This is a genomic window from Candidatus Allofournierella merdipullorum, from assembly GCF_048426865.1.
In the GTDB taxonomy this organism is placed as follows: Bacteria; Bacillota; Clostridia; order Oscillospirales; family Ruminococcaceae; genus Allofournierella_A; species Allofournierella_A merdipullorum.
On sequence record NZ_DBFNWJ010000008.1, the window covers coordinates 1 to 56,188 of the forward strand.

The 56,188-nt window shown below is 65.3% G+C and carries 51 protein-coding genes, 1 tRNA gene and 1 pseudogene (1 of these 53 cut by a window edge); 20 read left to right on the plus strand and 33 right to left on the minus strand.

The genetic code is table 11. The features are described from left to right. Positions 1-114 precede the first annotated feature (114 nt). From ACMNAY_RS01570 to ACMNAY_RS01610, 9 genes are all read left to right on the plus strand, one after another. Complete coding sequence (locus ACMNAY_RS01570; RefSeq protein ID WP_394968011.1) at positions 115-1,680, plus strand: hypothetical protein; 1,566 nt, start codon at positions 115-117, stop codon at positions 1,678-1,680. 43 nt (positions 1,681-1,723) lie between these two features. Beyond that, positions 1,724-2,557, plus strand: a complete 834-nt coding sequence (locus ACMNAY_RS01575; protein ID WP_394968013.1) for a hypothetical protein — start codon at positions 1,724-1,726, stop codon at positions 2,555-2,557. An 88-nt stretch (positions 2,558-2,645) separates the two neighbouring features. Continuing rightward, the gene (locus ACMNAY_RS01580) at positions 2,646-3,368 is read left to right on the plus strand and encodes a GntR family transcriptional regulator (RefSeq protein WP_418718132.1); all 723 of its coding nucleotides are present in this window, start codon (positions 2,646-2,648) and stop codon (positions 3,366-3,368) included. Positions 3,369-3,479: 111 nt separating this feature from the next. Beyond that, on the plus strand, positions 3,480-4,004 hold the full coding sequence (locus ACMNAY_RS01585; RefSeq protein WP_418718133.1) for an RNA polymerase sigma factor: 525 nt from the start codon (positions 3,480-3,482) through the stop codon (positions 4,002-4,004). Continuing rightward, a complete protein-coding gene (locus ACMNAY_RS01590; protein ID WP_418718134.1) occupies positions 4,001-4,576 on the plus strand; it encodes a hypothetical protein in 576 nt (191 codons plus the stop codon). The genes ACMNAY_RS01585 and ACMNAY_RS01590 overlap by 4 nt, the downstream gene beginning before the upstream one ends. Positions 4,577-4,579: 3 nt before the next feature. Further along, positions 4,580-5,140, plus strand: coding sequence for a hypothetical protein (locus ACMNAY_RS01595; RefSeq protein WP_418718135.1), 561 nt, complete (start codon positions 4,580-4,582; stop codon positions 5,138-5,140). Positions 5,141-5,143: 3 nt separating this feature from the next. Then, positions 5,144-6,115 carry a hypothetical protein gene (locus ACMNAY_RS01600; RefSeq protein ID WP_418718136.1) on the plus strand — a complete coding sequence of 324 codons (972 nt, stop codon included), beginning with the start codon at positions 5,144-5,146 and terminating at the stop codon, positions 6,113-6,115. Positions 6,116-6,227: 112 nt separating this feature from the next. Beyond that, on the plus strand, positions 6,228-7,589 hold the full coding sequence (locus tag ACMNAY_RS01605) for an MFS transporter (protein ID WP_418718137.1): 1,362 nt from the start codon (positions 6,228-6,230) through the stop codon (positions 7,587-7,589). A 110-nt stretch (positions 7,590-7,699) separates the two neighbouring features. Then, on the plus strand, positions 7,700-8,626 hold the full coding sequence (locus tag ACMNAY_RS01610) for a zinc dependent phospholipase C family protein (RefSeq protein WP_418718138.1): 927 nt from the start codon (positions 7,700-7,702) through the stop codon (positions 8,624-8,626). Between the two features lie 42 nt (positions 8,627-8,668). Here ACMNAY_RS01610 and ACMNAY_RS01615 read toward each other — a convergent pair whose 3' ends face one another. After that, positions 8,669-9,505, minus strand: coding sequence for an NYN domain-containing protein (locus tag ACMNAY_RS01615; RefSeq protein ID WP_418718139.1), 837 nt, complete (start codon positions 9,503-9,505; stop codon positions 8,669-8,671). A gap of 228 nt (positions 9,506-9,733) precedes the next feature. Between ACMNAY_RS01615 and ACMNAY_RS01620 the strand changes: the two genes are divergently transcribed. Continuing rightward, a complete protein-coding gene (locus tag ACMNAY_RS01620) occupies positions 9,734-10,462 on the plus strand; it encodes an ABC transporter ATP-binding protein (RefSeq protein WP_418718140.1) in 729 nt (242 codons plus the stop codon). Continuing rightward, on the plus strand, positions 10,459-11,379 hold the full coding sequence (locus ACMNAY_RS01625) for a SufB/SufD family protein (RefSeq protein WP_394977890.1): 921 nt from the start codon (positions 10,459-10,461) through the stop codon (positions 11,377-11,379). The genes ACMNAY_RS01620 and ACMNAY_RS01625 overlap by 4 nt, the downstream gene beginning before the upstream one ends. Positions 11,380-11,422: 43 nt before the next feature. Here the strand turns inward: ACMNAY_RS01625 and ACMNAY_RS01630 are convergent, their stop codons facing one another. The 4 genes from ACMNAY_RS01630 to ACMNAY_RS01645 form a co-directional block, all read right to left on the minus strand. Further along, complete coding sequence (locus ACMNAY_RS01630; protein WP_418718141.1) at positions 11,423-13,192, minus strand: Na/Pi cotransporter family protein; 1,770 nt, start codon at positions 13,190-13,192, stop codon at positions 11,423-11,425. A gap of 236 nt (positions 13,193-13,428) precedes the next feature. Further along, positions 13,429-15,207 (minus strand): Na/Pi cotransporter family protein, encoded by a 1,779-nt coding sequence (locus tag ACMNAY_RS01635; protein ID WP_418718142.1) that lies wholly within the window; start codon positions 15,205-15,207, stop codon positions 13,429-13,431. Between the two features lie 339 nt (positions 15,208-15,546). After that, positions 15,547-16,470, minus strand: coding sequence for a polysaccharide deacetylase family protein (locus tag ACMNAY_RS01640; RefSeq protein ID WP_418718143.1), 924 nt, complete (start codon positions 16,468-16,470; stop codon positions 15,547-15,549). 22 nt (positions 16,471-16,492) lie between these two features. Beyond that, complete coding sequence (locus ACMNAY_RS01645; RefSeq protein WP_418718144.1) at positions 16,493-16,846, minus strand: NusG domain II-containing protein; 354 nt, start codon at positions 16,844-16,846, stop codon at positions 16,493-16,495. A 130-nt stretch (positions 16,847-16,976) separates the two neighbouring features. Between ACMNAY_RS01645 and ACMNAY_RS01650 the strand changes: the two genes are divergently transcribed. Continuing rightward, positions 16,977-18,365: a Sapep family Mn(2+)-dependent dipeptidase gene (locus tag ACMNAY_RS01650; RefSeq protein WP_418718145.1), complete on the plus strand. Its 1,389-nt coding sequence runs from the start codon at positions 16,977-16,979 to the stop codon at positions 18,363-18,365. Positions 18,366-18,414: 49 nt separating this feature from the next. On the opposite strand, the gene ACMNAY_RS01655 is transcribed toward ACMNAY_RS01650, so the two are convergent. Beyond that, positions 18,415-19,896, minus strand: a complete 1,482-nt coding sequence (locus ACMNAY_RS01655; RefSeq protein WP_394977903.1) for a DUF1846 domain-containing protein — start codon at positions 19,894-19,896, stop codon at positions 18,415-18,417. Positions 19,897-20,057: 161 nt separating this feature from the next. On the opposite strand from ACMNAY_RS01655, the gene ACMNAY_RS01660 reads away from it, so the two are divergent. Then, positions 20,058-20,134, plus strand: a tRNA-Val gene (locus ACMNAY_RS01660). A 93-nt stretch (positions 20,135-20,227) separates the two neighbouring features. After that, the gene (locus ACMNAY_RS01665; protein WP_394977905.1) at positions 20,228-20,845 is read left to right on the plus strand and encodes an Ig-like domain-containing protein; all 618 of its coding nucleotides are present in this window, start codon (positions 20,228-20,230) and stop codon (positions 20,843-20,845) included. A gap of 276 nt (positions 20,846-21,121) precedes the next feature. Here ACMNAY_RS01665 and ACMNAY_RS01670 read toward each other — a convergent pair. The 4 genes and pseudogenes from ACMNAY_RS01670 to ACMNAY_RS01685 form a co-directional block, all read right to left on the minus strand. Beyond that, a pseudogene (locus tag ACMNAY_RS01670) lies at positions 21,122-21,577 on the minus strand (ABC transporter ATP-binding protein); the annotation flags it as partial. After that, on the minus strand, positions 21,570-22,064 hold the full coding sequence (locus tag ACMNAY_RS01675) for a hypothetical protein (RefSeq protein ID WP_418718146.1): 495 nt from the start codon (positions 22,062-22,064) through the stop codon (positions 21,570-21,572). The pseudogene ACMNAY_RS01670 and the gene ACMNAY_RS01675, both read right to left, overlap by 8 nt. Positions 22,065-22,083: 19 nt before the next feature. Beyond that, entirely contained in the window at positions 22,084-23,286 is a 1,203-nt protein-coding gene (locus ACMNAY_RS01680) for an ABC transporter permease (RefSeq protein ID WP_418718147.1), read from the minus strand. After that, positions 23,273-24,625 carry an efflux RND transporter periplasmic adaptor subunit gene (locus tag ACMNAY_RS01685; RefSeq protein ID WP_418718148.1) on the minus strand — a complete coding sequence of 451 codons (1,353 nt, stop codon included), beginning with the start codon at positions 24,623-24,625 and terminating at the stop codon, positions 23,273-23,275. Before ACMNAY_RS01685 ends, ACMNAY_RS01680 begins: the two co-directional genes overlap by 14 nt. A 152-nt stretch (positions 24,626-24,777) precedes the next feature. Here ACMNAY_RS01685 and ACMNAY_RS01690 point away from each other — a divergent pair, with 152 nt between their 5' ends. Beyond that, on the plus strand, positions 24,778-25,452 hold the full coding sequence (locus ACMNAY_RS01690; protein ID WP_418718149.1) for a response regulator transcription factor: 675 nt from the start codon (positions 24,778-24,780) through the stop codon (positions 25,450-25,452). Beyond that, positions 25,449-26,558 (plus strand): sensor histidine kinase, encoded by a 1,110-nt coding sequence (locus ACMNAY_RS01695; protein WP_418718150.1) that lies wholly within the window; start codon positions 25,449-25,451, stop codon positions 26,556-26,558. Before ACMNAY_RS01690 ends, ACMNAY_RS01695 begins: the two co-directional genes overlap by 4 nt. Positions 26,559-26,634: 76 nt before the next feature. On the opposite strand, the gene ACMNAY_RS01700 is transcribed toward ACMNAY_RS01695, so the two are convergent. Continuing rightward, the gene (locus tag ACMNAY_RS01700) at positions 26,635-30,027 is read right to left on the minus strand and encodes an FtsX-like permease family protein (RefSeq protein WP_418718151.1); all 3,393 of its coding nucleotides are present in this window, start codon (positions 30,025-30,027) and stop codon (positions 26,635-26,637) included. A 7-nt stretch (positions 30,028-30,034) separates the two neighbouring features. After that, on the minus strand, positions 30,035-30,748 hold the full coding sequence (locus ACMNAY_RS01705; RefSeq protein ID WP_394977918.1) for an ABC transporter ATP-binding protein: 714 nt from the start codon (positions 30,746-30,748) through the stop codon (positions 30,035-30,037). A gap of 241 nt (positions 30,749-30,989) precedes the next feature. Here ACMNAY_RS01705 and ACMNAY_RS01710 point away from each other — a divergent pair, with 241 nt between their 5' ends. The 4 genes from ACMNAY_RS01710 to ACMNAY_RS01725 all read left to right on the plus strand — a co-directional run bounded on the left by ACMNAY_RS01710 (position 30,990) and on the right by ACMNAY_RS01725 (position 36,719). Then, positions 30,990-32,375, plus strand: a complete 1,386-nt coding sequence (locus tag ACMNAY_RS01710) for a radical SAM protein (RefSeq protein WP_418718152.1) — start codon at positions 30,990-30,992, stop codon at positions 32,373-32,375. Further along, entirely contained in the window at positions 32,372-33,469 is a 1,098-nt protein-coding gene (locus ACMNAY_RS01715; protein WP_418718153.1) for a hypothetical protein, read from the plus strand. The genes ACMNAY_RS01710 and ACMNAY_RS01715 overlap by 4 nt, the downstream gene beginning before the upstream one ends. Positions 33,470-33,472: 3 nt before the next feature. After that, positions 33,473-35,533: an AAA family ATPase gene (locus tag ACMNAY_RS01720; protein ID WP_418718154.1), complete on the plus strand. Its 2,061-nt coding sequence runs from the start codon at positions 33,473-33,475 to the stop codon at positions 35,531-35,533. A 67-nt stretch (positions 35,534-35,600) separates the two neighbouring features. After that, positions 35,601-36,719: an SLC13 family permease gene (locus ACMNAY_RS01725; protein WP_418718155.1), complete on the plus strand. Its 1,119-nt coding sequence runs from the start codon at positions 35,601-35,603 to the stop codon at positions 36,717-36,719. A gap of 67 nt (positions 36,720-36,786) precedes the next feature. Here ACMNAY_RS01725 and ACMNAY_RS01730 read toward each other — a convergent pair whose 3' ends face one another. From ACMNAY_RS01730 to ACMNAY_RS01830, 21 genes are all read right to left on the minus strand, one after another. Further along, positions 36,787-38,082: a M23 family metallopeptidase gene (locus ACMNAY_RS01730; RefSeq protein WP_418718156.1), complete on the minus strand. Its 1,296-nt coding sequence runs from the start codon at positions 38,080-38,082 to the stop codon at positions 36,787-36,789. Positions 38,083-38,156: 74 nt separating this feature from the next. After that, positions 38,157-39,434, minus strand: coding sequence for a peptidoglycan DD-metalloendopeptidase family protein (locus tag ACMNAY_RS01735; RefSeq protein WP_418718157.1), 1,278 nt, complete (start codon positions 39,432-39,434; stop codon positions 38,157-38,159). 127 nt (positions 39,435-39,561) lie between these two features. Further along, complete coding sequence (locus ACMNAY_RS01740) at positions 39,562-39,759, minus strand: phosphatase (RefSeq protein ID WP_394977932.1); 198 nt, start codon at positions 39,757-39,759, stop codon at positions 39,562-39,564. 106 nt (positions 39,760-39,865) lie between these two features. After that, positions 39,866-40,921: an A/G-specific adenine glycosylase gene (locus tag ACMNAY_RS01745; RefSeq protein WP_418718158.1), complete on the minus strand. Its 1,056-nt coding sequence runs from the start codon at positions 40,919-40,921 to the stop codon at positions 39,866-39,868. After that, the gene (locus tag ACMNAY_RS01750) at positions 40,918-41,910 is read right to left on the minus strand and encodes a helix-turn-helix transcriptional regulator (RefSeq protein WP_418718159.1); all 993 of its coding nucleotides are present in this window, start codon (positions 41,908-41,910) and stop codon (positions 40,918-40,920) included. Before ACMNAY_RS01750 ends, ACMNAY_RS01745 begins: the two co-directional genes overlap by 4 nt. A gap of 3 nt (positions 41,911-41,913) precedes the next feature. Next, the gene (locus ACMNAY_RS01755; protein WP_418718160.1) at positions 41,914-42,780 is read right to left on the minus strand and encodes a prephenate dehydrogenase; all 867 of its coding nucleotides are present in this window, start codon (positions 42,778-42,780) and stop codon (positions 41,914-41,916) included. Next, on the minus strand, positions 42,777-44,048 hold the full coding sequence (gene aroA, locus ACMNAY_RS01760) for a 3-phosphoshikimate 1-carboxyvinyltransferase (RefSeq protein WP_418718161.1): 1,272 nt from the start codon (positions 44,046-44,048) through the stop codon (positions 42,777-42,779). Before aroA ends, ACMNAY_RS01755 begins: the two co-directional genes overlap by 4 nt. A gap of 24 nt (positions 44,049-44,072) precedes the next feature. Further along, entirely contained in the window at positions 44,073-45,179 is a 1,107-nt protein-coding gene (locus ACMNAY_RS01765; RefSeq protein WP_418718162.1) for a glycosyltransferase family 2 protein, read from the minus strand. Positions 45,180-45,192: 13 nt separating this feature from the next. Then, a complete protein-coding gene (locus ACMNAY_RS01770) occupies positions 45,193-46,314 on the minus strand; it encodes a glycosyltransferase family 2 protein (RefSeq protein ID WP_418718163.1) in 1,122 nt (373 codons plus the stop codon). A 5-nt stretch (positions 46,315-46,319) separates the two neighbouring features. Then, a complete protein-coding gene (locus ACMNAY_RS01775) occupies positions 46,320-47,420 on the minus strand; it encodes a glycosyltransferase family 2 protein (RefSeq protein WP_418718164.1) in 1,101 nt (366 codons plus the stop codon). A 23-nt stretch (positions 47,421-47,443) separates the two neighbouring features. Continuing rightward, entirely contained in the window at positions 47,444-48,460 is a 1,017-nt protein-coding gene (gene aroF, locus ACMNAY_RS01780) for a 3-deoxy-7-phosphoheptulonate synthase (RefSeq protein ID WP_418718165.1), read from the minus strand. 33 nt (positions 48,461-48,493) lie between these two features. Next, a complete protein-coding gene (locus ACMNAY_RS01785; RefSeq protein WP_418718166.1) occupies positions 48,494-48,928 on the minus strand; it encodes a type II 3-dehydroquinate dehydratase in 435 nt (144 codons plus the stop codon). After that, the gene (locus ACMNAY_RS01790; RefSeq protein WP_418718167.1) at positions 48,909-50,159 is read right to left on the minus strand and encodes a shikimate kinase; all 1,251 of its coding nucleotides are present in this window, start codon (positions 50,157-50,159) and stop codon (positions 48,909-48,911) included. Before ACMNAY_RS01790 ends, ACMNAY_RS01785 begins: the two co-directional genes overlap by 20 nt. Before the next feature lie 14 nt (positions 50,160-50,173). Beyond that, positions 50,174-51,286 (minus strand): chorismate synthase, encoded by a 1,113-nt coding sequence (aroC, locus tag ACMNAY_RS01795; protein ID WP_418718168.1) that lies wholly within the window; start codon positions 51,284-51,286, stop codon positions 50,174-50,176. Positions 51,287-51,290: 4 nt separating this feature from the next. Continuing rightward, positions 51,291-52,313 (minus strand): 3-dehydroquinate synthase, encoded by a 1,023-nt coding sequence (gene aroB, locus ACMNAY_RS01800; protein WP_418718169.1) that lies wholly within the window; start codon positions 52,311-52,313, stop codon positions 51,291-51,293. 4 nt (positions 52,314-52,317) lie between these two features. Then, complete coding sequence (locus ACMNAY_RS01805) at positions 52,318-53,409, minus strand: bifunctional chorismate mutase/prephenate dehydratase (RefSeq protein ID WP_418718170.1); 1,092 nt, start codon at positions 53,407-53,409, stop codon at positions 52,318-52,320. A gap of 114 nt (positions 53,410-53,523) precedes the next feature. Then, complete coding sequence (locus ACMNAY_RS01810) at positions 53,524-53,682, minus strand: hypothetical protein (RefSeq protein ID WP_418718171.1); 159 nt, start codon at positions 53,680-53,682, stop codon at positions 53,524-53,526. After that, the gene (locus ACMNAY_RS01815; RefSeq protein ID WP_418718172.1) at positions 53,679-54,476 is read right to left on the minus strand and encodes a hypothetical protein; all 798 of its coding nucleotides are present in this window, start codon (positions 54,474-54,476) and stop codon (positions 53,679-53,681) included. The genes ACMNAY_RS01810 and ACMNAY_RS01815 overlap by 4 nt, the downstream gene beginning before the upstream one ends. Positions 54,477-54,530: 54 nt before the next feature. Beyond that, positions 54,531-55,253: a hypothetical protein gene (locus ACMNAY_RS01820; RefSeq protein ID WP_418718173.1), complete on the minus strand. Its 723-nt coding sequence runs from the start codon at positions 55,251-55,253 to the stop codon at positions 54,531-54,533. A 14-nt stretch (positions 55,254-55,267) separates the two neighbouring features. Then, entirely contained in the window at positions 55,268-56,005 is a 738-nt protein-coding gene (locus tag ACMNAY_RS01825; RefSeq protein ID WP_418718174.1) for a lysophospholipid acyltransferase family protein, read from the minus strand. A gap of 135 nt (positions 56,006-56,140) precedes the next feature. Beyond that, positions 56,141-56,188: part of a 4-alpha-glucanotransferase coding region (locus ACMNAY_RS01830; RefSeq protein ID WP_418718175.1), annotated on the minus strand (this coding region is incomplete at its 5' end). Its footprint extends 747 nt past the window's final position; the window shows 48 of its 795 annotated nt.

Below are 56,188 nucleotides of genomic sequence, written 5' to 3' on the forward strand. Positions count from 1 at the left end.
TATACAAAAACATTGGCACTTTTACATCTTGTAATCCCACCCGTGTTGCCTATAATGGTTCTTGTCCGGATATTTCCTCGAGGAAATCCCAGAGGAGAAGAAAGGAGAGAATCCATGTCGAAACACATTGCAGTGATCGGAAGCAGCGGCGGCAACCTGTACAACCAGGGTGGCAGCGATCCGAAGGCCATGATGAAAGAGATCTTCACCCAGGCAGACTCTGCCGGGATCGAGGTAACATTTATCCAGTTCATCGGCGCCCAGGCGACGATGGACAACATCTCGATGGACACCCAGGCCCGGCTCTTCACGCTGGAAGGCGGGCAGGTGGTGGCGGGTGAGGCCGCCGCTCTGAAAGAGATCAACCAGCAGGCGGCGGTGCTGGACGAACAGCTGGCCAAGCTGATCGACGACGGCGCCATCGATGGCCTCGTGCTGATGAGCAGCGACCCCAAGGGGGTCAACAGCAAAGCGGTGGCGGCAGCCGCCCGCAAAAAGATCCCCGCCGTGGGCACCGGCGGCACCTCCATCGCCAACACCCAGGCGGCGGGCGTGCGGGTGATTTCCGCCTCCGGCACCACCGGCACCACCAACCGCACCCGCGCGGTGGCCTTCGTCTCGGCGCTGGCCAAGGAGTGGGGCCTGAAGTACATGCCGGTGATCGGTTCCTCCGCCGCCGGCAGCGCCCAGGCCCAGGGCTCGGTGCTCAAGCGCATCAACTTCCGCGGCATCATGATGGCCTCCATGCCCGGCTTCATCGCCATGGCCCTGTGCCTGGCGCTGAGCAAGATCCCCGGCCTGGGCGGCCTTGAGGACGTGTTCAACACCCTCATCGGCGTTCTGCCGGTGATTTTGGCGGCCATCGCCGCCAAGCAGGTCTCCGGCCTGGACGAAGTGGGCATCGTGGCCGGCGTCATCGCGGGCGTCATGTCCACCGACGGCGGCATCATCGGCGGCCTTATCTCGGGCATTCTGGCCGGTGTTCTGGCCTACTACATCATCACCTTCTGCTTCAAGCACAAGGTGCCCGGCACCACCGCCAACATCGCGGCGGGCGGCCTTGCCGGCCTGATCGCGGGCTTTGCCGGAATGTACGCCATCGCGCCGGTGGCGCTGTGGTTCGGCAACATGGTCAAGACCATCATCGAAGCCTGCCTGACCTTCAGCCCGCTGCTGGCGGGCGCGGTGGCCGGCCTGCTCATCTGGCCCGCCATCATCGGCGGCGTGTACCACGCGGCCATCCTGCCCATCGTGCTGCTGGAGATGGAGAGCACCGGCTTCTCCTTCCTGGGCGCCATCGACATGACCGGCCTGGTCATGGTCTCCGCCGGCATCACCCTGGCCAACGTGCTGTTCCCCCGTCAGAAGAGCGACGCCGCGGTGGCTCTGCCCGGCTTCCTCATCAACCTGGGCTTCGGCACCTTCGTGGAAGCGTCCTATCCCTTCATGTTCTCCAACAAGCTGGTGTTCGGCGGCGCCATTCTGGCCTCCACCGTGTCCGGCGCGCTGGTGGGCCTGCTGGGCGTCCGCGGCACCGCCTATGTCCCCTCGGTCATGGCTCCCTTCCTTGCCAACGAGGGCCACGCCGTTCAGTTCGCGGTGTGCATGCTGGCGGCCATGGCGGTGGCCTTCGTCGTCACCGTGGTGGCGAACCGCGTGCCCCTGAAAACGAAAGAATAAACCGCTGCCCCGCAGCAATCATCAAGAAAAGAGGTCTTTCAGAATGTTCTCCAACGATATGGCCAAACGTATGAGCATCGGCATGGCAAAGGTCAAAAAGGCCCTGGAAGAGGGCGGCGGCCACACCATCCTCAGCACCGGCATCACCGGCGACGACGCCCGCATGGCCCGTGCCGTGGTGCAGGCCGGCGTGAAGATGCTGGAGCCCAACCACCCTGCCGTGGCTCTGGCCCGCGGCCACAAGGGCGTGACCGTGATGCATGACGCCGAGGCCATCCGCCACGAGATCACCGTGGATCAGATGGCGGAAGTCACCCGCGGCGTGCGCAGCGTGGTGCCCTCGGACGTGTACATCACCGTGGGCATCCCCGGCGGCTTCACCGAGGTGGTGCCTCACCCCCTCACCGAGCAGGACTTCATGAAGATGGCGCTGGCGGGCGCCGACGGCCTGCACACCCACAAGTCCTCCCTGAAGGACCTGGAGGAGCTGGTCACCATGGCCCACCGCTACGGCCTGCTGGTGGACGCCTACATCGGCCGTCCCACCGACCTGCACACCTTCGGCCTGCCCGCCGAGACCCCCGAAGAGGTCTACAAGGTGGCCAAGCAGATGGAGGAGATCGGCACCGACATGATCGGCATGATGACCGGCATGAGCTACGAGGGCGTGGCCGCCGGCGAGATCCCCTCGCTGATGCGCGAGCGGGTGATCGCCATGGTGGAGGCCGTCAAGGTGCCCACTCTGGCCGAGGGCGGCATCAACACCGTGAACTTCAAGGCCTTCAAGGACACCAAGGTGAACATCCTCGTGGTGGGCACCGCCATCGACAATATGGTGGAGGAAGCGGCGCAGAAAGCCGTGCGTCAGTTCCTGTAAACCGGTTTTTCGCAGAGGGTCTGCCCGCCGCGCTGTGCGCGGCGGGCTTTCCCCGTATTCAAAGCAGAGGAAAGGGAAGGGCAGCGTCATGGAAAAGGGCAGAGACTTTTTGTATATGAAAATGTACAACGAGTTCAAGGAGAAGATCGACTCCGGGGTCCTTCGCCCGGGCGAAAGGCTCCCGCCGGAGTGCGATCTGGTGAAGCAGTACGGCGTGAGCCGTGACACCGTGCGCCGCGCCTTTTCCCGGCTGGAGGAAGAGGGCTACATCAAGCGCAAGGTGGCGGCGGGCACCTTCGTGCGCATTGAAAAGGCGGACTACGGCCTTTCCCGCATGGAGAGCTTTTCCGAGCAGATGCGCCGCCGTGGGCTGGAACCCTCTTCGGAGCTGTTGTCCATCCAGCTCACGTCGGAGCTGCCCGCGCTGGTGCGCCGGGAGTTGGGCTTTTCCCGGGGCGAGCGGGCCTACGTCATCACCCGGCTGCGCAAGGCGGACGGCCGCCCCATGGCCTACGAGGTGGCCTATGTCTCGGGGGAGGTCTGCCCCGGCATGCACACCCATCTGGCCGAGAGCTCGTCGCTCTACCATATTTATGAGGACGTGTACCATCTGCAGCTGGGCAACGCCCGCATCACGCTGGAGGCGGAGACTCCCGGCCCCCAGCTGCAAAAGATGCTGGAGCTGCACCCCGGCGTGCCGGTGCTGACCATGCGCTGCACCATGCACCTGAAGGACGGCCGCCCGCTGTATTATGTCACCTGCGATTACAGCGGCGAAAAATATGTGTTCAGCGTGAACCTTACCCGCTGAGGCGGGGCCCGGACCTGCGCGTCCGGGATTTTTTTTGCCCGCGGTGAAGAAAGCGGCGGGCGCGAATCGTTACATAGACACAGTGAGGGGAAAGGGCGGTGAGACACCGGCGTGACAAATGCACAGTTTGCGGGGCTGGTAGAGCAATACCAGCGGCTGGTGTACACCGTGTGCTACCAGCTTGTGCAGGACCACCAGCTGGCCGAGGACCTGACCCAGGACACCTTCGTGTCCGCCTTCACTCATATGGATTCCTGCCCGCCCGAACACTATAAGCCATGGCTGGCCCGCATCGCCGCCAACAAGGCCCGGGACCATCTGAAAAGCGCCTGGGCAAGGCGGGTGCGCGCCCCCGGCGACGATGGCATGCCCCAGGCGCCGCCCCCCGGCGCGGCGGCCCCGCCCGGCCCGGAGGACCTCACCGTCACCGAGGATGAGGCGGCGGCCATCCGGCAGATGGTGCGTTCGCTGAAGGAACCCTACTTACAGGTGTCGGTGATGTACTTTTTGGAGGAGCGCAGCGTGGAGGAAATTTCCCGGTCGCTGCGCCGGCCGCCCAAAACGGTGCACACACAGCTGTTCCGGGCAAAAAAGATGCTGCGGGAACAAATCAGGGAAAGGAGCGAGAGGCAATGACCGAACTGTTCAGGCCGGACGGCCACCTCACCGATGAGGGACTCGAGGCGCTCATCGGCGGCGAACTGGACGAACTGGGCCGGCTGGAAGCCGCCGAACATCTGAGTTTCTGCGACGCCTGCCTCGTGCGCTACACCGCCCTGCTGGAAGGGGACGTGCTCCAGGAGCCGCCCACCGACCAGACCCTGCCGGTGATGCGCCGGCTGCGCCGGCGCGCGGCCCAGGCGCTGATGAGCCGCTACACGGCCGCGGCCGCCGCGGTGCTCATCACCGGCACGCTGTGGTACAGCGGCATCTTCGCCGACATTGCCGGCGTGTTCACGGTGCAGGGGCAGGAAATGACCCCCCAGCCCCCCGCGGCCTCACAGCCGGCCCGGGAGGAAGAACCGGGCAGCGCCATCCTGCGGGCGGTGAGCGACTGGTCGGAAAAGGTGCAGAGCGCTCTGCGCCCCGCCTACCAGGCCCCCCAGCCCAAAGCAAAGACCGACCGGAGCGACAACGCCGACGCCCCGGCTGCCGACCAGGCGGACGCCGCCGACCCGGCCTCAACTCAAACCAAAGGAGTGGACTGACACATGAATAAAAACGGATTTCTGACCCTCTGCTTCTCCTTCATCCCCGGCGCAGGCCAGATGTATCAGGGCTATATGAAGCGGGGCCTGACCGAGGTGCTTCTGTTCGTGATCCCGCTGATGATCGGCGGCGTATTCCTGCCGGTGCTGATGGTGCTCAGCGCGGTGGTGTATATGTACAGCTTTTTCGACAGCCTGAATCTCCACGCCCAGCTGCGGCAGGGCGTCGTGCCGGAGGATACCTTCCTCTTCAGCTGGGACGGCGGCGAGGACCTGGCCCGCCTTGTGGACCGCCGCCATCACCTCATCGGCTGGTGCCTGGTGGCGCTGGGCGTGGCCGGGCTCTACCAGAGCTTCATGCGCCCCTGGCTGGACCGGCTGGTGGACCTCATCGGCTGGGATACCGCCTTGGGCCAGCTGGTGAACAGCATCGTCCGGGGCATCCCCGGCCTGGCGGTGGGCTTTGTGTTCATCGGCCTGGGCATCTGGCTCATCAAGGGCGGCAAGAAAAAGCAGCCCGCCGAGCCGGACTACACCGAGTTCAAAGGCGAAGGGGAGGTGTGAGCCATGACCGAACAGGAACGCATGGACCTTCCCCTTCCCGCAAACGAGCAGCCGACCCCCGTTTCTGAGCCGGCGCCCGCGGCCGAACAGGCCGCCCCCGCCCCGGTGCCCGCGCCGCCTGCTCCGCCCCGCCGCCCGCCGGTGCGCCGGGTGGGCACCGTCACCCTGGGCCTTTCCCTCATCGTCACCGGCCTTGCCATCACCGCCTACTTCTTTGTGCCCGGCTTTGACATCATCTTCATCGCCAAGCTGGCCCCGCTGGTGCTGGTGTTCCTGGGTGCGGAAGTGCTGTGGGCCTGTGCCCGCCGCAAGGGCGAGGAGCGGCTGCGGCTGGACTTTTTGGCCGCCTTTGTGAGCTTCGTGCTCATCTGCGCCAGCCTCTGCGCCGCCACCCTGCCCGCGGTGTGGCGCTGGTACGGGCCGGACCGCTCCTCCACCGAGGAGCGCCTTTCCGACGAGCTGGAAGAGCAGCTGCACACCGCCTTCCAGGGCCAGGACGTGCTGGACTGCACCGGCTGGGTGAACCTGGGCGGCTATGAGTTCGACCGGGAAATGACCCTGGCCGACCTGCGCGCCGAGGACCATGCCGGGGCGAACATCACCCTGGGCGGCACGGTGGAAAACGGCGACGAGTTTGCCGCCCGGGTGGCGGCGCTGCTGCCCGCTCTGCGGGACGCGGGCGTGGACCGTGCCTACTTCTACTGGAGCGACGACGATGAATCCTGGAATCTGGACCTGGACGGCGTGTTCGACATGAACGCCGACGCCACCCGCCTGTCCCAGAGGGGCCGCCATCAGGTGCAGATCGTGGACGAATTCGGCGACACCATGTGGATGGAAGCGGGCGAGGCCGAGGAATACCTGGCCCGCCAGGCCGCGGACGCTTCTTCCGCCCCCGAGGGCGACAGCGAACCCGCCCCGTCTTCCGTCCCCCAGGACTTTGACGGGCCTGTGGTGGGCGAGGAGACTGCCTGACCTCCCTGTTAAATCTCTGCAAAAAGCCCCCGTAATTTTTTACGGGGGCTTTTATTGTGTTTTACCGCCCCAGGTGTTACACTGAAAAGTAAGAATACTGTGAGGTGAGACCATGAAATTTTTGCGGGGATTCACGAAAAAAGAGGTCAGCTGGATGATGTACGACTGGGCCAACAGCGCCCATTCGGTGGTCGTGGTCACCATTCTGCCCATCTTCTTCAACACGGTGGCCAGCTATATGCAGGACGCCGCCTCCGGCATGACCGTCTGGGGCTACGCCACCAGCGCCGCCATGGCCATCGTGGCGCTGGCCGCGCCGGTGCTGGGCGTGTTCGGCGACTTTGAGGGCTTCCGCAAAAAGCTGTTCACCGTCTTTATGCTGGTGGGCGTGCTCAGCTGCGCGGGGCTGGCCATCACTCCCCAGCTGGACTTCGTCACCCCCGGCACGGCGGAGAAGGTGGGCCTGGGCATTCTGGTGCTGTACATCCTGTCCACCATCGGCTTTGCCGGCGCGAACCTCTACTACGACAGCTTCTTGAACGACGTCACCACCGAGGAGCGGATGGACAAGGTCTCCACCATGGGCTACGGCCTCGGGTACATCGGCGGCTCCACCATCCCGCTGCTCATCTTCCTTCTGATGAACCTCATCCTGGGCAGCGACGCCATGCTGTTCTGTTTGTCCTTCGCCTTCGGCCTCACCGCCGTGTGGTGGTTCGTGTTCAGCTTCCCGCTGCTGAAAAACGTGGAGCAGGTGAGCTTTGTGCCCCGCAAAAAGGGCGCGGTGAAGGAGGCCCTGAAGGGCATCGGCGGCACGGTGAAGGAAATTTTCCGCTACAAGCAGATGTTCGTCTTCCTCATCGCCTACTTCTTCTACATCGACGGTGTGAACACCATCATCCATATGTCCACCAGCTACGGCGACACCCTGGGCCTTGACTCCACCAGCATGCTGCTGGCGCTGCTGCTGGTGCAGGTGCTGGGCCTGCCCTTCGCTTTGCTCTACATCAAGGCCAGCGAGAAGTTCGGCGCCCGGTTCATGGTGGGCGTGGGCATCTGCATTTACATGTGCGTCACCGTGTTCGGCTTCTTTTTGCGGGAGGTCTGGCAGTTCTGGGTCATGGCCATCATGGTGGCCACCAGCCAGGGCGGCATCCAGGCGCTGAGCCGCAGCATGTTCGGCAAGCTCATCCCGGATAAGAACCGCTCCGGCGAGTTCTTCGGCTTCTACGACATCTTCGGCAAATTCTCCGCCATCATGGGCCCGGCGCTGGTGGGCCTTTCCAGCGCGCTGGCCGCCGACGTGATGCTGGCCGAGCAGGGCCTCGACCGGGTCACCGCCACCGCCGAGCAGCTGGCCGCGGTGGACACCGCCGCCGCTCCCTGGGGCATCCTGAGCGTGCTGCTCATCTTCTTCGTGGGCGGCGGGCTGTACTTCTTCGTGCTGCCCAAGTATCTGAAGAAAAACAAGTGAGCGTTGTAACTTTTCCTCATTCGTTGTAGAATAAAGGGGCGGCCCCCCGGCGCGCTTGCCGGGCGGCGGCCCCTTTTTTATTGAGACTGACCGCAAGGGAGGGACCCTTTATGCCGGAAGGCTATACCCACGTCCGCACCGCCCGCCGCGCCGCCGCGCTGGCGCAACTGGAGATCGAGCACCCCGCCGCCTATGACTGCGGAGCCAACGGGCCGGACATCTTTTTCTGCTACCGCGCCTGGAAAAGCGGCGAAAACCGGGGCGAGAACCTGCCCGAACTGGGCTCGCGCATGCACGACGAGAACACCGGCGCCTTTCTGCGGGCGCTGGTGGAAAACGCCGCCACCCCCGCCCAGCGCAGCTACGCCCTGGGCTTTCTGAGCCACTACGCCGCCGACTGCACGGTGCACCCCTATGTGGTGTGCGTCACCGAAAACGACGGCCCCTACGCCCGGCCCGGCGGCCACGGCTACTTTGAAATCGCGGTGGACAGTTTCCTCCACGAGCAGGACACCGGCAAGGCGTCCGTGCCTGTGGACGACACCACCCCGCGCCTGGCGGGAGCGGCGCTGGCCGAGGTGGGCGCGCAGCTGCAAAAGAGTCTGCAGGCGGCCTTCGGCGTCACCATCAGCCGGGAGGCTCTGGCGGACACCTTCTGGCACACCCGGGCCCTGCGCCGGCTGTTCATCAGCCGTTTTCATATCAAATACGCCCTGTTCTGGCTGGTGGAGCCTGCCTTCGGCGGGCGTGGCGCCGTCACCGGCCACATCACCCCCGCCCGGCTGGCGGGCACCGGAAAGCACCCCAAGGGCAGCCTGCCCTGCCCCTGGACCCACCCTTTTACCGGCGAGGAGCAGACCGATGACCTGAACGCCCTGCTGGAAAAGGCGGAAAAGCGCTCGGCGGCCTATCTGCTGGCCGCCAAGGGCTATTGGGACGGCCGCCTCTCCATGGACAAGCTCTCCGCCCTTCTGGGCAGCGCCAGCTACCTCTCGGGCCTGCCGGATGAGCGCAGCTGCCCCGGCGGCAAAATATGAAAAAACGGCCCCGGAGGCATTGCCTCCGGGGCCGTTCTGCTTTTATTTCAGCCGCACATAGGCCTGGCGGGCGTTGTCCTTGCCCCGCTCGGTGCGCACCTCAAAGATGCCGAGACTCAGCACGAAGGGGGTCAGCTTGGAAAAGCCGAAGTTGCGCACGTCGAAGTCCGGGTAGCGCTTGACCAGCAGGTTGCCGATCATGCTCACCGCCAGCCAGCCGTCCTCGTCCGACTGCTCGGCCACGATGGCCTTGATGGCCCCGCGCATGGCGGTGAGCTCCGGGTCCTCCTGGGGGGCCGGCGGCTCGGGCTGGGCCGCTTTCTTGCGGGCGGATTTCGCCTTGGCGGGCTTTGCCTTCTCCTTTTCCTTGCCCTTTTCCGGGGCGGCCTTTTCCTCGGCGGCGGGGGCGGGTTCAGCCTCCGGCTCCGGCTGAGGCTCCGGCTGGGAGGCCAGCACGTCCAGATAGCGGAACATGTTGCAGGCGGCGATGAAGGGCTTGGGCGTCTTTTTCTCGCCCATGCCGATGACCGTCATGCCCCCTTCCCGCAGGCGGGAGGCAAGGCGGGTGAAGTCACTGTCCGACGAGACCAGGCAGAACCCCTCCACCTTGCCGGAATAGAGGATGTCCATGGCGTCGATGATCATGGCCGAGTCGGTGGCGTTTTTGCCGCTGGTGTAGCTGTATTGCTGGATGGGGGTGACGGAGTAGTCCAGCAGCACGTTCTTCCAGCTGGCCATGTTGGGGCTGGTCCAGTTGCCGTAGATGCGCTTGTAGTTGGCCACCCCCTGGGTGGACACCTCGTCCAGAATGATTTTGATGTATTTGTCCGACACGTTGTCCGCGTCGATGAGCACCGCGAAGCGGCGGTCTGCGGGCATGGAACTGCCCCCTTTCTGAAAGGTGCGGCGGGGTGTTTCCACCGCCCGGAAAAGCATTTGTATTATCTTATCATACCACAAAAGGATAAAAGTGTAAAATTTGCGCCATACTGCCCTCGGCGGGCCCCGTCCCGCCTTGACAATCCCCGCGCCGGGCCCCATAATAATAGGGGCTGTCCGCGCGCTTTGTGCGGGCCCTGCAAAGAAAGTGAGGGAGCCATACCCATTATGTTACAACTGGAACACCTCGCCTGGGCCATCCCGGGCGGCAACGAAATTATCAAGGACATCACCCTCCGGCTGGACACCGGCCGTCTGGTGGTGGTCACCGGCCCCAACGGCGGCGGCAAGACCACTCTGGCCAAGCTCATCGCCGGCATCCAGATGCCCAGCGCCGGCTGCATCCTGTTCGACGGCCAGGACATCACCCAGCTGGACGTGACCGCCCGCGCCAAGGCGGGCATCGCCTACGCCTTCCAGCAGCCGGTGCGCTTCAAGGGCCTCGCCGTGCGGGACCTGCTGGAGCTGGCCGCCGGCCATGACCTGACCGAGCTGGAACTGTGCGACCTGCTGGGCAAGGTGGGCCTGTGCGCCCAGGAATACATCGACCGCGAGCTGGACGCCAGCCTCTCCGGCGGCGAAATAAAGCGCATCGAGATCGCCAGCGTGCTGGCCCGGGGCGCGAAACTTTCCATCTTTGACGAGCCGGAAGCGGGCATCGACCTGTGGAGCTTCGCCCGTCTGGTGGAGACCTTTGAAGAACTGCGCAGCAAGGGCACCGGCACCCTGCTGGTCATCAGCCATCAGGAGCGCATCCTCTCCATCGCCGACGAAATTGTCGTGGTGGCGGACGGCCGGGTGCGTCAGGCGGGCCCGGCGGCCGAGGTGCTGCCCACCCTGCTGGCGGGAGAAAAAGCGGTGCGCTGCCCGCTGGAAAAGGAGGATGCACGGGTATGAACCAGATCACCGACGAACTGCTGCGCCTCATCAGCGGCATCAAGAGCGGCGAGCTGAAAGGGGCTTATAACATCCGGGAGGACGGCCAGTGCGCCGCCCGCCAGTCCAGTGAGAACATCCTCATCGAGTCCAAACAGGATGCGCCGGGCCTGGTCATCCACATCAAACCGGGCACCAAGGGCGAGACGGTGTACATTCCCGCCTGCGTCACCCACGCCGGCGTGGACGACCTTGTTTACAACGATTTCTATGTGGGCGAAGACGCGGACGTCATCATCGAGGCGGGCTGCGGCGTGCACAGCGAAGGTGAGGAGGAAGCCCGCCACAACGGCATCCACCGCTTTTTGCTGGCCAAGGGCGCCCATGTGCTCTATAAGGAAAAGCACATCGCCACCGGCGACGGCAAGGGCGACAAGGTCATCGACCCGGTCACCGACATCGAGCTGGCCGAGGACGCCTGCCTTGAGATGGACACCGTGCAGCTGGGCGGCGTGAGCCGCACCACCCGCAAGACGCGGGCCGTGCTGCAAAAGAACGCCCGCCTGCTGGTGCGCGAGCGCATCATGACCAACGGCGACGAGTTCGCCCGCACCGACTTCGTGGTGCGGCTGGAGGGCGAGGGCTCGGCGGCGGACCTTGTAAGCCGCAGCGTGGCCCGGGGCAACTCCCGCCAGGAGTTCGCCTCCACCATCCGGGGCAACGCCCCCTGCACCGGCCACTCCGAGTGCGACGCCATCCTGGCAGAAAACGGCACCGTGCTGGCCATGCCCGGCCTGGAGGCCAACCATGTGGACGCCGCCCTCATCCACGAGGCGGCCATCGGCAAAATTGCCGGTGAGCAGCTGCTCAAGCTCTGCACCCTGGGCCTCACCCCCGAGCAGGCGGAGGAGAAAATCATCCAGGGCTTCCTGAAATAAAACAAAAAAAGCGCCTTCCCCCGTGGGAAGGCGCTTTTTGTTTTTACTTTTCGCCCAGCGGCGCAAGGTACTTCTGCTCGTAGGTGGCAAGGCGGGCGTTGAAGGCCGCGTCCTGGCCGGCCAGCAGGGTGTGTTTGCGGGCGTGCATGTCCGGGTCGTCGGTCTCGTCGCCGATGAGCCGGGCGGCGATGTTGGAGCAGTGGTCGGAGATGCGCTCGGTGTTGGTGAGCACGTCCAGGAACAAAAGCCCCGGCTCGATGCCGCACTCGCCGGCTTTCAGCCGGGTGATGTGCTCCTCGCGCATCACGTCGCACATCCGGTCCACCGTCTCTTCCAGCGGCTCCACCTGGGCCGCCAGGGAGGCGTCCATCTGGGTGAAGGCGTCGCCGGTGATGCGCTGCACCTCGCCCACCGCGCCGAACAGCAGCGCCGCCTGCTTTCTGGCGGTGGCGGAGAAGCTCCACTCCTGCTCCGACAGCTGCCGGGCGCAGTCCATCAGGTTCACGGTGTAGTCGCCGATGCGTTCGTATTCGCCCACGAATTTCAAAAGCTCGCTCACCGCGTGGCTCTCGCTCTCGGTGAGCTCCTGGTCGCTGATGCGGATGAGGTAGTCGGTGATGGAGACCTCCATCTTGTCCAGCAGTTCCTCCCGGTGAGCCACGCTGGTGGCCACCTCCGCGTCGAATTTGGTGAACAGGCCCACCGTCTTGTCGAAGTTGGTGCGGGTGCGGCTGGCCATCTTTTCCACCGCGTTCTTGGCCTGCTGCAGGGCCACCGCCGGGCTTTGCAGAAGGCGCCGGTCCAGAACCGGCATGGACAGATCCGCCGCTTCGCCCTCTTTTTCAGGGATGGTGTGCTCCGCCAGCCAGGCCAGGGCCTTGGTGAAGGGCATGAACATCAGGGTGACCAGCACGTTGAACAGGGTGTGGAAGTTGGCGATGTCACCCTTGGTCATCACGTCGTTCCAGAAGGGGAACAGGCCCGCGGCCTTGAGGCCGTAGACGCCCGCCAGGAACACGGCGGTGCCGATGACATTGAAGTAAAGGTGCACGATGGCGCTGCGCTTGGCCGCGGTGGACGCGCCCATGGAGGCGATGAGGGGCGTGGAACAGGTGCCGATGTTCTGGCCCAGAATGATGGGGATGGCGCTGCCCCAGGTGACCACGCCGGTGCTGGACAGCGCCTGCAGGATGCCCACGCTGGCGGAGGAGGACTGGATGGCCACGGTGACCAGCGCACCGGCCAGCACGCCCAGGAAGGGGTTCTGCAGCTGCGAGAACAGCTGCACGAAGAGGGGGCTGTCCTTTAAGGGCGCCACGGCGTTTTCCATGGTGAACAGGCCGGTGAACAAAATGCCGAAGCCCATGCAGATCTGGCCGATGTTGCGCTTTTTGGGGCTTTTCACAAACACGAACAGCACCGCGCCGATGAAAGCCACGATGGGGCTGAAGGTGCTGGGTTTGAGCATGGTGAGCACCCAGCCGGAGCCGGAGATGTCGCTCAGACGGATGAGCTGGCCGGTGACGGTGGTGCCGATGTTGGCGCCCATGATGATGCCGATGGCCTGGGACAGGGTGAAGATGCCGCTGTTCACAAGGCCGATGCAGATGACGGTGGTGCCGGCGCTGGACTGGATGAGGCCGGTGAGGATGGCGCCCAGCAGAACGGCCTTCCAAACGCTGCTGGTCAGCCGCTGAAGGATGGCCTCCATCTTGCCGCCGGCCAGTTTTTCCAGGCCGGTGCCCATGATGGACATGCCGTACAAAAACAGCGCGATGCCCCCCGCCAGATTGATGACATTGAAGATGGTCATAACGTCCCGTCCCTCACACGGCTTTTTGCCGCTTTGTTAATTTCCGGTAAAACCCAGGTTAAAACTTTGTAAGCAGTTAGATTATACCATCAAAGAGCGGGCCGGGGCAAGAAAAACCCCCGCGAAAGGACCTCTTTCACGGGGGAAAAGCGCAAAAAAGCACAAATTGGGGCGCATCGTTCAAAAAAATCCCCCCCGCGGCTTTGCCGCGGAGGGAGAGAAAAAACGGAAGGAACTCAAGCCTCAGGCTGAATGCCCAGCGGCGCGAGATAGGTCTCGCGGGCGGCCTCCAGCTGACGGTTGAACTCGTCGTCATGGCCGGCCAGCAGGGTGTGCTTGCGGGCGTGGGCGTCCAGATCGTCGGCGCTCATGCCAACGATGCGGGCGGCAATGTTGGAGCAGTGGTCGGAGATGCGCTCGGTATTGGTGAGCACGTCCAGGAACACCACGCCGCCCTCGATGCTGCAGTCGCCCTGCTTGAGGCGGCCGATGTGGCGCTCGCGCAGCGCGTCGCACATCTCGTCCACCGTCTCTTCCAGGGGCTCCACCTGGGCCGCCAGCACCGCGTCCTCAGAGGCGAAGGCGTCGCCGGCAATGGTCAGGGCCTTGTCGGCGCACTTCTGAAGCTGCTCCAGCTCGTTCCAGGCGCTCTTGGAGAGGGTGATCTCCTCCTCGTGGATGCGCTGGGCGCACTGGAGGATGTTGATGGAATAGTCGCCGATGCGCTCGTACTCCGAAATGAACTTCAGCAGTTCGCTCACCTGGCGGCTCTCGCCTTCGTTCAGCTCCTGGTCGCTGATCTGCAGCAGATAGTTGGTGATGGTGACCTCCATCTTGTCCAGCAGCTCTTCCCGGTGGGTGATGGTGGTGGTGACCTCCGGGTCGTAGCGGCGCAGCTGGTCAAAGGAGAGCTGGAAGTTGCGCTGGGCGCGGCGGGCCATCTTTTCAACGGCGCCCTGAGCCTGCTGCAGCGCAACGGCGGGGCTGGAGATGAGCCGCTGGTCCAGAACGGGCATGCCCAGATCGGCGGAGTCCTGGGCCTTGTCGGGCACGGTGTGCACCGCCAGCCAGGCCAGCGCCTTGGTGAAGGGCAGGAACAGCAGGGTGACCACCACATTGAACAGGGTGTGGAAGTTGGCGATGCCGCTGCGGTCGATGACCTCGTTCCAGAAGGGGAAGAAACCGGCGGCCTTCAGGCCGTAGATGGCCACCAGGAACACGGCGGTGCCGATGATGTTGAAGTAAACGTGCACCATGGCGCTGCGGCGGGCGGCGGTGGAGGTGCCGATGGAGGCCAGCAGGCTGGTGGAGGTGGTGCCGATGTTCTGGCCCAGGATGATGGGGATGGCGCTGCCCCAGGTGACCACGCCGGTGCTGGACAGCGCCTGCAGGATGCCCACGCTGGCGGAGGAGGACTGGATGGCAACGGTGACCAGGGTGCCCGCCAGCACGCCCAGGATGGGGTTTTGCAGGCTGGAGAACAGCTGCACGAAGAGGGGGCTGTCTTTGAGGCTGCTCACGCCGGCCTCAATGGTGAACATACCGGTGAAGAGGATGCCGAAGCCCATGCAGATCTGGCCGATGTTGCGCTTTTTGGGGCTCTTGAAAAAGACGAAGAGCACCGCGCCGATGAAGGCCACGATGGGGCTGAAGGTGCTGGGTTTCAGCAGGGTGAAGATCCAGCCGGAGCCGGTGATGTCGCTCAGACTCAGCAGCTGGCCGGTGACGGTGGTGCCGATGTTGGCGCCCATGATGATGCCGATGGCCTGGGGCAGCGCAAGGATGCCGCTGTTCACAAGGCCTACCACGATGACCGTGGTGCCGGAAGAGGACTGGATGAGGGCGGTGATCACCGCGCCCAGCAGCACGCCCTTCCAAACGCTGTTGGTCAGCCGCTGGAGAATGGCTTCCAGTTTGCCGCCCGCCAGCTTTTCCAGGCCGCTGCCCATGATGGACATGCCGTAGAGAAACAGGGCAAGGCCGCCGGCCACATTGAACACGTCGAATATGGTCATACAATACACCTCAAAAATCGATTCCCCGCAAAATTACGTTCCGAAGGCGGCCGGGCGTTGACGCCCTTTGGCCGCGCGATTCGATTATAGCATGGGATTTAACATTGCTTCCACAGCCGAAGAACACATTTTACATACATTTTACCCAAAACGGGCCGAAAAACGAAAAACGGCCCCGGTTTTTCGGCGTTTTGCCCCGCCGGCGTTAAAAAAAGGCAAAATTTCCCCGGCGGGAACGGGCGGCGCGCCCAATGTAAAACACCTGCGGGCCACAAAAAAGCCGCCCCAAAAGAGGCGGCAGAAGTTTCGTTTTCGGCGGGGCAAAAGCCACGAAAAAAGTCACAGGGCGGCCAGGGTGTAGCCCGCGGCCCGCAGCCCGTCGATGAGATCCCCCAGCATAGCGCTGTTGGTGGCCATGGGGTGCAAGAGATAGACCGCGTTCGGGTGGGCGGCGGCCAGCGCTTTTTCCAGGCTCTCGGCCACCTCCGGCTGGGCGTTCGCGTCCCAGTCGGCGTAGGCGTAGCTCCAGAACACGCTGCGCATGCCCTCGTTTGCGGCCAGGGCCAGCAGCCGTTGGCTGAACACCCCTTCCGGGAAACGGAACAGGGTGGGGGTCACGCCGAACTGCTGGGCAAACTGGGCGTTGAAGTCGGTGATCTCCGCCCGGGCCTCCTCGTCGGAAAGGGCGGTCATGTCCTTGTGGGTGGCCGAGTGGCTGCCCACCGTGTGGTCCTCCGCCAGCATCCGCTCCACCGTCTCGGCGTTGTTTCTGGCGTAGCTGCCCACCACAAAGAAGGTGGCGGGGGCATTCTTCTCCTTCAGCGTGTCCAGAATGGCGGCGGAGTAGCCCGTCTCATAGCCGAAGTCGAAGGTCAGATAAATGGTGGGCGTTTCGGCCTCGGGAGCAAGGAACACGCCGCCCCACTGGCCGTATTTCTCCTGGTAGGTCACCGCGCCGATGGGTTGGTTGAGCTCGTTCACCTGCTTGCCCTGGCCCCAGCCCAGCCGCTCGGTCTCAAGACCCGCCAGGTCAAAGGGCGTGGCCAGCGCCGGCCAGTTCACCCCCGCCGGGGCGGGGCTGAGCGTGGGCGCGGGAGTGGGCGAAGGGGAGGGGGCGGCCGTGGGGTCCGGCGCGCTGCTCATCGGAGCGGACACAGACCCGGAAGCCGGGTCCGCCGCCGGGGCCGGGCGGAGGAACACCCCCGCCGCCAGCGCGATGCACACCACCGCCGCAAAGATACAAAGAAGAGCCAGCCTGCGCATAAAAGCGCTCCTTTCCGGGCGGTCAGCCGCCCTCGCTCATCACCACCACGTTGGCCTTGGCGGGCAGGCAGGCGGCCCAGTCGTCCTGGCGGCTCAGCCAGCCGTACCCCTCGCACAGATGGTCGGGGCAGGGGGAGTCCACAAAGGCGATGGCGCCGTCCTTCACCTCCAGATGGATGGTGTAGATGCCGGTGTCCACGTCGTAGCGGGCGTTTTTGTTTAGGGGAATTTCCATGGTCTGCCCGTCTTCGCCCCAGGTGAGCAGGGCTGTGCCGCCCTCCGGGCGCAGCTGCAGCACCGCGAACATCGCCAGCGCCACCGCCAGCAGCACACCGGCGAAGATGAGATTGGTTTTCAGGGCCTTTTTGTCCTTCATCAATGGGTCCTCGCGTTTCGTTGGATTCCCCTTCATTATAACAGAAAATACCCGACGGGCAAATGGTTTTCAAGGGCGGCCCGCAGTGGTATAATAGCAGTATCGACCGACGGAAAAGGAGATAATCGCTATGCTGTTTGAAACTTACCGCGCCTCGGTGGACGCTTTCGTGGCGGCCAACCGGGAGAACGTGATCCGCGACATCAAGCGCCTGGTGGATGTGCCCAGTGTGGAGGGCAAGCCCGAAGAGGGCAAGCCCTTCGGCCCCGGCCCCGCCGCCGCCCTGGCGGAAGGCCTGGCCATTGCCGGGGAGATGGGCCTCGACACCCACAACTGCGAAAACTACATCGGCTGGGCCGAACTGAAGGGCGCCACCGACACCCAGATCGCCACCATCACCCATCTGGACGTGGTGCCCCAGGGCAACGGCTGGACCGCCGACCCCTTCGACATGCAGGTGAAGGACGGCTGGCTCATTGGCCGGGGCGTGGCCGACGACAAGGGCCCCAGCGTGCTGTGCCTGTACGCGCTGAAGTTTATGAAGGAGAACAACGTCCCCCTGAAACACTCCGTGCGGGCGCTGCTGGGCGCCAACGAGGAGACGGGCATGGTGGACGTGGACTATTACCTGGAGCACTATGCAGCCCCCGCCTTCTGCTTCTCGCCGGACGCCGAGTTTCCGGTGTGCAACGGCGAAAAGGGCGGCTTCAACGGCGAGCTGGTGAGCAATCCCCTCGCCGGCAACCTGCTGGAGTTTGAGGGCGGCGTTGCCCACAACGTCATCCCCGACCGGGCCAGCTGCCTGGTGAAGGGCGATATTTCCAAGCTCTCCGAGCGCCAGGGCATCACCCTGGAAGAAGAGAACGGCGCGGTGCGCATCCGCGGCTGGGGCAAGGGCGGCCACGCCGCCATGCCCGCGGGCACGGTGAACGCCATCGGCCTCATCGTGGACTACCTGCTGGACAATCAGCTTTGCACCGAGGAGGAGAACGCCTTTTTGAAGGTGCTGCAGAAGCTGCACCACGCCACCGACGGCAGCGGCGTGGGCATTGCCGCGCAGGACGAGGCCTTCGACCCGCTGACCATCATCGGCGGCATGATCACCATCCGGGACGGACGGCTGCGCCAGGATGTGGACAGCCGCTACCCCACCAGCATCACCGGCGAGGAAATTGCCCGGCGGCTCTCCGAGGCGCTGGGCGGCACCGGCACGGTGGAGGACGCCCGCTGGAACAAGCCCTTCTACATCAGCGCCGACGATGCGGCCATTCAGGCTCTGGTGGACACCTACAACGAGGTCACCGGCGAAAACGCCAAGCCCTTCACCATGGGCGGCGGCACCTACGCCCGGCACTTCCCCCGTGCGGTGAGCTTCGGCCCCGAGCGGCTGGACACCGTCCTGCCCGACTTCGCCGGCCCCATGCACGGCGCCAACGAGGGCGCGAACATCGACCAGCTGATGCAGGCGCTGAAAATTTACATCTTCGCCCTGCTGCGTTTGCAGGACATCGAGCTGTAAAAAACAGAAAAATCCCCCGCGCGGTGAGCGCGGGGGATTTTTTTGCGTCTCAGAAGAACAGGTCCTTGCCGGGGTAGACAGGCTCCATGGTCAGGCGCACGCCCAGCTTGCGCAGGGTGCCCTCGTCGCCGCTGTGCAGCATCTGGGTGGAGTGCATGTCGCAGTCCCGCAGGTCCTTGAGGGCGGCCAGAGCCTTGGCGGCGGTCTCGTCGGTGGCAGCGCTCACCGCAAGGCCCGCCAGCACGTCGTCCACTTTCAGAACGCTGGCGCGGCTGTGGAGGTAGTCGATCTTCAGCCGCAGCAGAGGCACCAGCACCTGCTGGCTGATGAGCAGCACCTCGTCGGGGATGCCCGCCAGCGCCTTGATGCTGTTCAGAACGGTGGCGCTGGAGGCGCTCATCAGGTCGCTGGCCTTGCCGGTGATGATGCGGCCGTCGGGCAGCTGCAACGCCGCCGCGGGCTTGCCCGCCGCCTTCTGCTTTTCCAGCGCCGGAGCCACCACGGCCCGGCTGTCGGTGTGCACGTTCAGCTGCTGCAGGATATTCTCGATCTTGTGCAGCGCGGCCTCGCTGGCCTTGCCCTGCTTTGCGTCGCAGGCGGCCTTGTAGTAGCGGCGCAGGATTTCCTGGGTGGCCGCCTCGCGCACCGCCTCGTCGTCGAAGATGGCGTAGCCCGCCATGTTCACGCCCATGTCGGTGGGGCTGCGGTAGAAGTCCTTGTCGCCGGTGATGCGGGCCAGAATGTTCTGCACGATGGGGAAGGCCTCCACATCCCGGTTGTAGTTCACGGTGGTCTCGCCGTAAGCTTCCAGATGGAAGGGGTCGATCATGTTCACGTCGTCCAGATCGGCGGTGGCCGCCTCGTAGGCCAGGTTCACCGGGTGCTTCAGAGGCAGGTTCCAGATGGGGAAGGTCTCAAATTTGGCGTAGCCAGCCATCACGCCCCGCTTGTACTCGTGGTACACCTGGGACAGGGCGGTGGCCAGCTTGCCGCTGCCGGGGCCGGGGGCGGTGAGCACCACCAGAGGCTTGGTGGTCTCGATGTAGGGGTTGGAGCCGTAGCCCTCGTCGGAGCAGATGTGGTCCACCGCCATGGGGTAGCCGGCGATGGGCCGGTGGATGTAGTTCTTCACGCCCCGGCTGGCGAGCTTTTTGGCAAAGGCGTCGGCGGCGGGCTGGCCGGTATACTGGGTGATGACCACGCTGTTCACCGCGATGTCCATGGAGGTGATGTCGTCGATGAGGCGCAGCACTTCCATGTCGTAGCTGATGCCCAGATCCGCGCGCATCTTGGTCTTTTCAATGTCGCCGGCGGAGACGCAGAAGATGATCTCGGCCTTGTCACGCAGCTCGTGCAAAAGACGAATTTTGCCGTTCACGTCAAAGCCGGGCAGCACCCGGGCGGCGTGGTAGTCGTCGAACAGCTTGCCGCCGAACTCCAGATACAGTTTGCCCTTGAACTTGTCGATCCGGGCAAGGATGTTTTCGGTCTGCTTTTGAATGTAGAGCTTGTTGTCGAATCCGATCCGCATACAAATTCCCCCGCGCATTTCCAGAATGGTTTCAATACCTATAAAGAATACCACGCGCCCCGGCCCAATGCAAGGAAAAACGACCTTCTGCGCCGGGCAAAAAACTTTGAAAATTCCCTCTTGCATTTTTGCCTGCGGCGTGCTATAATAAACGTCGTCGCGGAGGATTAGCTCAGCTGGTTAGAGTGCCTGCATCACACGCAGGAAGTCTGGGGTTCGAGTCCCTAATTCTCCACCAAGAAGGCCCCGGCACGCGAATGCGTGCCGGGGTTTTTCTGTACCGGGAGGGCGGCCGCCGCGGCGAGCGCAAACGTCAAGGAGGACAAAACAAATGAAAAAGAAAGCACTGATCGTTGTTTCTGCCGCCGTTCTGTCTCTGGCTCTGAGCGCCTGCGGCGCGGCTGCCCAGTCTGGCTCTGCCAGCGCGAGCACTTCCGCGTCTTCCGCTGCCTCTTCCGCCTCTGTGGCCACCGAGACCCTGACGGTGGAGGAGCTGAGCCTGCATATGGCCGACGGCGCCGTGCAGGCCAACGTGACCGTTGAGCCCGCCGAGCTGGCCGGCCAGCTGACCTGGAAGACCGGCGACGCTGCCATCGCCACCGTGGACGAGAACGGCGTTGTGACCCCCGTGAAGGAAGGCCACACCAGCCTGCTGGTCCTGGCTCCGGACGGCACCCGCGGCAAGGCCATGATCACCGTGTGGAGCGGCCCGAAGGAGCTGACCCTCACCGCTGACGGCGAGGTGGCCGTGGGCGGCACCGTCACCCTGACCGCCGCCGACGAGACCGGCGCCGCTGTGGACGCCACCACCCTGGCCTGGTCCTCCAGCGACGAGACCGTTGCCACCGTGGACGAGAACGGTGTTGTGACCGTTGTGGCCGCCGGCGAGGCGGTCATCACTGCCGAGACTGCCTACGAGATCGCCGGCAGCTTCACCGTGCAGGGCTGATAGCAATAAAATAAGAACAGGGGCGCGGCCGACTGGCCGCGCCCCGGGGGTTTTTTTTAACTGGGCCGTGAGCACTCCGTCCCGCAGGTGCAGGATGCGCCCGGCGGCGGAGGCCACGGTGAGGTCGTGGGTGATCTGGAGGATGGTGTGCCCCTGGCGGTTCAGCTGGCGGAACAGCTCCAGGATCTCCCGGCCGGTGGCGGCGTCCAGCGCGCCGGTGGGTTCGTCCGCCAGAAGCAGGGCGGGCCGCCCCACCAATGCCCGGGCGATGGCCACCCGCTGCTGCTGGCCGCCCGAAAGCTGGTTGGGCCGGTGTTTCAGCCGTTCCTGCAGGCCCATGGCGGCAAGCTCCTCCCGGGCAAGGCGCTCCGCCTCGCCGTGGGGCACGCCCCGCACCAGCAGCGGCATCATCACGTTCTGCAGCACGTCGTATTGGGGCAGCAGGTGATAGCGCTGAAAGATAAAGCCTATCTTGCGGTTGCGCAGCGCGGCCAGCTGCCGGGGGTCCAGGGCGAACACATCCTCGCCCTCCAGGCGGTAGCTGCCCTCATCGGCGCTGTCCATGCAGCCGATGATGTTCATCAGGGTGGATTTGCCGCTGCCGGAGGCTCCCAGAATGGAGACGAACTCGCCCGCCTCCACCGCAAGGCTCACCTTGCGCAGCACCTGCACCCGCTCCTCGCCCATGGGGTAGCTTTTGCACACGCCGTCCAGCCGCAGCATCTCACTCATACAGCACCACGTCGGTCACCTGGCCGCTGCCGTTGGTGAAAATGGTCAGCACGCTGCCCTTTTTCACGTCGGTCAGCTGCTTTTCGGAGCCGTCGGCCCCGGTGATCTTCAGCCCGCCGGGGATGGTGAAATCCCGGCTCTCGCCGGTGTAATCCAGCTCGGTGCGCTCCTCGGCGCCCACCTGGCCGCCCGTGCCTTCGCCCGCCTCGGTGGCGGGGGTCATGACCGTGGCGGGCATCTCGCCGTCCTCGTCCGCGGGGGCGCTGGCGGCATCGTCGGTGCCGGGCAGATTCGCCAGGTCCAGCGTCAGCTCGTTGCCCGCCACTTTGCTCACCCGGCCGTAGAACGTCTCGGTCACCTCGGGGCTGCTCTGGGAACTGCCGCTGCCGGAAGCGCCCGGCTGAGAGGCGGAGGAAGGCTGGCCGCAGGCGGTGAGGCAGGCGGCGAGGGAAAGGGCGAGCGCGATGGCAAAAATCTTGGTCTTCATGGTTCAAAACTCCTTTTGTTTATTCATAACTCAATGCGTCCACCGGCTTGAGGCAGGAAGCCTTCCAGGCCGGATAGAACCCGAACAAAGCGCTGGTGAGCACCGCGAACACAAAGGCCGCGGCGGCTCCCTGCACGGAAGGGGAGAGGGGCATGCCGGAAAAACCCAGCACCCACAGACCCACGGCGCTGCACGCAAGGCCCAGAAGGCCGCCCACCACGCCGATGGACACCGACTCCAGCAGGAACTGGAGCAGGATGGTCTCGGCCTGCGCGCCCAGCGCCTTGAGCACGCCGATCTCCCGGGTGCGGTCCTTGATGGTGACGAACAGCACGTTCATGATGCCGATGCCGCCCACCGTGAGCACGATCATGGCCACCGACACCAGCAGCATGCTCATGGTGCGGGCCGAACGGGTGGCCGCCTCGATGCGGCTGCCCGCGTCCTCCACCTTGTATTTGTAGGCCTCGTCCATGTAGTAGTTCATGGTGCTCTTCACCCGCTTCATGGCCTGCTCCACCTGCTGCACGCTGGCCGCCTTGGCGGTGAGCTGAGGCACCGAGCCCTCGCCGTCCAGCTTGCAGTCCTGCATGGTGGTCCAGGGGATGTAGATGGCGTTGTCGCTGTCCACCCCCTGCAGGCCGTCGCCGCTGGAGCGCAGCACCCCCACGATGGAAAACCACACCTCGCCGATGCGCAGCTTGCGGCCCACGGCGCTCTGGGCGTCGCCGAAATACTTTTCGGCGATCTTTCCGCCCACCACCGCCACCCGGCGCTGGCTGTCAAAGTCTTCCTCGGAAAAATCGCCCCCCTCGGCAAAATCCAGGGAGAACACCCGGCTGTAGTCCGGGGTCACGCCGGTCACGGTGAGGTATTCCTCGGTGCGCCCCAGCTGCACTTTGGCGCCGTTTTCGCTGCGCAGGCAGATGGAGGTGAGGGCGGGGTTCTCCTCCCAGATGAGGTCCATCAGCTCCGGGGTGAGCTTTTCCAGCTTTGTGGTGTCAAAGTTTTGCAGCTGCTGGTAGTCCGGGTTCACGAAGATGGTGTCGGCGGACATTCCCGAATACTGGGCTTCGGCCTCGTCTTTCGCGCCCTGGCCGATGGCGGTGACCAGCACGATGGTGGCGGAGCCTACGATGATGCCCAGACTGGTGAGCAGAACCCGGCCCTTGTTCTGCAGGGTGTTCACCCGCACCAGGCGCAGCAGCTCACCGATCCTCATACTGTTCCTCCACCAGCGCCACGTCGCCCTCCTGCAGGCTGCTCAGAATTTCGGTGATGCGGCCGTTGGAAAAGCCGGTGGCCACCGTCTGGCGGCGCAGCTGGCCGTTTTCGTCCGCCAGCCAGACAAAGCTTTCGCCGTCCTCAAACTGGATGGCCTTGTTGGAGACCGCCACCACGTCCTTTTTCTGTTTGATAATGAGGGTGGCGTTGGCGCCCATCCCGTCGTAGAGGGGCTGGCCGCCCTCGGAAAAGGAGGCCCGCACCTCGAACTTGCCCCCGTCGTTCTGCAGCCGGGAGACCGACTCCACCCGGCCGGTGAAGGTGGCCTCGGGGTAGGCGTCCACATAAAAGCTGACCTCCTGCCCCGGCTGGATGCTGCCCACGTCCACCTGAAGGACAAGGCTGCGCTGGCCCGCGTCGCCGATCTTCGCCAGCGGCGAAGCGGGGTCCGCCGCGAGGCCGGGCGTGCCGCCCAGCGCGGTGACGGTGCCTGCACGGTCGGCCCGCAGGGTGGGGTCGGCGCACAGCGCCAGCAAATCGTCCCGCTCGGTTTTGGCGGCGTCCCGGGCCAGCCGGGCAGCCTCGATCTGACTGTCCAGCGCCTGCCGCTCCACCGCCGCCTGCTGCTTCATGGTCTCGATCTGGCTGTCCTCTTTTTTGCGCAGCGCGTCCCGGGCGTCCCGCTTTTCCTGCAGCTGCTGTTCGGTCTGCTTCAGCTGGGCCAGGGCCTGTTCCCGGGCGGCCTTTGCCGTGTCCGCCTGCTGCTGCTTTTCCGCCGCCTGGCCCTCGTAGTCGGCGGTGAGGGCTTCCTCCCGCTGCCGCTGCGCGTCGGCGGTGTCCAGCTCATTCTGCGCCAGCGCCTCGCGCACCGGCCGCAGCTGCTCTTCCGGCGCGCCCTGTCCCACCAGGTCATCCAGCTCTTTCTGCAGCCGGGCCTCGTCGTCCTTTTTCTGCAGGTCCAGTTTGTCCAGCGCGCTCTGCTTTTCGGCCAGGCGCGCCTCGCTCTCCCGGGCCAGACGCTGCAGGTCCTCAAGATCGTATTCCGCCAGCACGTCCCCCTCGGCCACCTGCGCTCCCAGGCTCACCCGGTATTCCTTCAGCTTCACGGCCACCGGGGCGAACTGGCCCCACTGGCGGGACTGGATGCTGCCCGCCGCGTCCACGCCCACGGTCACGTCCTGGCGGCTGACGGGATACTCCCGGCGCAGGGGCGGTTCCTCGGCGGCCCGGGGCCGCACAAGCCACAGGCCGGTGAGGACGCACAGGGCCAGCCCGGCCCCGGCGGCCGCCAGCATTTTGCGGCGTTTGGTGTTCAAAACATTCGCGGTCTGTTCCACGGTGTGTGCTCCTTTCCGCTGCCGCTGGGGCAGCCCACGGCACCGACTATACCACACCGGGGGTTAAATCCGGTTAAATCCGGGGTTTATACGGATTTAACATCGGTTTGTGCTATAATCAAAAGACACGAAACAGGAAGGGAGGCGGCAGCATGCGCATTCTGGTGGCAGAGGACGATGTGGACCTGCGGGAGGCGCTGGCGGAAGGGCTGGCGCTGGAGGGCTACGCGGTGGACACGGCGGCCCGAGGCGACGAGGCGGACCTGATGCTGTTCGACGTGGATTACGACCTGCTGGTACTGGACTTGAACCTGCCCGGCATGGACGGCATGGAGGTGCTGCAGCGGCTGCGCAGCTACGACAAGCAGACCAATGTGCTCATCCTGTCCGCCCGGGCGGACCTGGAGGACAAAATAGCCGGGCTGGACGAGGGCGCCAACGACTACATGACCAAACCCTTCCACTTTGCCGAGCTGCTGGCCCGGGTGCGGGCGCTGCTGCGCCGCCGCACGGTGCAGGAGAGCCGGGTGCTGGCCTGCGGCGCGCTGACCATGGACACCGCTTCCCGCCGGGTGTGCGCCGGAGGCCGGCCGCTGGCCCTCACCGCCAAGGAAACGGCGCTGCTGGAATACCTGCTGCTGTACGCCGGCCGCACGGTGAGCCAGGCGGAACTCATCGAGCACGTCTGGGGCGAGGCTGCGGACGAATTTTCCAATTCCGCCCGGGTGCACATCTCCACCCTGCGCCGCAAGCTGCGCACGGCGCTGGGCTGCGACCCCATCCGCACCCGCATCGGCGAGGGCTATTGTCTGGAGGAACAGCCATGAAACGCTTTCATCTTTCCCTGCGCTTCAAGCTCACCGCCATCGTGGCGGGGGTGATGAGCGTGTGCTGCCTGCTGCTCACGGCGGTGTCCCTTTCCACCTCGGCCCACATGATGGAGGCGCTGCCCCTCACCGAGCCGGCCATGGTGGGGGCCGACGACAGCGTTATTGAGAGCGATGGCGTCGCCTGCGAGCCGGCCGTTATCGCATCCGCCGCCCACAGCACCTTTCGGGTGCAGAACCTGGCGGCCATGGTGCTGGTCATCCTGGCGGGCAGCGCCGCGGCCTATCTGCTGGTGCGCCGTCAGCTGCGCCCGCTGGAACAGCTGGCCGCCAGCGTGAAAACGCTGGACGCCGAGAACATGGACCCGGGCCGGCTGCCGCTGCCCCGCACCCGGGACGAGAGCTACCAGCTGGCGCTGGCGCTGCAGGAGATGACCGGACGGGTGGGCCAGGCCTACCGGATGCAGAAAGAGTTTGCCGCCAGCGCCGCCCACGAGCTTCGCACCCCGCTGGCGGCGATGCAGAGCCGGCTGGAGGTGTTCGGGCTGAAGGAGCGCACGCCGGAGGAGCACCGGGTGCTGCTGGCGCGGCTGGGCGAAAATCTGGAGCGGCTGAACACGCTGGTGGAGCAGCTTTTGCAGCTGTGCTCCAACCGGGCGCCGGCCTTCTGCCGCCGCATCGACCTGGGCCGCATCGCCCGGGAGGCGGCGGGGGAGCTGGGCGGCTTTGGCACCGAGATGCAGGTGGAGGGCGAAGCCTTTGCCGACGGCAGCCCGGAACTTTACCGCCAGCTGGTGCTGAACCTGCTGGGCAACGCCGTGAAATACGGCGGCGGCCGGGTGCGGGTGCGGCTGGAAAACAGCGATGGCTTCGCGGTGCTGCGGGTGGAGGACAACGGCCCCGGCATCCCGCCCGAGGCGGCCGAACGCGTTTTTGAGCCTTTCTTCCGGGCGGACCGCTCCCGCAGCCGGGAGGTGGGCGGCAACGGGCTGGGCCTTGCCATCGTGCAGCGCATCGCCCGGCAGAACGGCGGCACGGCGCAGGCGGGCCCGTCGGAGCTGGGCGGCGCCTGCTTCACGGTGCGCCTGCCCTTTGACGGCCGGTGACAAAAAAAGAACGCCCCCGCGCAGAAGCTTTCTGCGCGGGGGCGTTTTTCTGTCTGTGCGGGGGAGGCGGCGGCCCTTATTCGGGGGCCTTCATGCTCTCCACCATGCTGATGTTTTTCAGCTTGCGGTACATCACAAGGTTCACCAGCAGGCTGAAGGCGATGGTCAGCAAAGCCGACCAGACGAAGCTCATGGGATAGATGGAGCGGCCGAACATCACCATGTCCACCTCGGCGGTGCGGATGACGAAGGTGTGCAGCGCGATGCCGAACACAAGGCCGCACACCGTGCCGATGAGGGTGAGCACGGAAGCCTCGCGGTAGATGTAGGCCCCCACCTCGCCGTCGTAGAAGCCCAGCACCTTGATGGTGGCCAGCTCCTTGGAGCGCTCGGTGATGTTGATGTTGGTGAGGTTGTAGAGCACCACGAAGGCCAGCGCCCCCGCCGCGATGATGAGCACCACCACGATGTAGTTGATGCTGTCCAGGCTTTGGCGGAAGCTGGCGGTGATCTCGTGGGTGAACTGGGCGCCGGCGATGTCCCGGCATTTCAGCAGGGCGGTGGCCAGCTCATCCTCGGCCTCGGGGGTGTCCACGCCCTCCGCCAGGCGGCAGTAGAGCAGGTTGGTCTCCGGCTCTTCGCCAAAGGCGTCGCGGTAGACGTCCTCGCTCATGTAGAGGTAGTGGTAGATGTAGTTCTCGCACACGCCGGTGATGGTGAAGGAGGCCTCGTCGCCGTCGGCGTTCTCCACCGTGATGGCGTCGCCCACCGAGAGGTCATGGCGCTCGGCCAGCTTTTCGCTGATGACCACCGAGCCCTCCTCAAAGGGCACCGTCTCGCCGGTGGTGCGCTGGCGGAAGGTGAAGTATTCCGTCATCGCCTCGGTGTCGGAGGGCACCACGATGTAGAGGTTATCCTCTTCGCCGCCCTCCTCGGGCACCACGGTGGCGTCCTGCTGGCTCACCGCCAGATGGCCGGTCACCTTTGTCTCATCGTTCAGAATGGCGGCAAGGTCCTGGCCGTCCAGGGCGCTCTCGTCCTGCAGCGACACCAGCATCTGATAGTGGGCCAGCTCGTCGAACTGTTTTTCCACGATGTCGGAGATGGAGTCCTGCAAACCGAAGCCGGTCACCAGCAGGGCGGTGCAGCCGGCGATGCCCACCACCGTCATGAAGAAGCGCTTTTTGTAAAGGAACAGGTTGCGGGCGGTGACCTTGTGGGTGAACCGCAGCCGCCGCCACACGGGGCCGATGTGCTCCAGCAGGATGCGCTTGCCCGCCTTGGGGGCTTTGGGCAGCATCAGGCTGGCGGGCTGCTCCCGCAGCTCGGCCCAGCAGGCGTTCAGGGTGGCCAGCAGGGTGCAGGCAACGGCCGCGCCGGTGGCCAGCAGCCCGAAGCCCCAGTTGAAGGGGGTCAGAAGGTCGGGCAGGTCGTACATGATGTTGTAGGCGCTGAGGATGATGCGGGGGAACAGCTGCATGCCGATGAGCATGCCCACCCCGCTGCCCGCCAGGCTGGCGGTGAGGGCGTAGAGGATGTATTTGGCGGCGATCTGGCCGCGGGTGTAGCCCAGGGCCTTCATGGTGCCCACCTGGCCACGCTCTTCCTCCACCATGCGGGTCATGGTGGTCAGCGCCACCAGCGCCGCCACCAGGAAGAAGAACACCGGGAACACCGTGGCGATGGCCGCGATCTTGTCGGCGTTGTCGCCGTAGCTGGAGAAGCTGGTGTTATCGCTGCGGTCGCCCAGCAGCCACTTGCCCTTCTCGATCTCGCGCACTTCGCTCTCGGCGTCCAGGATTTCTTCCTTGCCGTCCGCCAGTTCCTGTTCGGCCTCGGCCTTGGCGTCCTCGTACTCCTTCTGGCCGTCGATGAGTTCCTGCCGGCCCTCTTCCAGCTCGGCCAGGCCGTCGGCGTACTGCTGGCGCGCGTCCAGCAGCTTTTCATCCGCCACGGCAAACTGATTTTCGGTTTCTATTTTGGTCTTTTCCAGCTGCCGCTCCTGGGCCTGCAGCTCGCTCAGACCGTCCTCGATCTGGCGGCGGCCGGCGTCGATCTCGGCCTGCTTTTCGTCCAGAGCCGCCAGCGAGGCGTCCAGGGTGGTGCCCTGGGCGGCCAGCGCCGCCAGGCCTTCGTTCAGCTGCCCCAGCTGTTCCAGCTGCGCCGGGTCGAATCCCTCGGGCAGGGAGGGCGCAAGGCCCACCAGAGTCTGCACCTGCTCGATGGCGGTGATGGTGGCGGCGTCCGACTGGTCGGAGGTGTCGATGGGGGGCAGGCCGTACTGGGTGAGCAGGGGATTGATCTGCGTTTCCACCATGGTCCAGAAAGCGGCCTTGCCCTCGCTCAGCTGGTCCAGCTGGGCGCGGCCCTCGTCCAGCTGGGTCTGGGCGCTGTCCAGCTGGGCACGGCTGGATTCCAGCTTGGAATAGCCGTCGGCGATCTGCTGCTTGTAGCCCGGCAGCGCCCGGTAGAATTCGTCTTTTCCGTCGTCCAGCTCCGCCTGGCCCCGGTCGATCTCCAGCTTGGCATCCGCCAGCTCCTGCTCCGCGTCTGCCAGTTCCGCCCAGCCGTCTTCCAGTTCCTGCGCGGCGTCCGCCAGCTCCTGTTCGGCCTCCGCCTTCTTCTCCTCGTACTCGGCCCAGGCGTCTTCCAGCTCCGCCTCGGCCTCGTCGATGATCTCCTCGTACCGGGCCTGCACCCGCTCGTCCTGGATGGCCTCAAGGCCCTCCATCACCCCGTCCACCTTGTCCTCGTAGGCGGCGGAGAAGGAGTTCAGCTCCTTCGCGCCCTCCACCGGGAGGTAGAAGGTGGTGTAATAGTCCATGTCAAAGCTGGACTCCGGCGCGTAGGCGAACAGGCCGATGGTGCCCGTGCCGGTGTTGGTGTACTCCGCTTCCACCGAGAAATAGGCCGCCGAGCGCACGGTGCCCACCACCGTGAAGGTCTGGGGCAGCGCGTCGGTGACGTTCTCGTCGTTCTCGGTCTGGTTCACCGTCAGCACGTCGCCGATGGCGGGAATGGTGCCGGAAAAGTCCTTGGTCAGGCCCACGGCGATCTCGCCGGGGGCGCTGGGCATCCGCCCCTCCACCAGTGTCAGCTGATTCAGCCGGTCGGCCTCGGGCAGGTCCTCTTCGGGAATGCTCTGCAGCCGGGTGGTCAGGCTCTCGCCGCTTTCGCTGGTGAGCACCAGATCCATGTCCCGGGCGGGCATCACGCCCGAAACGCCCTCCACCGCCCGCACGGCGGCAAGGTCCTCGTCGGTGAGGCCCTGGGTGGACTGTATTTTGATGTCGTAGAGATTGGCCTCGCGGCAGTACTCATCGGCGGAAAGGCGCATGTCCACCGGTGCGGCCAGCAGGCCGGAAAGAAAGCCCACGCCCAGCGCCACGATGGCAAAAATGGCCACAAAGCGGGAAAGGCTCGCCCGCACCGTGCGCAAAATGGACTTTCGGTATGTACGGTTCAGCAACTCTTGTTCACCACTCGATCTGTTCCACCGGCGTGGGGTTGGGATTCGTCTCGTTGGAGATGGCCTGGCCGCTCTTGATGCGGATCACCCGGTCCGCCATGGCGGTGAGGGCGCTGTTGTGGGTGATAACGATCACCGTGCGGCGGGTCTTGCGGCAGGTGTCCTGCAAAAGCTTCAGCACCTGCTTGCCGGTGTTGTAGTCCAGCGCGCCGGTGGGCTCGTCGCACAAAAGGATTTTCGGGTTCTTGGCCAGCGCCCGGGCGATGGACACCCGCTGCTGCTCGCCGCCCGAAAGCTGCGCCGGAAAGTTTGCCATCCGCTGCCCCAGGCCCACATGCTCCAGCGTCTCGGCGGCGGGCAGGGGGTCGCGGCAGATCTCGCTGGCCAGCTCCACGTTTTCCAGCGCGGTGAGGTTCTGCACCAGATTATAGAACTGGAACACAAACCCCACGTCGTGGCGGCGGTAGCCGGTGAGCTGGCGCTGGTTCATGGCGCTGATCTCGGCGCCGTCCAGCCAGATGTGGCCCTCATCGCACACATCCATGCCCCCCAGCATGTTCAGCACGGTGGTTTTGCCCGCGCCGGAGGGCCCCACGATGACGCAGAACTCTCCCTCGTCAATGTAAAAGCTGATGTGGTCAGCGGCGGCGATGCGCGTTTCGCCCATCTGATAGTACTTGCACACCCCGTCGAACACCACAAAATGCTCCCGGCCGTCCATTGGCAGACCCTCCCGGCAAAAACGTTGAAAGAGGGGCGCTGTGCGCGCCCCGGTCCTTTATTCATATTATAAAGAAAAGAATGGGATTTGTGTGGGGCGAAATTGTAAATTATCTATGAAAAAGACGCATTTTCTTGCATTTTCGGGGCGGGAAAAGCCCTTGGTGCGGTCTTTTTTTGCCGGGGCCGGTGTGATACAATAGAGCAAAGCGCCCGCGCGGCGGCAAAAAGGAGTGGGAAACGTGATCGACCTTGTGACCCTGCGGGAATTTCTGTTCCGCCGGAAATACCTTTCTCAGGTGCGCCACATCACCCTGAACCCCGGCGGGCCGGGCGTGGTGCGGCTGCATATGCTGCCCCCCGCCACACATCTGCGGCGCAGCGTGCCCTATGTGGTCATCCTCAACGGCCACGACGTGCTGCCGCTGAACATTTCCTGGGCCATTCTGCTGGCCTGCCTGATGGACGCGCTGGCCCCCTACGCCGACCGGGAAGTGCCCGACGAAGACCTGGAAGGTCTGGCCGACAAAGCGGTGGCCGCCGCCCGGCGGGTCTACCCCGGGGTGAAGCCGGACCGCATGCGGGCCGAGCTGGACCGGATGCTGCAAAGCTTCATCGCCATCGCCCGGGGCCAGGAGCCGCCGGAGGAGGTGCAGCCCATCAGCCTGGGGGACTACGCCCCCCAGATGACCGCACCCCACCGCATGGACCTGATGGTCAGCGCCATGGAAAAGGAGGGCCGCTGGAACTGCAACCAGAAGTGCCTGCACTGCTACGCCGCCGGTCAGCCGGAGGCGGGAGTGAAAGAGCTGGACACCGCCGGCTGGAAGAAGGTGCTGGACGCCCTGCGCAAGGCGGGGGTGCCTCAAGTCACCTTCACCGGCGGCGAGCCCACCATGCGCGCCGACCTGGCGGAACTGGTGGACGCGGCCCGCTGGTTCGTCACCCGGCTGAATACCAACGGCCGGCTGCTCACTCCCGAGCTTTGCCAGGCGCTCTATGAAGCCAGTCTCGACAGCGTGCAAATCACCCTCTACAGCGCCGACGAAACGGCCCATAATACCCTTGTGGGCGCGCCCGGCTTTGCCGACACGGTGGCGGGCATCCGCAACGCCCTGGCGGCGGGGCTGTCGGTGAGCGTGAACACCCCCCTGTGCAGCCTGAACGCCGACTACGCCGCCACTCTGGAGTTCCTCCACGGCCTCGGCGTGCGCTACGTCACCTGCTCGGGTCTCATCCCCACCGGCGGGGCCCTCACCGAGGGCAGCCGCGCCACCCGCCTTTCCCCCGAAGAGCTGGAAGCCATTCTGCGGCAGGCGGTGGGATACTGCGCCGAAAAGGGCATGGAAATCGACTTCACCAGCCCCGGCTGGCTGCCCCCCGAGACCCTGCTTGGCCTGGGGCTGACCATGGCCCCCACCTGCGGGGCGTGTTTGAGCAACATGGCCGTGGCTCCCGACGGCACGGTGGTGCCCTGCCAGAGCTGGCTTTCCGGCGACGGGCTGGGCAACATCCTTGCCGACGACTGGAAAACCATCTGGAACGACCCCCGGTGCGCGGCCATCCGGGCCGAGAGCGCCAAGATGGAGCACATCTGCCAGCTGAGAGGGAAGGAGGGCGACCGATGAAACAACTGAAACGCTTCGCCCTGACCCTCGCGGCGCTGGCGCTGCTTGCGGCGGCCCTGTTCTGCCCGGCGGTGAGCGCTGCCAACCTGGACGAAATCGAAAAGTATTTCATCACCGTGCGCCTTCAGCCGGACGGCAGCGCCGACATCGACTACGACATCCACTGGAAGGTGCTGGATTCCACCAGCGCCGGGCCGCTGGAATGGGTGAAGGTGGGCGTGCCCAACGACAGCATCCAGCCGGTGAGCCACAGCGACACCATCTCCGACCTCTATTACTGGTCGGAGGGGGGCAGCTATGTGCGGCTGGATCTGGACCGCCGCTACTACGCCGGCGAGACGGTGCGGCTGATGTTCACTCTGCACGTGACCCATCTCTATGAGATTTACGACGATGGCTCGGTGAACTTTGAGTTCACCCCCGGCTGGTTCGACGAGGCCGAGACAAAGCAGCTCACCTTCACCTGGGAGGACGGCGACGCCCGGGCCAGCTACGCCGCCGAACTGGAGGGCGAGCCGGTCACCGGCGACTTGTTCGGCACCCCCAACGGGGTGCAGGGCGAGTGGACCGACCTGCCCGAGGGCGCGCGGCTTACCTTCACCGCCGACTACGCGGACCAGTCCGCCTTTGCAGCCGCGCCCCTGGACCCGGACATGAACCGGGGCAGCGCCGGCGGTGTGGATTGGAACGATGTGGCCGGCACCGGCTTTGACCTGGGCGAGCTGGTGTGGCTGATTCTGACCTGGGCGGTGATCATCATGATCATTGTCTGGAACATCTCCCGCCGTGCCTCCGGCGGCTACTTCCTGGGCGGCTTCGGCGGCTGGTACGGCCCCCACTATCACGGCGGGCCCCGCCCGCCCCATGGCGGCCCCTCCGGCGGCGCCGGCGGGTTTGGCGGCGGTTCCAGCCGTGGCTCCGGCGCGGGGCGGCGGTCGGGCGGCGGATGCGCCTGTGCCTGCGCCTGCGTTTCCTGCGCCTGTGCCTGTGCCTGCGCCGGCGGCGGACGGGCCGGCTGCAGCGCCAAGGATTTTAAGGGCGCGGTGAACGCCGAGGCCCTTTGCGCCATTCTCAAAAAGGACAAGGAGGAGTGACCCATGGCCGGCAGCACCGATTGGGAAGACCTGATGAACGGGGTGTTCGGCCCCGGCGGGCGGTTCCGGGGCGCGGGCGGCGAGAAGCGCCAGCCCGACGAGGGCCTTGCCGCCGCCCAGAAAAAGCTGGAAGAAGCGGCCCAGCGCACCCAGGCCGCCGCGGACGCGGCCCGGCACACCGATGGGACGCGCCTTTTGAAAAACAGCGAGGAGCTGACCAAACAGCTGGAAGCCCAGAGCCGGGAGATCAGCCGGCTGGGGCAGGGCCTTGCCCGGGAAATGGAGCGGGACGGCCTGCTCACCCCGGCTCAAGCCCAGGCCGCGGCACCGGCCCCCAAGGACACCGACGCCGCCTTTGAGGCAGCGGCAAAGCGGCAGCAGGCGGCGCTGGCGGGGCGGCAGGAATTTTCCGCCGCGCTGCTGGCGGCCTTCCGCCGGCCCTTCGTGCTGGGCACGGAAGGGGAAAAGCCCCGCAACGTCATCGTTTTGTCCGGCAAGCCGGGCCGGGGGCGGCACTACGCCCTCACCGAGACGGTGCGGGCCCTGAAAGAGGAAGGCCTGCTGGCCGGGGGCGTCGCCTGGATGGATCTGGCCCTCTACGGCAGCCCGGCCCAGGAAAAACTCTTTTTGCAGGATCTCTACGCCATGCTGGCGGGCGCCGACCCGGTGCTGGCCTTTGAGAACGCGGAGCAGTGCCACCCCGGCTGCCTTTCTCTGCTGGCCCAGCTGGCGGTGAGCGGCAGCGCCCGGCTGGCCAGCCGCTATGTGGTGCAGAAGGGCCTGCTGATGGAGACCGGCACCGCTCTGGCTCCCGACGCGGTGGGCTCTTTGAGCGCCAAGGGCAAGTATCTGGTGTTCCTCTGCCCCGGCGGCAAAACGAAGCTGGCCGGGCTGATGGGCGCAGCCTTCGCCACGGCGGTGGGGGACGAGTGCGAGGCCCCGGCCTTCAGCGAAGAGGAGCTGCTGACCATCGCCGGGCGGCAGCTGAACGAGCTGGCCGCCAAAACCAAGGCGCGGCTGGGCTGGACCCTCACCGTGGCAGGCGAGGGGCTGGCGGGCCTTGTGGCCCAAAAGGGCGAGCAGGGCGTGGGCCGGCTGGCGGAGTTCTGCGAGCGGTGCTTCGCCGCCCTGGCGGAGCACAAACTGCGGGGCCGCAAAGCCGCCGCCGTCACCCTGCGCCGGGAGGGCGAGCGGGTGCTGGCCGCCTTCGACAGCGGGGAAGAAACGGACCTGCTGGCCATTTTGCCCGGGGAATACACCGCCGACCTGGAGGAAGTGAAGGCCGAGATGGAGGGCATCATCGGCCTGGACGAAGTGAAGGACTATGTGCTGCGGCTGGAGGACGCCATCGCCGTCCAGCGGCGGCGGGCCGCCGCCGGCATGAAGACGGCGGGCGTTTCCATGCACATGATCTTCACCGGCAACCCCGGCACCGGCAAGACCACCATCGCCCGGCTGGTGGGCAAGTACCTCAAGGCCATCGGCGCGCTCTCCGGCGGGCAGCTGGTGGAGGTGAGCCGGGCGGACCTGGTGGGCCGCTATGTGGGCCACACCGCGCCGCTGACCCAGAAGGTCATTCAGTCGGCCCTGGGGGGCGTGCTGTTCATCGACGAGGCCTATTCGCTGTACCGCGGCGAGCAGGACACCTTCGGCCTGGAGGCCATCGACACGCTGGTGAAGGGCATGGAGGACCACCGGGACGAGCTGGTGGTCATTCTGGCGGGCTACACCAAGGAGATGGAAGAGTTTTTGCAGTCCAACAGCGGCCTGCGAAGCCGCTTCCCCAACAAGATCGAATTCCCGGACTACACCGGCGCCGAACTGCTGGCCATCACGAAGCTCACCGCCAAGGGCAAGGGCTACAAGCTGACCCAGGAGTGCGACGGGCCGCTGCTGGCCTATTACGACCGCAAGCAGGCGGAAAACGCCGCCGAGAACGGCAACGGGCGGCTGGCCCGCAACACCCTGGAGGCGGCCATCCTGAACCAGGGGCGGCGGCTGGCGGCGGAGCCGGAAGCCGCGCTGGACGAGCTGCAGCTGCGGGATTTTGAACTGGACGAATAAACCAAAAGCGCCCCACGAAAGGCCGTGGGGCGCACTTTTGCGGAAAAACGGGTGAGAAGGAATTTTCATGAAACAGTGTTTGAAAGGGGCGCTCGCCTTCGCCAAGGGCGAAGCAGTGCTCACCATCGCCGCGCTGCTGGCGGTGGGTTCCATGGCGGCGGTGCCGCCGGACAACGGCTATCTTGATTCCATCGACTGGGACACGCTGGCCCTGCTCTTCAGCCTGATGGCGGTGAGCAAGGGCCTGCAGGGGCAGGGCGTGTTCGACGCGCTGGGCGCGGCGCTGCTGGGGCGGCTTTCCACCACCCGGCAGATGCTGCTGGTGCTGACCTTTCTGCCCTTTTTCGTGAGCATGCTGGTCACCAACGACGTGGCCCTCATCACCTTTGTGCCCTTCGGGCTGGTGGTGCTGGAAATGGCAGGCTGTGAGCGGCTGGCCATCCCGCTGGTGGTGCTGCAAACGGCGGCGGCGAACCTGGGCAGCATGCTCACCCCCATGGGCAACCCCCAGAACCTCTACCTCTACAACCGCTCGGGGATGGGCTTTTTCGAGTTCTGCGCCCTGCTGGCTCCCTACGCGGCGGTGTCGGCGGCGGGCATCGCCCTGCTGGCCCTTGTGCCCAAAAGCGAGGCCATGCGCGCGGCGGTGCAGCCGGAGGGAAAAGGCAGCGCGAAGCGCATCGCCCTCTTCGCCGCCCTGGGCGGGGTGTGCCTGCTCTGCATCGCAAAGCTGCTGCCACCCCTGGCTGCGGCGGGGCTGACGCTGGCGGTGCTGCTCATCGCCGACCGGCCCCTTCTGAAAAAGCTGGACTACGCCCTGTTGGCCACCTTTGTCGCCTTCTTCGTGTTCATCGGCAACATGGGCCGTCTGCCCGCATTCTCCGCCTTTCTGGCCGGGGCCCTGGCCGGGCGTGAGGTGGAAGTGGCGGTGGTGGCCAGCCAGGTCATCAGCAACGTGCCCGCCGCCCTGCTGCTGGCAGGCTACAGCGAAAACTGGCCCGCCCTCATCATCGGCTGCGACCTGGGGGGCCTTGGCACCCTCATCGCCTCCATGGCCAGCCTCATCTCCTACAAGTTCTTTGCCCGCCGCTACCCCGCCCAAAAGGGGAAATACCTGCTTTGGTTCACGCTGGTGAACGTTGGGCTGCTGGCGGTGCTGATGATTTTGTATTATATCATAAGATAAATACATACGGTATAAAAAGCCCGGCGGGGTGGGTTTTCCACCCCGCCGGGCTTTTTGGTTCAAAACTTTATCCCTGCCACATCAGGGCGCCCTGGCCGCGCCAGGCCTCCCAGGGGCTGATGGGGATGTCGTAGAGACGCATTTCGCAGATGATGTGGCCCTGGGTGGTGCCCAGCACGTCGTTCTGGGCCACATACTCGCCCTCGCTCACATCGATGCGGCCCAAAAGATACAGGATGCTCTTGAGGCCGCAGCCGTGCTCGATGACCACCGTGCGCCCGCCGCCGGTGGTGGTGCCCGCAAAGACCACGCGGCCTGCCGCGGGGGCCAGCACCTTTTTGCCGGGGGTAACGGCCATGGTCACGTTGACGCTGCGCCGGGGGGCGATGGCGTCGTTCAGCGCCGCCAGCTCCGGGTAGATGGAGAGGGTCAGCTCATCGATGCGGTCGGTGTATTCCAGCACGGCGTAGTCCCGCACCACCTTGCCGTCCACCGGCTGGGTGAAGGCGCCGTTCCAGTAGACGTCCGGGTCGCAGATGGGCATCACGTCCTCCAGCTGGCTGGGCACGGAGGCCATGTAGGGAATGGCTGCCGAGCCGTCGATGGTGTAGGTGTCCAGCTCCCGGTTCTCCCGGCCGTAGATGTACACCGAGGCGCTCACCGTCTGGCCGTCCACCGTGGCGGTGATCTCGTAGTCGCCGCCGAACTGGTTGTAGTCCACGGGGATGTAGCTGATCCAGGCATTGTTGTGGAAGGTGAACACCGCCGGGGCCAGCTCGCAGCTGAGGGTGGGCACCGCGTCGCCCACCACGCCGGTGAGCCGCACCCCGATCACGCCGCCCTGCACCATGCTGGTGTGGGAGAGGGTGAGGGTGGGCTGGGCCATCAGCCGGAAGGAGAATTCATAAAGGCAGAAGCCCTCCACCCGGGAGCGGTCGAACTCGTTTGTTTGGGGGCTCACCGTCAGCCGGGCGGTGTAGTCGCCGTTCTTGCCGAAGGCGAAGGTGGCATAGTCGCCGGTGGTGCCGTCGAACACCACTTCGCCCGCGGCGTCGGTGATGGTCAGCTGCCCTTCGGTGCCGGCGGGCAGCGTCAGTTCGGGGTGGCTGCCGGTCACTTCGCCCAGGTCGGCGGCCTCGCCCTCCTGGTGGAGGGTGCGGTGCAGCCAGTCACCGGCGATGGGCACCTTCCACTGATAGCCGGTCTGAGGCAGCTCGCCGCCGCCGAAGGTCACGGCGTAGGCGGGCAGGGCCTCCGGCGAGACCTGGGTGTACATGACCCCCAGCGCCGCGCCCAGCAGCACTGCCACCAGCACCGCCACCAGCGCCAGCCATTTGCCGGCAGACTTGAGTATTTCCTGCAAAATGATTCACCTCACATCAATGGCAGCCCCGGCCGGGGCCGCTGCCGCAAAAGAGAGCGGCGTTTCGGGGCGCGTCAGCGCAGTTCGTCGCCCACCGGACGGTAGAACAGGCCGTCGCTGCCGCCCCGGGTCAGCTTCTGGGGGTCCACGCTCTTGTTGCCGATGCGCACTTCCCAAATCAGCTTGCGCCCGGCGATGCCCAGGCCCTGGTCGGCGGTCACTTCGTCGCCGGTGGCTATGCCGGAGATGCTCTCCAGCCCGAAGAGATAACTCTTGACGCCGCAGCCGTGGTCGATGACCACGGTGTTGCCGGTGAGTTTCAGCTCGCCCGCATAGGCCACACGGCCCGCCGCCGGGCTTATGGCCAGCGCGTTTTCGGGGCACAGCAGGGTCAGGTTGGCGGCCCGGCCCGCAGAGGTCTCACCGTCGTAGAGATATGCGCCGTAGGGTTGGAAGATGCTCGTCCCCTGGGCCGGGTACTGGAAAGCCCCGGTCCAGCGGGCCTCATTGGAGCCCTGGTCGTAAAGGGCCCAGATGGCTCGGCGGAACTCCTCATTGGCCTCGGCGGTGGCCGAACTGCCGGAGGACACCTGCACGGAGGAATATTCGGTGCTGCGCACCGAGAGGGTGGCGGAGAGGTTGGTGTCCGCCAGGGTCACGGTCACCTCATAGTCGCCGCCCTCGGCGTTGTAGGTCACAGGCAGATAGCCCAGCCAGCCGTTTTGGGTGGGCCGGAACCACACCGGTCCCAGGTCACACTGGGCGGTGGGAGGGGTACCGCCCGCGCCCAGCGCCCCGGACACGTACACCGCCACCACGTCGCCCTGAGCCGCCTGCTGGGTGGACAGGGTGAGGGTGGGCTGCACGTTCACCCAGAACCGGCACTGGTACTGGTAGTAGCCTGCCGGCTTTGCGGGCCGCCGGTCGGAGGCCTGCCGCCCCGCCTTGAGGGTGAGGCTGTACTCGCCGTTTTGGGGGAAGGTGAAGGACTTCCACTCGGCGGCGGTGCCCTCGAACACCGTCACGCCGCCGGCGGTCTTTAATTGCAGGGTGGTGCCCTCGGCGGTCAGATCGCCGGTCAGCTCCAGCGCCGCCGAGGGGGTGGTGACGGGCTGCAGCTCAACGCTGGCGAGGCTGGGGCTCAAAGAAAACTCCCGCCACAAAACGCCCCCCAGCACCGGCAGCTCCCACTGGTAGCCGGCAACCTCGGTGAGGGGCTGGCCCGCCAGCGTCACAGTGCCGGCGGGCAGGTCCTTTTCGTCGGTGGAATAGTAGAAAAAGCCCAGAGCGCCGCCCAGCACCAGGGCGGTGAACAACAGGACCATCAAAAGCCAGAGCAGCGCGCGCTTCATGCCGGGCGCCTCCTTCCGTCTGCGGGCCTTGGCCCGCGGTTCGATATCCGCATTATATCACAAAGGGGCGAAAAGGGCAAAAAAACAGCGGACGGGAAACTTCCCGTCCGCTGCTTTGCATTGCGGTTTATTCGGCGTCAGGCTCGGCGGCAGGGGCGGCGTCCTCGGCGGGCGCTTCCTCTTCGTCCAGATCCTCGCTGAACAGCAGCTGCTCGTACTCGTCCAGCTCCTTCTCACGGCGGCGCACATACAGCCAGGCGGCGGTCAGAGCGCCCACGGCGGCGGCCAGCATCAGAACCAGCGCGACAAAGGTGGATTGTTTCATGGAAGATACCTCCTTTATTTTGGCTGCCCCGGCCCGGGGCACAAAATGCATTGCGATTACCCTTATTATAGCCCGCGGCGGCGCGGATTACAACCAAAACTTGCGCTCAACGGCCGCCGATGAGCAGGGGCCGGTAGGCCTTGAAGGCTCCCGGCAGGGCGTAGCGCCCCGCGGCCTCTTCCGCCGTGGCCCAGACGCACCCGGCGGGGGCGTCGCCCTCCGCCGTGATCTCCCAGCCGCTCATTCGCCATTCCACATGGCTGAAGATGTGTTTCGCGGCCTTGAGGGGCCGGGGCGGGGCCGTGCCCACCGAAAGGCCCAGGTCGGCCAGCCGGGCAAGGGCCTCGCCCTCGTCCAGCGCCTCCTCAAAGAGAAAGGGCTGCCACAGGCCGGCCAGAAGGCCGGTGTCCGGCCGCTGCTGCAAAAGGCAGCGGTTTTCCCGGCGCACCACCAGCACCGTCACCGGCTGCACCCGGCGGGGCTTGGGGGGCGTTTTCACCGGCAGTTCCAGCTGGGTGCCCGCCGCCCTTGCAAGGCACTGGCCCGCCAGCGGGCACTGGCCGCACAGCGGCGTGCCTCCCGGCAGGCAGACCAGCGCCCCCAGCTCCATCAGCGCCTCGTTGAAGGGGCCGGGCGCGTCCGGGGGCTGCTGCTCCGTCACCCGGCGGGTGAACAGCCGCTTTGTGGCCGGGTCTGCGATGTTGCTTTCGTCGTTGTAGAGCCGGGCGAACACCCGCAGCACGTTGCCGTCCACCGCCGGGGCGGGCAGCCCGAAGGCGATGGAGGCGATGGCGCCGGCGGTGTATTCCCCGATGCCCGGCAGCTTCTGCAGTTCCTCATAGCTTGCGGGCAGCCGGCCGCCGTACTCGCTGCAGATCAGTGTTGCCGCCTTTTTCAGGTTCCGCGCCCGGGAGTAGTAGCCCAGCCCCTCCCACAGCTTGAACAGCTCTTCGTCGGGGCAGGCGGCCAGGGCCGGGATGTCCGGCAGGGCCGCCATGAAGCGGCGGTAGTGCTCCAGCGCCGCCGCCACCCGCGTCTGCTGCAGCATGATCTCGCTGACCCAGATGTGGTAGGGGGTGGGGTCCTGGCGGAAGGGCAGCACCCGGGCGTTTTGCCGGAACCACGCCAGCAGCGCCGGCGCGATGGGCCCGGGGCCGTTCACAGCGCCTCCTGGGCCGCGGCGAGGGTGCGCAGCGCTTCGCCGAACTCCGCCTTCACCTCAACCGGAGCCACGATGCGCACCTTGCCGGAAAACCCGCACACCCAGCCGAAGAAGGTGGGGCTCACTGCCACGTCGGCGTAGAGGTGGAAGGTGGCGCCGTCCGGCTGGGGCACCACCGTCACGTCGGTGCCGAAGCGGTCCAGCATGGGGCCGATCATGGAATTGTCGCAGGCAAGCTGCACCCGCTTCACCGGCCCGCCGTACATCTGGAACATGGGCTTTGCATAGTCCTGCATCTTTTTGGGGTCGTAGTCCGCCGCGCCCTGGCGGGGGGCGTCCAGCAGGGTGATGGAGGCCATCTTGTCCACCCGGTAGTGGCGCAGGCCCTGGCCTTCGGCCCAGGCCACCAGATAGTAGTTCTCATCCTCCCACAAAAGGGCCCAGGGGCTCACCTCGTAGGCGCTGCCGCCCCGGCGGGCCACCTTGCGTTTGTTCAGGTCCCACTCCTGGTAGACAAAGCGCACCTGCTTGTCCTCGGCGATGGCCCGGTGCAGCGCGTCCACGTTGTAGTAGATGCTCTCGTTCATGGTCTTGACGCGGCTGGAGGCGAACACCTGCCGTTTCAAGTCCGCCGCCTGCCAGTCGCTGGCGAACTGGGCCAGGGTGCGGATGAGCTGGTCGCTCTTTTTGCGGGTGATGAACCGGCTGGCCTGCACCGCGTCCGCCAGAAGCTTCAGCTCCGGCAGCTGGAACTGGCGGCTGGCCAGATAGTAACCGCCCGACCGGCCCCGCTGCTGCGCGATGTCATAGCCCAGCTGCTGCAGGGTCTCGATGTCGGAATAAATGCTCTTGCGCTCGGCGGGTACGCCCTGGGCTTCCAGCAGCTCCAGGATGCGGGGCACGCTGATGAGATGTTCCTCGTCGGAGTAGCGCTCGAGGATGCGCAGCAAAAGGAGGATCTTCCCCTTCTGACCTTCCACTCGGGGCATGGTTCACCCCTCCTTCTCTTTTTTGTCAAAGGCGGCACGGGCCGCCGAGGAGGCCCGGAACATCGCCTCCAGCTCCTGCCGCTGCCCCTCTTGTAGATATTCCTTCAGCTGCTGCAGCCGGGCGGTGAAGGCATCGATCTCCTCCGTCAGATACTCCCGGTTCCACAAAAACAGCTCCGCCCACATGGGCGCGTTCAGATAGGCGATGCGGGTCAGATCCCGGAAGGAGTCGCCGGTGTAGTCGGCAAAGCGCTCGGCGTCCGGCGCGCACATCAAACTCACCGCAATGGCGTGGGTCAGCTGGCTCACATAGCCGATCATCCGGTCGTGCTCTTCCGGGCTGATGACGTGGATGCGGGCAAAGCCCAGCGCCTCGGCCAGTTCGCGGGCAAAGGCCACCCCCGCTTCGGTGTTCTGTTCGGTGGGGGTAATGAGGAAATTCGCCGGGGCAAAATCCACCAGATGGGCGTGTTCCACCCCGCTGCGCTCCTTGCCCGCCATGGGGTGGCTGGCGATGAACTCCACCCCCTCGGGCAGCAGTGCCTGCACCTTGTCCACCAGCCCCGCCTTCACGCCGGATACATCGGTGCAAAGGCAGCCGGCGGGCAAAAGCGCACCATATTTTTCTACCCATTGTATAAATGCGGTTGGATATAACGAAAAAATCACATAATCCGCCCGGGCCAGCATCTCCTCAAAGCCCTGGGTGCGGCCCTCTTCGATGTAGCCTTTCTCTTTGGCGAAGGCAAGGGCCTCCTCCTTGAGGTCGATGGCGGCCACGTGCTCAAAGCCCGCCTTGCGCAGGCCCAGGGCGTAGGCGCCGCCCAAAAGGCCCAGGCCCACGATGACGAAACGGCTGTTCTGGTTCATTCCTTTTCCACCTCGATGCCCGCGCCCAGCTGCTGGAGCACGGCGAAGAATCCCGGCCAGCTCTTGGCCACCGCCTGAGCGCCGGAGATGCGCGCGGTGTAGCCGGCGGCCAGCGCCGCCACCGACAGGGCCATCACCACCCGGTGGTCGTTGTGGCCGTAGAGCAGGCCCGGCAGCGCCAGAGCGGAGCCCTGAATGGTGACGGTGTTCTCGTCGCTTTTGAGTTTGCCGCCGAATTTTTTCAGTTCTTCCTCCATGGCGGCGATGCGGTCGCTCTCCTTGATGCGCAGCCGCCCGGCGTTGCGGATGACCGTCTCCCCCTCGCAGAACAGGCCCAGCACCATCAGAATGGGGCCAAGGTCCGGGCAGTCGGCCAGGTCGATCTCCACTCCGGTCAGCTCGCTCTTTTCAAAGGTGACGGCGTCGCCGCTGCGGGTGAATTTCGCGCCGCAGCGCTCCAGAATGTCCAGAATGGCCGCGTCGCCCTGGGCGGAATCCGCCTTGAGGCCCTTCACGGTCACGCCGCCGGTCACGGCGCCCAGCACCGCCAGGAAGGCGGCCTGGCTGTAGTCGCCCTCCACGGTGTAGCCGCGGTTGTGGTACCGCTGGCCGCCGGGGACGTAGAGGGTGTTCTCCCGCTCGGCGTCCCAGTCCGCCTGCACGCCGAAGTCGTGGAGCACGTCCAGCGTCAGCTGCACATAGCTGCGGCTCTCGAAGGGAGGCACGATCTCCAGCCGGCTTTCCCGGTGGAGCAGGGGCAGGGTGAAAAGCAGGCCGGTGATGAACTGGCTGGACACATCCCCCCGCACCCGGTAGTCGCCGGGGGCAAGCCGCCCGCGGATGACCAGGCCCTTCTCGCTCTGGGAGAAGAGCAGCCCCTGGGCGGCAAAGATGTCCCGGTAGACCTCCATGGGCCGCTGGAACAGGCGGCCGCGGCCGGTGAACTCCACCTGCTGGCCGGTGAGGCTGAGCACCGGGATGAGAAAGCGCAAGGTGCTGCCGCTCTCGCCGCAGTCCACCGGGCGCAGGATGGTGGCAAAGCCGCCGGGGCCCTCGATGTCGGTGTAGCGGTCGTTGAGCTTCACCTTCGCGCCGAAGCCCCGCACTGCCGCCAGAGTGGCGGCGATGTCCTGGCTGGGATCCAGATTGTAGATGCGGGACAGGCCCTTTGCCAGCCCCGCCGCCAGCACCGCCCGGTGGGCGATGCTCTTGGAGGGGGGCACGGTCACGGTGCCCCCGATGGGGCCGGGATGAATGGTTGCCAGCATGGTATCAGCGTCCTTTTGTCAAAATCATTTTTTGAAGGAGCGGGGTTCACGCCAACCCCGCAGCAGCAGCTGGAACAGCAGCTTGAAGCGATAGTACCAGATGGAATAGACCCGGTCCCAGGCGTAGAAACGGCGGATAAAGGCTGCGCTGCCCAGGCGGAAGGGGATGTAGTAGGGCACAAAGATGCGATTTGCCTTGCAGAAACGAAGCATCCGGCGCAGCATTTCATCGTCCCAATCCCGACGGGCCAGAGGCTCGCCCAGCTCCCGGGCGCTCCAGATGCCAAAGGCGAGGCAGCGAAGATAGTGCTGGGCCGAGGAACCCACCAGACCCAGGTCGCCCTCCAGCAGGTCCGGCTGGGCCTCAAACAGGGCGGCGTACTCCCTTTGCAGCCGGGCGCAGTAGCCCGCTTCCGGCGGGTCGGGGGCGTCCGCCTGCTTTACCGCCACATTGGAAAGGGAGTTGGGATTGTCGTAGTAATAATACAGGGGAGTTTTGATGTGGACTACAGGAAAGTCCGCTTCGGCCCAGCGGGCGGAGATGTAGCGGTTCATGAAGTCCAGGTCTTCGCCGGGGAAGCCGGGACGGCCCAGTTCCTCGTTGAACCGCAGGCCCTGCCGGGCAATGAAGTCGCCCTCCAGCAGCTTGCCGGTGACAAAGATGAACACCATGGTGTAGTTGGCGGTGCTCTGCTGCAGCGAGCGACGGGTCAGTTCCCACTGAGGCTGGTCGGCGCAGGCCCGTGCATAGAGCTCGGGGTCACGGGTGAACTCCCACCAGATCAGCGCTTCCGGGTTTTCGGCCTTGGTGGCCGCGGCGCACTCCAGCGTGCGGGGGGCCAGCTCATCGTCCGCGTCCAGAAAGGCGACGTAGCGGCCCCGGGCCACGTCCAGGCCCGCGTTGCGGGCGCTGGAAAGGCCGCCGTTGGGCTTGTGCACCACCCGGGCGGCGGGGAAGGAGGCGGCGAACTCGTCGCAGATGGCCCCGCTCTCGTCGGTGGAGCCGTCGTCCACCAAAATGCACTCAAAGTCGGTGAGGGTCTGGGCCCGCAGGCTTTCCAAACAGGCGGGCAGCCGCTGGGCGATGTTGTAGACCGGCACGATCACCGAGACAAGGGGCGCGCGTTCCATGCAAAAGCTCCTTTCAGGCCTGCTGCCAGCGCTTGCCGCCGCAGGCAAAGAGGATGTAATAGGTGAGGGTGTACAGCCGGCGGTAGAGGGTCAGCCGGCCGCTCTCCTCCGACTCGTAGCAGCGGGCGATGAGCCCTTTCAGCCGCAGCCGGAACAGCAGGTAGTAAGGGGTGAAAAAGCGGTGGCGGCGCAGAAGACCCAGCAGTTCGGGCACAGCGCCGGCGGTGAAGAAGTCCGCCGGAAGGGCCTCGCCCAGCTGCCCCGCCGCCCACACGGCGAAGGCGAACCGCCGCAGATAGGTGCGCAGCTGAGGGGCAAGGTCTGCCTCGGTCATGCCCTGCCAGCCGTTCATGGCGGCGCTGGCCTCGGCGTATTCCTGTGCCAGGCGGCGGGCGTAGTCCCGGTATTCCTCCGGCTCCCAATCCACCTTGCCCCGGCGGTCGCCCCGGGCCTTCTGGTTGCTCACGCTCTCCAGATTCATCCGCCAGAAGTACAGCGGCGCTTCCAGCTGACGCACCAGGGCCCCGGGCCGGGCGGCAAAGAGGGCTTGCAGATACTCACCGCCGAACACATAGTCCTCCGCCTTGGCCAGGGTCGTGTCAAAGCGCACCCCGGCGGCGCGGATGAGGGCGGCGTCGAAGAGCTTGTTGGTCACGGCGTGGCCGTCCACGGTGGTCATGTACACCCGGCTCTGGGCTTCAGTGTAAAGGGTCTGGGGCAAACCGGAGCAGTCGGGGGCAAAGCCTGACTTTGCCAGCTGCGCCTGTTCCCGGATGCGCCGCCAGCAGACAAAATCCCCCGGCCAGCGGCCGGCGGCGTCCAGCGCCAGAGCCATGGCGTCGGGAGCCAGGGCGTCGTCGGCGTCCGCAAAGAGGAAGTATTCGCCCCGGGCGGCGTCCATGCCGCTGTTGCGGGCGGCGGAGACTCCGGCGTTTTGCTTGTGGATGACGGAGAATCGGCCGTCCGACGCGGCGGCCTCGTCGCAGATGGCGCCGCTGCCGTCGGGGCTGCCGTCGTCCACCAGAATGCATTCCCAGCCGGCAAAGGTCTGGGCGCGGATGCTCTCAATGCAGGCGGGCAGGAACTGCTCCACCTTGTAGACGGGAACGATGACGCTGATGACGGGATGTTCCATGGCGTTTACAACCTGTTCCAGCGGCGGCCCAGCAGAATGTCACCCACAAGGAAGACCTTCCAGTACAGCCGCATGGATTCACTTTCGTCGGATTGATACACCGCCGCGATGAGGCGCTTCCAGCGCAGGCGCAGCGGCCAGTAATAGGCGCAATAGAGCCGGTTGCGGGTCATGGCTTCGGTGAGACCGCCCACGCCGCCGCTGCCCCAGAAGCCCTCGGGCAGCTCTTCACCCAGCTGGCGCGCCGCCCAGACGGCGAAGGCGAAGCGGCGGGAGTACTGGTGGGCCATGTACATCTGCTCCTCGGGAATGAAGCCCTCCCAGCCGCCCATGGAGGACACCAGCTCGCCGTATTCCTTCATCAGCCGCGCGGCGTAGCCGCGGCTGGCCTCGGGGTCCCAGTCGATGGCGTGGGTAGCAATTTTCTGGCTGCTTGCCCGGCCGCTGCCGTTGTCGGGAGTAATAACGTAAAGCGGGATATCGAACTGAAGGATATTGGCGTTTGGCCGGTGCTCAAAAAAGACGTTTGCATATCGCTGGAAAAAGTCCGCGTCCTCACCACGGGGCAGAGCAGGATCGAAGCGGACTCCGCTTTCCCGGGCAATATCGCCGAAGAAAACCTTGCTCAGCAGCACGTTGCCGTTGCAGGTGGCGAAAAAGGCCGCCTTTTTTTCTGCGGAGAAGACGCGCGGCGAAGGAACAAAGTCCGGCGCGGCAGGGGTGCCGCTGGGAGCGCGCAAAAGAAAAGACAATAAATCGTCGGGATGCCGGCGATGCTGCTCCGCCAGCCATTCCAGCGCAAAGGGTTCAAGGTAGTCGTCACCATCCAAAAAGTGAAGGAGCTTTCCCCGGGAGGCCTCAAGGCCGGCGTTCCGCGCGCTGGAAACGCCGCCGTTCTCCTTGTGGATGGCGGTGAAGCGGGGGTCTCTGGCAGCGTATTCGTCACACACTGCGCCGGTGCCGTCCGGGCTGCCATCGTTTACCACGATGCACTCCCAATCGGTAAAAGTTTGAGCCAGCAGGCTGTCCAGACAGCGGCCCAACAGCGCCTCCAGCTTGTATGCGGGAACAACGATTGAGAACAAAGGCGTCTGATCAGATGACATGACGAAGCTCCTTTCGGTTGATGTCAGATGTCCCGGCCCACCACGTGAGCCACGGCGCGGCACTTGTCGATGACCTGGCGGAACTTCTCCGGCTTCAGGGTCTGGGCGCCGTCGCTCCAGGCGTGCTCGGGATCGGTGTGCACCTCAATGATGAGGCCGTCGGCGCCGGCGGCCACGGCGGCCAGGCTCATGGCCTCCACATAGCGCCAGTTGCCGGTGGCGTGGCTGGGGTCGATGACGATGGGCAGGTGGGTCTTTTCCTTGATGATGGGAATGACCGACAGGTCCAGGGTGTTGCGGGTGTAGGGCTCGAAGGTGCGGATGCCCCGCTCGCAGAAGATGACGTTCTCGTTGCCGCCGGCCATGATGTACTCGGCGCTCATGATCCACTCTTCGATGGTGTTGGCAAGGCCGCGCTTGAGCAGCACCGGCTTGTGCATCTTGCCAACCGCCTTCAGCAGCTGGAAGTTCTGCATGTTCCGCGCGCCGATTTGCACCAGGTCCACGTACTCCTCGAACTCGTCGATGCGGTCCTCGCTCATTAATTCGCTCACGATGGGCAGGCCGGTCTCCTCCCGGGCCTTCACCAGGTCCAGAATGCCCTCGGTGCCAAGGCCCTGGAAGGCGTAGGGCGAGGTGCGGGGCTTGTAGGCGCCGCCCCGGAGCATCTTGCCGCCGGCGGCCTTCACCGCCTTGGCGATGTCCACCGCCTGCTGCTCGCATTCCACGCTGCAGGGCCCGCCGATGACCACCACGTTCTCCTTGCCGCCGATCTTCACGCCCGCCACGTCCACAACGGTGTCGGCGGCGTGGAACAGGCGGTTGGCCTTTTTGTAGGGGGCGGACACACGGGTGACGCTCTCCACCCAGGGGTTCGCGGCTACCACCTTGTCGTTGATCTTGGTGGTGTCGCCCACCAGACCGAAGACGTTGTAGTCGGTGCCTCGGATGAGGGTGACTTCAAGGCCCTGGGCCTCGAAGCCGGAAATAATTTTTTGCAGTTCCTCCTGCGGAGTGCCTTTTTTGGTGGAAATGATCATTGCTTTCTCTCTCCCTTATGTTGCGATTTCCCTTTATTGGTTCTCCTGGCCGGCCAGCCAGCGCACGGCGTTCAGATAGCCGGCGATGCCCTGGCCGATGAAGTGAGCCTGGCAGGCCATGCCCGCGTAGCTGAGTTTGCGGAATTCCTCCCGCTGGTTGATGTCGGTGATGTGCACCTCGGCGGCGGGCAGGGCCACCGCCTTCAGCGCGTCCAGAATGGCGATGCTGGTGTGGGTGTAGGCCCCCGGGTTCAGCACGATGCCGTCGCAGTCAAGGCGCGCGGCCTGGATGGCGTCCACCAGGTCTCCCTCGTGGTTGGACTGGTAAAAGCGTACCTCCACGCCCAAGGCGTCGCACTCTTTTTGAATGAGGGCCAGAAGCCCGTCGTAGTCCACGGTGCCGTAAAGGCCCGGCTCCCGCACCCCAAGCAGGTTGAGGTTGGGGCCGTTAAGTACCAAAATACGCATGCAATGCCTCCTCTGCGGCCTTTGCCGCCCGGCGGAACACGTCGGTGTTGTTGGGGATGCGGATGTCCGCCGCCGCCTCATAAAGGGGGCGGCGTTTTTTCTCCATGGCGGCCAGGGCCGCCCGGTCGGTGGAAAGGGGACGCCCGCCGCCGGTGCGAAGCAGCTCCAGCGGCCGGTCGATGAACACCACCGGCCCGTTCTGCCGCAAAGCGGCCACGTTCTCGCTGCGCAGCACCGCGCCGCCGCCGGTGGAGAGCACCTGGCCCCCCTCTTTGGCAAAGCGGGCGGTGACCTGCTGCTCCAAATCTCTAAAGCCCGCCTCGCCGCTCTCGGCGAAGATGTCCGGAATGGGCTTGCCCGCCGTTTTCACGATCTCGGCGTCCAAGTCCACAAACGTTTTCCCAAAAGCCTTGGCCAGCTGTTTGCCGATGGTGGTCTTGCCGCAGCTGGGCATGCCCACCAGGCTGATGTTGGCCTTTTCGGCAAAGATGGCCTTTGCCAGGGGGGCGATGCGGTCGGTTTGAGGCTGGGTGCCGGTGAAAAGGGCGGCGGCGTACACCGCCTGGGCCACCAGCATTTCCAGGCCCCTGGCGGCCTTGGCTCCCGCCGCCCGCCCGGCCTGCACCAGCCGGGTGGAGAAGGGGTTATAGACCGCGTCCAGCACCGCCTCAAGGCCGGGCATCCTCGCCACGTCCAGGGCCAGGGTGTCATTGTTCGGATACATGCCGGCGGGGGAGGTGTTCACCACCACCTGCGCGCCGCAGGCAAGGGCGTCTTCGTAGGAGATGCGCTCCTCGCCGGGGGTGCGGCTGGCGTAGAGCACTTCGGCCGCGCCCGCCGCCTTCGCCACCGCGGTGACGGTCTTGGAGGTGCCGCCGGTGCCTAAAATCAGCACCTTCCGGCCGCCGAACTCCACCCCGTGGGCCGCCGCCAGAAAGGCGAAGCCGTCGAAGTCGGTGTTGTAGCCGTGGAGCACCCCGTTCACGTTCACCACCGTGTTCACCGCGCCGATGGCCTTGGCTTTTTCGTCCAGCACGGCGCAGTAGGGGATGACCAGCTGCTTGTAGGGGATGGTCACGTTGATGGCCTTGAAAGGCCGCTTTCCCATGAATTCCCTTGCCTCGGCCTCGGTGGGCAGCTCGGTGAGCTGGTAATCGCAGGGGTACAGCTGCTCGTGGATGAGCTTGGAGTAGCTGTGTTTGAGGGTGGCGCCGATGAGTCCGTATTCCATTGTTCCGCGCCCCCTTACCGCCCGGCCTGCCGCTGGCCGCCGCCGTTCTGGGTGAGCAGGTCCAGCAGGCCGAAGGCCGTGGCCGCCGTCTGCACGATGGCCGCCCGGTGCAGGATGCAGGGGTCGTGGCGGCCCTGAATTTGCAGGGTGGCCGCCTCGTTTTTGGCAAGGTCCACCGTCTGCTGCTGTTTGTAGATGCTGGGTGTGGGCCGCACGCAGCTGCGGAAGACCAGAGGCATGCCGTTCGTAATGCCGCCGTTCACTCCGCCCGCGTTGTTGGAAAGGGCGGTCACCCGGCCGTCTTTCACGGTGAGGGGGTCGTTGGCCTGGCTGCCCTTTAAGTCCGCGAAGCCGAAGCCCGCTCCGAACTCCACCCCTTTCACCGCCGGGATGGAAAAGAGCAGGTGGGAGAGCTGGCTCTCCACACTGTCAAAGAAGGGCTCGCCCAGGCCGGCCGGCAGGCCCAGCACTGCCGTTTCTAAAACGCCCCCCACGCTGTCGCCCTCGGCGGCAGCGGCGCGGATGGCCGTCTGCATCCCTTCGCCCGCGGCCTCGTCCAGAACAGGGAAGCCGGTGTTCGCCTCCAGCGCCTCCAACTGGGCCCGCAGGACGCTCTCCTTAAAGGCCAGGGGCGCGTCTTGGGCGTCCGCCACCCGGGCGATGTGGGTGGCGATAAGAACGCCCTTCGCTGCCAGAATGCTCTGGCACAGCGCCCCCGCCGCGGTGAGGGCGGCGGTAATGCGGCCGGAAAAATGCCCGCCGCCCCGCCAGTCCTCAAAGCCGGCGTATTTCACATGGGCGGTGTAGTCCGCGTGGCCGGGCCGGGCAAGGCCCACGGTCTTGGCGTAGTCGCCCGAGCGGGTGTTCTGATTCTCGATGACCAGCGTCACCGGAGTGCCGGTGGTGAAGCCGTTATACACTCCGCTCAGTATCTTCACTTTGTCCGCCTCGGTGCGGGCGGTGGAAAGGCCGTCCTTTTTGGCCCGGCGCTTGTCCATCTGAAAGGCGATGTAATCTTCGTCCACCGGGTGCCCGGCGGCAAGGCCGTCCAGCACCGCGCCGATGGCCGCGCCGTGGCTCTCGCCGAAGATGGTCAGGCGCACCGCGCCGCCGAAAGAGTTGCTCATCTCGTCACTTCCCCATCACAATGGTCTCAAGCTCGCTCAAGGGGGCTTTGTCCAGCCGCCAGCACCCGAGGCCCGGCACCTTCACCAGCGTGATGGAGTCGCCCCGGGCCTTTTTGTCGTGGAGCATGTAGGCCAGCACCTTTTCCTTGTTGTAGCTTGCGCGGCAGGGCAGGCCCAGCTTGCGGAAGACCGCCCGGGTGCGCTTTTGCAGCTGCTTGTCCTCGATCATGGGCAGCATGCCCAGGGCCACGCACTCGCCGTGGTAAAGGCCGGTCTTGCGCCGGCCGCCGATGCCCTTCACCGCCTCGATGCCGTGGCCCAGGGTGTGGCCGAAGTTCAGAATGGCCCGCAGGCCCTGTTCCGTCTCGTCCCGCTCCACCACGCTCTTTTTGATGAGCAGGCTGCGGCGGATGATGGTCTCCAGTTCAGCGTCCACGTCGCCGGTCTCGAACAACTGGAACAGCTCCGCGTCGCAGGTGAGGCTCATCTTCACGCTCTCGGCCAGGCCGTTCACAAAGTGGCGGCGGGGCAGGGTGGCAAGGGTGTCCGGGTCCACCACCACAAGTTTCGGCTGCCAGAAGGCGCCCACGATGTTCTTGGTGCGGCCCAGGTCCACCGCCACCTTGCCGCCGATGGAGGAATCGATCTGGGAGAGGGTGGTGGTGGGGCAGTTGATGAAATCCACTCCGCGCATATAGGTGGCGGCCACAAAGCCTGCCAAATCGCCCACCACGCCGCCGCCCACGGCCACCACCGCGTCGGAGCGGCCGAAGCCCGCTTCCAGCATGGCCTCCAGCAGCTTCTGATACACCGCGAGGCACTTGCTGCCCTCGCCCTGGGGCACGGTGTAAACAATGCCCTCCTTGCACTGGGCGCGCACCGTTTCGGCGTATTCGGCGGGCACGCCGCTGTCGGTGACGATGAACACCTTGCGGTTCAGATTGATGAGGGCGCCGAGGTTTTTCAGCGCTCCGCGCTTTAAAATGATGTCGTAGCTTCGCGCGCCCAGACGCATGGTCAGTTTCATGTCCTTACTCCCTTTCCTCTTTTGCGCTGCGGGAATAGACCCCCAGCACCCGCACCGTGTCGCACACGCCGTCCAGCTCTTTCAGCAGGGCGCGGGCGCCGTCGCTGTCGGTGCGGCCCACCAGCTCCACGTAAAAATAATACTCAAAGGGCACGCCGGGTTTCGGGCGGCTCTTGATGCTCTCCATGTTGAAGCCCGCCGCGCCGATGGCCTGAATGACCCGGGCCAGCATGCCCGCCTTGTGCTCCACGGTGAACAAAAGGCTGAACCGGTCGCCCGCGGTGGCCCGGGTGCGGCTGATGACGATGAAGCGGGTGGTGTTGTCGCCGTCGGAGTTGATGTCCGCGGCCAGGACTTCCAGACCGTAGAGCGCGGCGGTCTCGGCGCTGGCGATGGCCGCCAGCGACTTGTCGCCCCCCTCGGCCACCTGCTTTGCCGCCATGGCGGTGTTGGCGCAGCTCTCGGCGGGCAGGGAAAGGCTCCGTAAAAAGCGCTCGCTCTGGGCGATGGCCTGGGGGTGGCTGAACACCTTTTTCACGTCCGACAGCTTTGCCCCCGGCAGGCCCAGCAGGTTCTGACGCACCGGCAGGTCATACACCGCCGTGACGAAGATATCCTTGTGGGCGTAGCACAGGTCCAGCACCGCCGCCACGTCGCCGGCGTGGCTGTTCTCAAAGGGCAGCACGCCGCAGGCGGCGCGGCCGCTGGCCACTTCCTCGAACACCCCGCCGAAGGTGGGGCAGGCCACGGCTTTGGCCCGGGGGAAGAGGCTTTTCAGCGCGATGTGGGAAAAGGCGCCCTCCACTCCCTGGTAGGCCACTCTGTCCCGCCCCAGCACCTTGGTCTGGTACTGGCGGGAAAGGGCCATCTGATGTTTGATGTAATCGGTGTAATAGGGGGCGAGGTCCTTGTTTTTCAAAAGGGCCAGGTTCTTTTCCACCACCTGGGCCTCCCGCCCGGCGTCCAGCACCGGCAGGCCGTGGGCCTCCTTGTAGGCCGCCACCTGCGCCACCGCGGCCATGCGCTCCTCAAACAGCGCGGCCATCTGGCGGTCCACTTGGTCGATGGTGCGGCGCGCCTGTTCCAGTTCGTTCATCCCGGATGCCCCCTTTTCGCTCTGTCGCAGTAAAGTATACCATAAACGGGCCTATTGCACAATAAAAAGGACACAAAAAAATCCCGGCGGGCATTGCCCGCCGGGACGCTTGTTTTATGGCTTTTTTTCGGAGGGGTCCGGCTTCTTCGCCTGCACCAGATCCTCAAAACGGCGCTCACGGCCGTAGATGGGGCGGTAGGGATTGTCCAGCTGAGCGCTCAGAGGGCGCTTTTCCTTCTTTTCGCCCCGGCGCAGGAAGGCAGGCAGTTTCATTCCCCGCTCTCCCCGGTCAGCTCGGCCTCCCGCTTTTTGCGGAACTGCTCTTCCAGGCCAAAGACCTTGTCCATGATGCCGTAGGCGATCTGCTGGCAGAACACCGTCACCGGCACAAAGCCCAGCACCACCAGCAGCGGCACGGAAAGGGGGAACATCAGCAGCATCGCGCCCCAGTAAACGATCTGCACCAGCGCCATCGCCAGGGCCCACAGCGCGTGACCCAGGGCCAGGAACAGGCTGTTTTTCAAAAGGGTGACAAAGCTCATGTTCATCAGCACCAGCTGACCGAACACAAAGGGCACGCACATGCCGGTGAGCAGCAGGTTCAGCGCCAGCATCACCATGCCGCCCAGGCCCAGCGACAGGCCGCCGGCCACAATGAACCACAGCATGAACAGCTGGCCGGCGGTGAGGAAGCCCAGCAGTGCGCCGGGGGCCATGGAGGCCCGCCAGTTGTTTTTGAAGGCACGTTTGTAGATGTGCCACCAGAAGCCCGGCTCGTCCCGCATCGAGCGCAGCACCGTGTCGTGCATGCCCGCCAGGGTGGGCCCGGCGATCACGCCGCCCACAAGGCCGCCCGCCAGGGTGAAGATCAGGTTCTGGCCCAGCACGCCGATGCCCACCAGCAGCGTCCAGGGAATGTAGCCCAGCAGACACAGAAGGCTGGCCTTGAAAAAGCTGCCCCAGTCGCGCCCCAGCACCTCAAAGAAGCGGGCCGCGCCCTTTTTGCGGGGGGCGTCCTTGGCGACGCCCGGCCCCGGCCGGTCAAAGTTGCGGTTGAAAATTCCCATCGGTCAATACCCCTTTGTGCGGCCTGAAGGCCGCTTTATTTCGTTGCAAAGCCGTTACTGCGCAGCGGCTCCGGCGGTGAGCGTTTTATAGAGAGCTTCGTTCTCCTGCGGATAGTCCGCCAGCGTTTTGCCGTCGGCAAAGCCCCGGCGGGCGATGTAAAAGGTTCCGAGATAGGCCCGGGTCTCGTCGCTCAAGGCAAGCTCCGTCAGCGCAGGGCAGTCTCCGAAGGCGAACAACTGGGCCTCTTCGGCGCCCGCGCCCTCCGGCAGCAGGCTGCCGTCCGCCGCGGCTAAAAGCTCAAAGGAAAGCTGAAAGCCCTCCGGGTCGTCGGTGAGGAAGATGAGGCTGGTGCGGGCGCTCACGTCGCCGGTGAGGGTGGTGAGGCCCGTCATCTGGGTGAGGGCGTCCATGGCCACGGAGGAGTCGTCCTCCTCGGTGGCGGTGAAGCTCAGCTGGTATCCGTTCACCTGCACCAGCGTCTGGCCGTCGCCGTTCAGGTCGGCGCCGTAAACGGCCAGGGCGTCGCCCAGCTCGGAGAGCACGGTGTCGGGGATGTACTGCTCGGTGACCAGAGCGATCTGGTAGTCCGGCAGAACGCGGCCGAAGAAATCCACCGCCAGCCAGATCACCACCGCCAGTACCGCCGCGCCGATGCCCACATGTACCCGGTGGTACCACCACCAGTTGGCCAGCTTCTCCTTTCGGGTCAGCTCCCGGGGCTTGTCCGGCTCCAGATCCTCCGGCTTGATGTTCAGGGTGTAGCGTGCGCTTGCCATAAAAGACCTTCCTTTCAGCGGTTGCCGCTGTCAGCGGGCAGATGCGCCGCAATGATGTCCGCCGTGCGCTGGGGCAGGGCGCGGATCTCCTCTTTGGTGAGGCCCTCGGTCTCGATGGGTTCCAGCACCCGGATGGTCACGTGGGCCGGATGCATGAACATGTGGTGATTTTCCATGATGTCCCGGCTGCCGGTGATGGCCAGCGGCACGATGGGGGCCTTCGCCTTGGTGGCCACCCGGAACGCGCCGCTCTTGAACTCCAGAAGGCTGCCCTCCGCGCCCTTGTTGCGGGTGCCCTCGGGGAAGATGGTGAGGGAGTAGCCCTTTTTCACCAGGTCAATGGCCTCGTTCAGCGCCGCCATGGCCTTGCGGGGGTCCTCCCGGTCCAGAAAGACGCAGTGCAAAAGGCGCATCCAGCCCCGCACCAGCGGCAGCTTTGCCACCTCTTTTTTGGACACAAGGCCGTGGGGCGCGTCCAGCTGGGTGAGCACCAGCGGAATGTCGTAGTAGCTGCGGTGGTTGCCGGCAAAAACGCAGGGCCGGCCTTTGGGGATGTTTTCCAGCCCCTCCACCGTCACCGTCACCCCCGCCAGCTTTAAAAGCCGGTTCGCCCAGTAGGGCACGTGCTCGGCGGCCAGGGCGTCCGCCGTGGCCCAGTCGCCCGCCTCCAGCGCCCGGGTGCCCCGGCGGAGATCGGACAGGTGGAGCAGCATATAGCCCCAGAAATAGATGAACCAGACCAGCGTGCGCATACAAAAGCCTCCGAGGGAAGGGGATTCCGGCCGCAAAATGCCGTTAAAAATTATTGTAGCACGGAATTGTGAAAATAAAAAGACAATAATCCGCCCCGGGCGGCATGCCCGGGGCGGGGAGGGATGAAAAAGGATTCAGCGGCCGGTGCGCTCGTAGAGCACGGTCAGCCGGCGGATGCGCTG

Coding starts and splice junctions, on each gene's coding strand:
- ACMNAY_RS01640 (WP_418718143.1), bottom strand. CDS start 16,470: ATGCGCAGGCTGGCTCTTCTTTGTATCTTTGCGGCGGTGGTGTGCATC.
- ACMNAY_RS01750 (WP_418718159.1), bottom strand. CDS start 41,910: ATGCCCCGAGTGGAAGGTCAGAAGGGGAAGATCCTCCTTTTGCTGCGC.
- ACMNAY_RS01735 (WP_418718157.1), bottom strand. CDS start 39,434: ATGAAGCGCGCGCTGCTCTGGCTTTTGATGGTCCTGTTGTTCACCGCC.
- ACMNAY_RS01690 (WP_418718149.1), top strand. CDS start 24,778: ATGCGCATTCTGGTGGCAGAGGACGATGTGGACCTGCGGGAGGCGCTG.
- ACMNAY_RS01820 (WP_418718173.1), bottom strand. CDS start 55,253: ATGGCAAGCGCACGCTACACCCTGAACATCAAGCCGGAGGATCTGGAG.
- ACMNAY_RS01770 (WP_418718163.1), bottom strand. CDS start 46,314: ATGGAACATCCCGTCATCAGCGTCATCGTTCCCGTCTACAAGGTGGAG.
- ACMNAY_RS01610 (WP_418718138.1), top strand. CDS start 7,700: ATGCCGGAAGGCTATACCCACGTCCGCACCGCCCGCCGCGCCGCCGCG.
- ACMNAY_RS01785 (WP_418718166.1), bottom strand. CDS start 48,928: ATGCGTATTTTGGTACTTAACGGCCCCAACCTCAACCTGCTTGGGGTG.
- ACMNAY_RS01825 (WP_418718174.1), bottom strand. CDS start 56,005: ATGCGCACGCTGGTCTGGTTCATCTATTTCTGGGGCTATATGCTGCTC.
- ACMNAY_RS01580 (WP_418718132.1), top strand. CDS start 2,646: ATGGAAAAGGGCAGAGACTTTTTGTATATGAAAATGTACAACGAGTTC.
- ACMNAY_RS01675 (WP_418718146.1), bottom strand. CDS start 22,064: ATGAAGACCAAGATTTTTGCCATCGCGCTCGCCCTTTCCCTCGCCGCC.
- ACMNAY_RS01715 (WP_418718153.1), top strand. CDS start 32,372: ATGAAACAACTGAAACGCTTCGCCCTGACCCTCGCGGCGCTGGCGCTG.
- ACMNAY_RS01720 (WP_418718154.1), top strand. CDS start 33,473: ATGGCCGGCAGCACCGATTGGGAAGACCTGATGAACGGGGTGTTCGGC.
- ACMNAY_RS01635 (WP_418718142.1), bottom strand. CDS start 15,207: ATGACCATATTCGACGTGTTCAATGTGGCCGGCGGCCTTGCCCTGTTT.
- ACMNAY_RS01740 (WP_394977932.1), bottom strand. CDS start 39,759: ATGAAACAATCCACCTTTGTCGCGCTGGTTCTGATGCTGGCCGCCGCC.
- ACMNAY_RS01630 (WP_418718141.1), bottom strand. CDS start 13,192: ATGACCATCTTCAATGTCATCAATCTGGCGGGGGGCATCGCGCTGTTT.
- ACMNAY_RS01620 (WP_418718140.1), top strand. CDS start 9,734: ATGTTACAACTGGAACACCTCGCCTGGGCCATCCCGGGCGGCAACGAA.
- ACMNAY_RS01680 (WP_418718147.1), bottom strand. CDS start 23,286: ATGAGGATCGGTGAGCTGCTGCGCCTGGTGCGGGTGAACACCCTGCAG.
- ACMNAY_RS01695 (WP_418718150.1), top strand. CDS start 25,449: ATGAAACGCTTTCATCTTTCCCTGCGCTTCAAGCTCACCGCCATCGTG.
- ACMNAY_RS01625 (WP_394977890.1), top strand. CDS start 10,459: ATGAACCAGATCACCGACGAACTGCTGCGCCTCATCAGCGGCATCAAG.
- ACMNAY_RS01765 (WP_418718162.1), bottom strand. CDS start 45,179: ATGGAACGCGCGCCCCTTGTCTCGGTGATCGTGCCGGTCTACAACATC.
- ACMNAY_RS01815 (WP_418718172.1), bottom strand. CDS start 54,476: ATGGGAATTTTCAACCGCAACTTTGACCGGCCGGGGCCGGGCGTCGCC.
- ACMNAY_RS01600 (WP_418718136.1), top strand. CDS start 5,144: ATGACCGAACAGGAACGCATGGACCTTCCCCTTCCCGCAAACGAGCAG.
- ACMNAY_RS01590 (WP_418718134.1), top strand. CDS start 4,001: ATGACCGAACTGTTCAGGCCGGACGGCCACCTCACCGATGAGGGACTC.
- ACMNAY_RS01575 (WP_394968013.1), top strand. CDS start 1,724: ATGTTCTCCAACGATATGGCCAAACGTATGAGCATCGGCATGGCAAAG.
- aroC (WP_418718168.1), bottom strand. CDS start 51,286: ATGAGCAACTCTTTCGGCGGCGCGGTGCGCCTGACCATCTTCGGCGAG.
- ACMNAY_RS01665 (WP_394977905.1), top strand. CDS start 20,228: ATGAAAAAGAAAGCACTGATCGTTGTTTCTGCCGCCGTTCTGTCTCTG.
- ACMNAY_RS01810 (WP_418718171.1), bottom strand. CDS start 53,682: ATGAAACTGCCTGCCTTCCTGCGCCGGGGCGAAAAGAAGGAAAAGCGC.
- ACMNAY_RS01595 (WP_418718135.1), top strand. CDS start 4,580: ATGAATAAAAACGGATTTCTGACCCTCTGCTTCTCCTTCATCCCCGGC.
- aroB (WP_418718169.1), bottom strand. CDS start 52,313: ATGAAACTGACCATGCGTCTGGGCGCGCGAAGCTACGACATCATTTTA.
- ACMNAY_RS01655 (WP_394977903.1), bottom strand. CDS start 19,896: ATGCGGATCGGATTCGACAACAAGCTCTACATTCAAAAGCAGACCGAA.
- aroF (WP_418718165.1), bottom strand. CDS start 48,460: ATGATCATTTCCACCAAAAAAGGCACTCCGCAGGAGGAACTGCAAAAA.
- ACMNAY_RS01705 (WP_394977918.1), bottom strand. CDS start 30,748: ATGGACGGCCGGGAGCATTTTGTGGTGTTCGACGGGGTGTGCAAGTAC.
- ACMNAY_RS01650 (WP_418718145.1), top strand. CDS start 16,977: ATGCTGTTTGAAACTTACCGCGCCTCGGTGGACGCTTTCGTGGCGGCC.
- ACMNAY_RS01605 (WP_418718137.1), top strand. CDS start 6,228: ATGAAATTTTTGCGGGGATTCACGAAAAAAGAGGTCAGCTGGATGATG.
- ACMNAY_RS01790 (WP_418718167.1), bottom strand. CDS start 50,159: ATGGAATACGGACTCATCGGCGCCACCCTCAAACACAGCTACTCCAAG.
- ACMNAY_RS01615 (WP_418718139.1), bottom strand. CDS start 9,505: ATGCCCGCAGACCGCCGCTTCGCGGTGCTCATCGACGCGGACAACGTG.
- aroA (WP_418718161.1), bottom strand. CDS start 44,048: ATGCTGGCAACCATTCATCCCGGCCCCATCGGGGGCACCGTGACCGTG.
- ACMNAY_RS01570 (WP_394968011.1), top strand. CDS start 115: ATGTCGAAACACATTGCAGTGATCGGAAGCAGCGGCGGCAACCTGTAC.
- ACMNAY_RS01805 (WP_418718170.1), bottom strand. CDS start 53,409: ATGAACGAACTGGAACAGGCGCGCCGCACCATCGACCAAGTGGACCGC.
- ACMNAY_RS01725 (WP_418718155.1), top strand. CDS start 35,601: ATGAAACAGTGTTTGAAAGGGGCGCTCGCCTTCGCCAAGGGCGAAGCA.
- ACMNAY_RS01775 (WP_418718164.1), bottom strand. CDS start 47,420: ATGTCATCTGATCAGACGCCTTTGTTCTCAATCGTTGTTCCCGCATAC.
- ACMNAY_RS01755 (WP_418718160.1), bottom strand. CDS start 42,780: ATGAACCAGAACAGCCGTTTCGTCATCGTGGGCCTGGGCCTTTTGGGC.
- ACMNAY_RS01645 (WP_418718144.1), bottom strand. CDS start 16,846: ATGAAGGACAAAAAGGCCCTGAAAACCAATCTCATCTTCGCCGGTGTG.